We start from the raw sequence: 45441 nt of genomic DNA, 5'->3' as shown, positions 1-45441 counted from the left end.
ACGATCCCTATGAGCAGGCGGTGGCGGTCGTGCTGCGCGACAAGAAGGCCTCGACCTCCTACATCCAGCGCCGCCTGCAGATCGGCTACAACCGCGCCGCCTCGATCATGGAGCGGATGGAGAACGAAGGCATCGTCGGACCGGCAAACCACGCCGGCAAACGCGAGATTCTCGTCGAAGCCGGAAGAGCAAGAGAAGACGAGGACTGACGGGCGGGCGCGGCCAAGTGGCGCGAAACCGGTCCTGAAAATGCCATCACCCCGGTGCAACTTCTCCGCCCACTGACGCGTTGAACCCTTGCCCGCCAGCTGTGGCGGCACGATATTCCGCCAGAAGGCCGCCAACCGGACATCCGAGCTCCATGACCAATTTCTCGCCCATGCCAGCCCTCGCAGCCGCCGCCCTGGCGCTCGCGCTGGCGTCGGGCCCGGTCTTCGCCCAGCCGCTCGACATCAAGCCCACGGCGCAGCCGGCGGCGCCGCGCGCCGCCCAGCGAGCGTTTCCCTTGCCGCCGATCCGGCCAGCCGGCCTCGGCCTGCCGCGTACCGAAGCCGCTGCACAACCCGCCTCGACCGCATCGGCACCGCCGCCCGCACCAGAGCCGGTCGTCACCGCGAACAACGAGCCGCGCGCGACGCCGGCTGCCAAGCCGTCGAGGCCAAGCGCTCCCCTGTCGAAGGCAGAGGCGGTTGAGCGGCTGAACACCTATTTCAACGGTTTCTCGACGCTGCAAGGCGATTTCATCCAGTTCGCCGCGGACGGACGTCGCTTCGAGGGCAAGCTCTATATCCAGCGTCCGGGCAAGATGCGCTTCGAGTACCGGCCGCCCGTGACGATGGAGGTCATCGCCGACGGGACTTCGGTGGCGATTCGTGACCGCAAGCTCGCCACCCAGGATCTCTATTCGATCGGCCAGACGCCGCTAAAGTTCCTGCTCAAGGAGCAGATGAACCTCGAAAAGGACAGCATCGTCACCGGCGTCAGCACCAAGGGCGACATCCTCTCGCTCAAGCTCGAGGACCGCTCGACCTTGGGCGGCACCTCCAAGATCACGCTGAACTTCGACCTTGCCGCCAATGCGCTGCGGCAATGGGTGGTGATCGACCCGCAGGGCTACGAGACCTCGGTCTCGGTCTATAATCTCGACACCCAGCGCCGGCCCGACCAGAAGAATTTTGTCATCAATTACGAGCGCGTGCTCTGAACGGCATCATGACGTCATTGCGAGCGTAGCGAAGCAATCCAGGAGCGGCAGCGCTCTAGACTCTCTTGGACTGCTTCGTCGCTTTCGCTCCTCGCAATGACGACACCGGCACAGCAGCGCTTGCTTTTCACAGCCTGACGACCCAGTTTCCGGCTCCCTCCCGGCCGGAATTCCCCCGTGAAGCTCGACGTCACCACCTGGAACATCAACTCGGTGCGCCTGCGCATCGGGATGGTCACCGACTTCCTGAAGACCCATCAGCCCGACGTCCTCTGCCTGCAGGAGACCAAGACGCCGGACGAGCAGTTTCCGGCCAAGGCCTTCACCGAAGCAGGCTATGTTCACCAAGCCTTCATCGGCAACAAGGGCTATAATGGCGTCGCCATCGTCTCCAAGCTGCCCTTCTCGGAGCAGGAGGCGATGGCGATGTGCGAGCGCAACGACGCCCGCCATATGACTGTCGTGCTCGACCAGGGCGCCGGCGCGGCTGCCGGCATCGCCATCCATAATTTCTACATCCCGGCGGGCGGCGACATCGCCGATCCCGAAGCCAATCCGAAATTCGCCCACAAGCTGCAGTTCCTCGACGCCATCGGCGCCTGGGGCGTCGCCCGCAATCCGGCGGGCCGGCCGAGCATTCTGGTCGGCGATCTCAACATTGCGCCCTATGAGCACGATGTCTGGAGCCATAAGCAGCTGCTCGACGTCGTCAGCCACACCCCGATCGAGACCTCGACGCTGGAAAAGCTGCGCAGTGAGCTCGGCTGGACGGATGCCGCCCGCACGCTCAGGCCCGAGCCGGAAAAACTCTACAGCTGGTGGAGCTACCGCGCCGCCGACTGGCAGGCCTCGAATCGCGGCCGCCGTCTCGACCATATCTGGCTTTCGGAGGGGCTGAAGCCGACGCTGCGCAACCTCTCCTTCCTGAGCGAGGCCCGCGGCTGGGAACGCCCCTCTGATCACGTTCCGGTGACGGTCCAGCTGGAGCTCTGACTACCGTCAGCGCAGGTCGATCGCCCTGAGCGCCGCCCCGACCGAAGCGAGCTCGCTGTTGAAATCATGCAGGCGCTCGGCAACCGCTGCTGCGATCGCCTGCGCAGAATCCGGTGATTCGCCGAGGACGCGGCGCATCACGCTGCGCGCCAGGCGCATCACTTGCGTCGGCTCGCGCGCGATCGCCGTCACCGGCCGCTCCAGTGCCGTGAACAGCGCGAGTTCGCCGATCAGTGCGCCTGGTCCTACGACCTCGTCTGCCGGCCTGCCATCATCCTCGCGCTTCAGCGCCACCGTCCCGGAGACGACGAGAAAAGCTCCGTCCGAGCCCTCGCCGCGCCGGAACAGCACGTCGCCTGCGCGCAGGGTCCGGGTCTCGGCCGCGAAGGCGACGAGACGCAACGCATCGCGATCCATCAGGCCCAGCAGCGGCTGACGGGCCAGCAAGGTGATGTCGTCGTTGAGCGACATTCAGACTACGGATTCAGCCGGTAGCCGCCGGCATCGGTGACGAGCAGCCGTGCATTGGCGGGGTCCGGCTCGATCTTCTGGCGCAGGCGGTAGATGTGGGTCTCGAGCGTGTGCGTCGTGACCTGGGAGTTATAGCCCCAGACCTCCTGCAGCAGCGTCTCGCGCGCGATCGGCTTGCGACCGGCGCGATAAAGGAAGCGCAGGATCGCTGTCTCCTTCTCCGTCAGCTTGGTCTTCGAGCCCTTGGCACTGACGAGGAGCTTGGAACCGGGGTGAAATGTATACGGCCCAACCTGAAAAATGGCATCCTCGCTCGCCTCGTATTGCCTTAAGTGCGCACGGATACGCGCCAGCAGCACCGCGAACTTGAACGGCTTCACCACATAGTCGTTGGCGCCGGCTTCCAGCCCGAGAACGGTGTCGGCATCCGAGCCCTGCCCGGTCAGCATTACCACCGGCCCCTTGAAGCCGTTCTTGCGCATCAGCTTCACGGCCTCGCGGCCGTCCATGTCGGGCAGGCCGACATCCATGACGACGAGATCGATACGCTCGGCCTGCACCGCCTTCAGGCTCGCCGTCGCTGTCGGCGACGACGACACCTTGAATTCGTCATAGAGAGCGAGCTGCTCGGCGAGCGCATCGCGCAAGGTCTGGTCGTCGTCGACGAGCAGGATATGATGGGTAGCCGACATGGAGCGATTCAGCCCGTTCTGCGTTCGCGCGACATTAGAGCATGTTCGGGAGAAGTGGGAGCCACCTTTACGGGCGGGCCCATGCTCCAACATATTGAGTTCAGCGCAGATTCTGACTGCCCGGCTCGCACCGGTCAAACGGAAAGCACGCTGGATGGCGCCAAACGGGCCGTAGATCACGCAAGATGGATGTCCTGTGAAAAGACGTGATGATGGCGCCGCAGGCGGCAAGCGATTGACCCGGATCGTGGTGGTGCGCTCGGTGCGCGATCGCCGCCAGGGTTTCCTGATCGCCGGCTCCGCGACCTTTCCCTGCGCGCTCGGCCGCTCCGGCGGCGTCGTCGCCAAGCGTGAGGGCGATGGCGGCACGCCACGGGCCACGTTGCCGCTGCGCCGGGTCTTCTACCGCGCCGACAGGCTGCCACGGCCGTCAAGTCTGCTGCCGGTCCGCGCCATCACGCCGCGCGACGCCTGGTGCGACGATACGAAGGACCGGCGCTACAACCGCCTGATCGACCGGCCGCCCGGAGAGGCCGAGGAGCGGCTCGCTCGCGCCGACAATCTCTACGATGTCATCGTCGAGCTCGGCTGGAACGATGCTCCGGTCCAGCGCGGCCGTGGCAGCGCCATCTTCTGGCATCTCGCCCGGCCGGGCTTCACGCCGACGGCCGGCTGCGTCGCCGTGACCGGCGACATCTTCGGCAAGGTGCTGCCGCGGCTGGCGCGGCGCTGCGCCATCGTGGTGCGCTAACCGCTTGCAAGCTGGCGCGGACCGAGGATACTGGCTTCGAGCACCGTCTCATCGATCGATTTCAGGAGCGCCAGATTGCACGGGCACCGTCCCGTTCAGCGAGGTCGGCTTCCAGCATGAGACTGTGCCATGACTGATTCACCCTCGACCGAGATCGGCTTCGGCCGTGTCGCCGCGATGTTCCCCGTCAGCGACATGGACCGCGCCTACGCCTTCTATGTCGGCGTGCTCGGCTTCACCAAGACCTTCGAGAACGGCCAGCCGGTCGGCTTCATGATCCTCAAGAAGGGCAGGGCCGAAATCCATCTGACCCTGCAGAAGGATCATGAGGCCGCGCCCTTCAACATCGCCCATATGATGGTCGAGAACGCCGATGCCTTTCACGAGCTCTGCCGCGGTCACGGGCTGCGCATCGTAAAGGGTCTGCGCGACCAGGATTACGGTCTGCGCGCTTTCGTCTTCGAGGACCCTGACGGCAATCGCATCGACGTCGGCCAGCCGATCTAAATTATCGGCGTCTATGCGGTGTCAGCCGCGCGCGCCAAAAATCGCGCTGCCAACCCGGACATGGGTGGCGCCGAGCTGGATCGCTGCCTCGTAGTCGGCGCTCATCCCCATCGACAGGATCGCCAGGCCGTTACGCCTGGCGATCTTGGCGAGCAGGCCGAAATGCGGCGAGGGCTGATCCTCAGCCGGGGGAATGCACATCAGCCCAGCGATCGTGAGCCCATAGCGGGTTCGGCACAGCTCGAGGAAGGCGTCGATCTCGCCGGGCAGAACGCCGCCCTTCTGCGGCTCGGCGCCGGTATTGACCTGCACGATCAGCCGCGGTGCCTTGCCGGCGCGCTCGATCTCGCGCGCCAGTTCCTTGGCGAGGCTCTCGCGGTCGAGTGAATGGATCACGTCGAAGAGCGCGACCGCATCGCGCGCCTTGTTGGACTGCAGCGGTCCGATCATGTGCAGCGTTGCTTGCGGGAAGCGCTCGCGCAGCGCCGGCCACTTGGCGCTGGCCTCCTGGACGTAGTTCTCGCCGAAATCGACCTGCCCGGCCTCCAGTGCCGGCAGGATCGCCTCCGCCGGCTTGGTCTTGGAGACCGCGACCAGCGTCACGGCCTCGGGCTTGCGGCCGAAATCGCGCGCAGCCCGGGCGATCGCCGCCCGCGTCTCCTGCAGTCTTGCCGCAACATCCTGCATCGCCGTCGCCTTTCATCCGCCACGCACGGCGCCCAAGCCGCTCTGAACGTTGACCCGGCGCGCTGCTTCGTGTCCTAAGCAGGATGCGAAAAAGTGGGAACCGGTTTTTCGCCAGAATCCTGCTTTGACTCTTGAGTGAGAGACGGATTCAGCTTTGAGATGGGCGCGCAGCGCGCACCCATCTCAAAGCATCCGGCTCTCGCCGCGCAACTCCGATCACGCAAGAACGACACGATCAGCATGGCCGTCGAACGCTATAATCCGAAGGAAGCCGAGCCGAAATGGCGCAAGGTCTGGGATGAGCGCAAGCTCTTCGAGACCCGCAACGACGACCCGCGGCCGAGCTATTACGTGCTCGAAATGTTCCCCTATCCGTCGGGGCGCATCCATATGGGTCACGTTCGCAACTACGCGATGGGCGATGTGGTCGCGCGCTACAAGCGCGCCAAGGGCTTTGCCGTGCTGCACCCGATGGGCTGGGACGCCTTCGGCCTGCCGGCCGAGAATGCCGCCAAGGCCAACAAGGTCCATCCGCGCGACTGGACCTATGCCAATATCGCGACCATGCGCGGCCAGCTGCAGTCCATGGGCCTGTCGCTCGACTGGAGCCGCGAACTGGCGACCTGTGACGCCAGCTATTACCAGCACCAGCAGAAGCTCTTTCTCGATTTCCTGAAAGCCGGGTTGGTCGACCGCAAGACCGCCAAGGTCAACTGGGATCCGGTCGACGAGACCGTGCTCGCCAACGAGCAGGTCATCGACGGCCGCGGCTGGCGCTCGGGCGCGCCGGTCGAGATCCGCGAGCTGACCCAGTGGTTTTTCAAGATCACCGCGTTCGGCCAGGAGCTGAATGACGCGCTCGATGGACTGACCCGCTGGCCGGACAAGGTCCGGCTGATGCAGAAGAACTGGATCGGCCGCTCGGAAGGGCTACTGGTTCGTTTCGCAATCGAATCGAATCCACTGAGTCAGAGCGAGATCGAGGTTTACACGACGCGCCCCGACACGCTGTTCGGCGCGAAGTTCATCGCGGTCGCGCCTGACCATCCTTTGGCCAAGGCTGCAGCCGAAACGAATCCGGCGCTGCAGGACTTTATTGCCGAGTGCAAGAAGACTGGAACCGCCCAGGAAAATATCGACAAAGCCGAGAAACAGGGCTTCGACACCGGCCTGCGTGCCATCCATCCCTTTGATCCAAAATGGACTTTGCCGGTCTATGTCGCGAACTTCGTTTTGATGGAATACGGCACCGGCGCGATCTTTGGCTGCCCGGCGCATGATCAGCGCGACCTCGACTTCGTCAACAAATACGGGCTCGGCAACACCCCAGTCGTCTGCCCTGAAGGCGTAGACCCGGCGAGCTTCGTCATCACCGACACCGCCTATGTCGACGATGGCCGCATGATAAATTCGCGCTTCCTCGATGGCATGACCATTCCGGAGGCGAAAGAAGACGTCGCCAGGCGCCTGGAGGCAGAAGCCCGCGGCAACCGTCCGGTCGCCCAGCGCAAGGTCAACTTCCGCCTGCGCGACTGGGGTATCTCGCGTCAGCGCTACTGGGGCTGCCCGATCCCGATCATCCATTGCGAGAGCTGCGGCGTCGTACCGGTGCCGGAACAGGATCTGCCGGTCAAGCTTCCCGACGACGTCTCGTTTGACAAGCCCGGCAATCCGCTCGACCACCATCCGAGCTGGAAGCACGTCGCCTGCCCGCAATGCGGCAGCAAGGCGCGGCGCGAGACCGACACCATGGACACCTTCGTCGATTCGTCCTGGTACTTTGCCCGCTTCACCGATCCCTGGCGCACGGACAGCCCGACCGACCGCAAGGCCGTCGACCGCTTCCTGCCGATCGACCAGTATATCGGCGGCGTCGAGCATGCGATCCTGCACCTGCTCTATTCGCGCTTCTTCACCCGGGCGATGAAGGCGACCGGCCATGCCGGCCTGGACGAGCCTTTCGACGGCATGTTCACGCAAGGCATGGTCGTCCACGAAACCTATCGGGCTGAGGACGGCTCCTGGGTCGAGCCCGGCAATGTCCGGATCGAGACGGCCGGCAACGAGCGCCGCGGCTTCGACGTCGACACCGGAGCCCCGATCGAGATCGGCTCGATCGAGAAAATGTCGAAGTCCAAGAAGAATGTCGTCGACCCCGACGACATCATCGCCTCCTACGGCGCCGACACCGCTCGCTGGTTCATGCTTTCCGATTCGCCGCCCGATCGCGACGTGATCTGGAGTGATGAAGGCGTGCAGGGCGCAGCCCGCTTCGTGCAGCGGCTCTGGCGCCTCGTCGCCGAGATCGGCGAGCGTGTGGGTGGGGCGCCCGCCAAGCCGACGAGCTTCTCCGAAGCCGCGCTCGCCTTGCGCAAGGCGAGCCATCGCGCCCTTCATGCCGTCGGCGCCGATATCGAGCGGCTCGCCTTCAACCGTTGCGTCGCGCATGTCTACACGCTGACCAACGCCATCGGCAAAGCCCTCGACGCTGCGGCCGAGTCGGCCGATGTCCCCGCCGATATCGCCTTCGCACTGCATGAATCCGCCATGATCGCCACGCAGCTTGTCGCCCCGATGATGCCGCATCTGGCCGAGGAATGCTGGCAGGCTCTCGGCCTGCCGGGCCTCGCTGGCGAAGCCGCCTGGGCCGAAACGGAAACGGATTTGTTACAGGATGACAGCAAGGTGCTGCCGGTACAGGTCAACGGTAAGAAGCGGGCAGAGGTGACGGTGCCCGCCGATGCCGATACGGTGGCGGTCGAGGCGATCGTGCGCGCCTCCGAGGCAGTCGCCAAGGCTCTCGAGAACCGGCCGATCCGCAAGGTGATCGTGGTGCCGGGGAGGATCGTAAATGTTGTCGTCTGAGACCGGAGCCATGACGCGCCGCCGTCCACTGGCACTCGCGGCCGTGCTCGCCCTTGCCGCGCTCGCCGGCGGCTGCTTTCAGCCGCTTTATGGCGAAGGCACGGTCAGCAAGGTCGGCGGCAACGTCCGCAATGCGATGCTCGGCATCGAGGTGCCGGAGATCAAGGGGCTGGTCGGCCATTATCTGCGCAACGAGCTCGTCTTCGAATTCGACGGCGGCGGCGCGCCCGACCGGCAGAAGATTCTGAAGCTGACCGCGACCACGAGCGAAACGCTAGAGGTCATCACCGTCGACTACGCCAATGGCCGCGCCGACTCCGCTGTTCTGGTTGCCACCGCCGACTGGCAATTGGTCCGCGCCGGCTCGACCGAAGTGGTGGCTTCGGGCCAAAGCGTTGTCCGGGCGCCCTATGAGCGCTCGCAGCAGCGTTTCGCCTCGCTGCGCGCCGCGCGCGATGCGCAAGTTCGTGCTGCGAAGAACCTGGCTCAATTGATCAAGGCTCGCGTCGCTGCCGCGCTCGTCAGCGGCTGAGGCCGCTTTCGATGGCGATGGTTAAGGCGCATGAGGCCGACCGCGCGCTTGCGCGTCCGGACCCGTCCTGGCGCCTGTTCCTCTTCTATGGTCCCGATGCCGGGCTGATCTCCGAACGAGCCGCGGCGCTGGCCCGCAGCAGCGTCGACGACCCGCAGGACGCCTTCCAGCTGATCCGCATGGACGGCGACGCCGTCGCCTCCGATCCGCTGAAGCTCGTCGATGAAGCCAACACGATCGGCCTGTTCGGCGGGCGCCGCGCAATCCGCGTCTCGCCGACCTCGCGGCCGCTGGTAGCCGCGATAGAACCATTGCTGGCGACGCCATCGCAGGATGCGATTGTCGTCATCGAAGCGGGCGACCTGCAGAAGAGCAATCCGCTGCGGACCGCCTGCGAACGCGCGAAATCCGCGCTTGCCGTACCCTGTTATGGCGATGCAGCCCGCGACCTAGGCACGATCGTCGACGAGATGGCGCGAGCTGCCGGCAAAAGCATTGATCGAAGCACCCGCGATCTTTTGATCAGCCTGCTCGGCGGCGATCGCCAGACCTCCCGACAGGAGATCGACAAGCTGATTGTCTATGCCGGCAATGACCCGGCCTTGACGGCCGATCATGTCGAAGCCGTCGTCGGCGATACCGCTCAGCGCGAACAGGCCGGCGTGGTCGATGCCGTTTTCGCCGGCCGCCTGCCTAGCCTCGATCTGGCGCTCGCCAAGCTTGCTGGCGAGGGGCTCGACCAGGGCGTGCTGCTCGGCGCGGTGCTGCGCCATGCGCTGGCTTTGCTGAAGGCGAAACTGGCTATTGAGAACGGCAAGCCAGCGCGCGAAGCGGTCGGCGCCATGCGGATGCCCTATCCGCGCCTAGCGACCGCGGAAGCAGCGCTCAGTGCCTGGCCGGCGGCCCGATTGCGCGACGCCGTACCCATCCTGGGCACGGCAATCCTCGCCGTGCGCCGCGACGGCGACATGGCGAAACCCATCGCCGCCCGTGCGCTCTGGACGCTCAGCCGGATGTCCGGCAAGGGCCGCTGATCAGGCCTTCAATCGCCGGCAGAGCGCATCGAGCTGCTCCAGCGTCTTGTAGCTGATCTTCATCTCACCGCCACCATTGGCACGGTGCTGGATCGAGACGCCAAGGCCAAGTGCCTCTTCCAGAGCATTCTCGACTGCGCGCGTGTCCGGATCCTTCTCCGGCTTCGGCACGGCGGCAGCCCGCACCGGCTTGTTCTCACTGCGGGCTTCGTCCTGGCCGAGGCGCTCGATATCGCGCACGGTAAGGCCTTGTTCGACAATGCGTTTCGCCACCTGTTCCGGATCCGAAACAGCGAGAAGTGCGCGCGCGTGGCCGGCCGAGACCAAGCCTTCGCTGACCATTTGCTTGACCGGCTCAGGCAATTTGCTCAGGCGCAACGTGTTCGCCACATGCGAGCGGCTCTTGCCAATCACCTTGGCAAGATCATTCTGGGTGTAATCGAATTCGGCGATCAGACGCTCATAGCCGGCCGCCTCTTCCATGGCGTTGAGATCGGCGCGCTGGACGTTCTCGACGATGGCGATCTCAAGCGCCTCGCGGTCATTGGCCTCGACCAGGATGACCGGGACATCGTGCAGTTCCGCTCGCTGCGCGGCACGCCAGCGCCGCTCGCCGGCGATGATCTCGTAGGCGTCGATCATACCCGGGATCGAGCGCACGATGATCGGCTGCAGGATACCGCGCTCGCGCACCGAGGCGGCGAGGTCCTCCAACTCCGCATCATTGAAGGTCTTGCGCGGGTTACGCGCATTCGGACGCAGGAACTCGACGGGGACCTTGCGCTGACCACGCGCGCGCTCGAGCGCGCCGATCTCGTCTCCGACATCGCCTATCAGCGCAGCGAGACCCCGGCCAAGACGCGAGCGCCCCTGTTCCTCGACCATTGCCATTCCTCTTGAACCTTTTTTGTGCCGATCAGGCGGCGCGCAGCGTGCGCTCGCGCTTGATCACCTCCGAGGCCAGCTTCAGATAGGCCTGCGAGCCCGCGCAGCGCAGATCATAGAGCAGCGCCGGCTTGCCATAGGATGGCGCCTCCGAGATCCGCACATTGCGTGGAATCACCGTCTCGTAGACCTTGTCGCCAAGAAAATCGCGGACATCGGCCATGACCTGGCCGGAGAGGTTGTTGCGCGGGTCGTACATGGTCAGCACCACCCCTTGGATCATCAGGCGCGGGTTGAGGCCGGCGCGAACCTGCTCGACCGTTTTGAGCAGCTGGCTGAGGCCTTCGAGCGCAAAGAACTCGCATTGCAGCGGCACCAGCACGGCGTCCGCGGCCGTCATGGCGTTGATCGTGATCAGGCTCAGCGAGGGCGGGCAGTCGATCAGGATATAGGTCAGGTCGCTGCAGCGCTGATCGTCCACCAGCTCGTCGATCGCCTTCTTCAATCGCGTCGCGCGATCCTTAGCACTGGCGATCTCAAGCTCGACACCAAGCAAATCGAGCGTCGACGGCGCCAGGAATAGATTGGGAACGGCTGTAGCCTGCATCGCCATGCCCAACCCGATATCGCCGCAGAGCACATCATAGGTCGACGCCTTCCGGCTCTTGCGATCGACGCCGAGCCCAGTCGAGGCGTTACCCTGCGGGTCGAGGTCGATGATCAGCACCTTCTCGCCGATGGCGGCGAGCGCGGTCCCGAGGTTGATCGCGGTTGTGGTCTTCCCGACCCCGCCCTTCTGATTGGCGAGCGCCAGCACGCGCGGACGCGTGGGAATGGAGATAGGCTGAGAATCGGTCATCAATCGGCCCGTTTCTCGGCGCCGCTGATCACCAGGATAGCGGCCGCCGAATCCGTCAAGGATGGAAACGTTGTGGCCTGAATCTTCCAATATTTAGCCGCGGCGGTCAATTCCGCATCTAGATGTTGTCCCTTGGGAAAGACTCCCACCACCCCGGTTCTCAACAGCTCTTTGCACCAGTCGAGCAACAGCGGCAGCGGCGCCAGCGCCCGCGCCGTCACGGCCTCGACCTTGCCGATAAAATCGTCGGCCACATCCTCGATGCGAGCGTTATGCACCGTCACCGGCGCCCCGGTCAGCCGTGCGGCGTGACGCAGGAAAGCGCATTTCCGGGCATTGCTCTCGACCAGATCGATATGGCCGCTAAGTTCGGCAAGTCTGATACCGAGCACGAGACCTGGAAAACCGCCGCCCGAGCCGAGGTCAAGCCAGCGCCGCGCCTGCGGCGCACGGTCGAGCAACTGCAAGGAATCGGCGACATGTCGGGTCCAGACCGCATCGAGCGTCGCATCCGAGACGAGATTTTTCGCCTTCTGCCAGCGCCGCAGCTCCCCGACAAGAACGGCGAGGCGCTCCTCTGTTTCACGTGAAACAGGCGTCAAGCGAAAAGCGTAACGGCGATCTTCGTTATCCCCCTTATCAACAGAACTCACAGGGTAAGTGTCTCCGCGCTGGCGGTCGAGCGCCCGGCCTGGCGCTTGCGGGCATGCGCTGCCAGCAGGGTCAGCGCCGCTGGGGTCATACCCTCGATGCGCCCGGCTTGCGCCAGATTATCCGGCCAGGAGGCGCGGAGCTTGGCGCGAAGTTCATTCGACAGACCAGAGATTCCATCGAGATCGAGATCGCTTGGTAGTGGGAGCGCCTGGTCGCGTTGATAGGAATCGATCTCGGCCGCCTGCCGGTCGAGATAGACGGCATAGGTCGCATCCGCCGCGACGCGTGCCCGTGCCGCCTCGGAAAACGCCTCAAGATCGGGCCAGACCCGGAGTAGTGCCGCAAAATCGATCGCCGGATAGGACAGGATCTGGAAGGCCGAGCGCCTGACGCCATCCCGATTCAGCTCCAGTCCGGCGGCAGCCGCCTCGTTAGGCGACAAGGTCCGCTGACGCAACACTTCGGTAAGCTTAACGATCTCTGACTGGCGGCTCTCATAGCGCTCGCGACGGGCGCTGCTGACCAGCCCTTGCGCGATACCAAGCGGCGTCAAGCGCTCATCGGCATTGTCGACCCGGAGCGACAGCCGAAATTCGGCGCGGGAGGTGAACATTCGATACGGCTCCGTAACGCCGCGCGTCACGAGATCATCGACCATCACGCCGATATAGGATTGCGTGCGATCCAGACTAAGGGCCACGCTGCCGCCAGTTCTCCGCGCAGCGTTGAGACCAGCGAGCAAACCCTGCGCAGCCGCTTCCTCGTAGCCTGTCGTGCCGTTGATCTGCCCGGCGAGGAAGAGCCCGCTGATCGCGCGCGTCTCCAGCGTCGGCTTCAGCGCGCGAGGATCGACGTAGTCGTACTCGATCGCATAGCCCGGTCGCAGCATCGCCGCGCGCTCAAGGCCCGGAATCGTCTTCAATAGCCCGAGCTGGACGTCCTCCGGCAGCGAGGTCGAGATCCCGTTCGGGTAGACCGTGGGATCGTCGAGGCCCTCGGGCTCGAGAAATATCTGGTGGCCGTCGCGGTCGCCGAAGCGGCCGACCTTGTCCTCGATCGACGGGCAATAGCGCGGCCCGCGCCCCTCGATCTGGCCGGAGAACATCGGTGCCCGATGCAGATTGGCGCGGATCAGCTCATGCGTCGCCAGCGTCGTCCGCGTCACGCCGCAGCTGATCTGCGGTGTTGTGATCGCATCGGTCATCGCCGAGAACGGTTCGGGCGGGTCGTCACCGGGCTGCATCTCCAGACCGGACCAGTCGATCGTGCGGCCGTCCAGTCGCGGCGGTGTCCCGGTCTTCAGCCGGCCCAATGGAAAGCCGTGTCGTTCCAGCGTGGCGGAGAGGCCAAGCGAGGGCGCCTCGCCGACGCGACCAGCCGGAATCTTCTTCTCCCCGATATGGATCAAGCCACGCAGGAAGGTGCCGGTGGTGAGCACGACCGTTCCGCAGGCGAATCGACGACCGTCCGCGAGTACGACGCCAGTAACCGCGCCGGCAACGATGTCCAGATCGAACGCCTCGCCCTCGACCAAGGTGAGATTGTCCTGAGCAGCCAGCGAAGCCTGAACCGCCTCCCGGTAGAGCCTGCGATCGGCCTGCGCCCTTGGCCCCCGCACCGCCGGCCCCTTGCGACGGTTGAGCATGCGGAACTGGATGCCACCCTGGTCGGCGCAGCGCGCCATGATCCCGTCGAGCGCATCGATCTCACGGACGAGATGGCCCTTGCCGAGTCCGCCGATCGCCGGGTTGCAGGACATCGCTCCGACAGTGGCGATCTGCTGGGTGATCAGCGCCGTCCTCGCGCCGGCACGCGCCGCCGCAGCCGCGGCCTCTGCCCCGGCATGGCCGCCGCCCACCACGACGACATCGTAGTGCTGGTTCACCTGTGCATTCAACATGTCCAATTCGCTAGTCAAGCAGGACCGCAAGGTCAATGAAAACCGCCTATTTGCCGATGCAGAAGCCGGAGAACAGGCTGTCGAGCACATCCTCGACGTCGACCTTGCCGATCAAGCGCTCCAGCGCTCTGACAGCGATGCGCAGCTCTTCCGCGATCAGCTCCGACTGCTCATGCGATAACATGCCGGCACGTTCGATCGCAGTGGCAGCATCCGCAACCGCAACACGCTGACGCTCGCGGGTGACGAGCGCAGGTTCTGCCTGGCCCAGCTTGCCAAGGCGAGATGCGATAATGTCGATCAGCTCGGGCAGGCCCGCGCCAGTAACCGCTGACACGCCGATTTCCCCGGGGCGAGCAACTCCACCAAGGTCGATCATCGTCGCGACAGCAAGGTCGTCCCCCTCACTATCGGCTCGTTCCGGGTCCGAATCGGGCGATCGCAAACGCAACACCAGATCTGCATGGGCTGCTTTCTGCCGGGCTCGCCTCACGCCCTCGGCCTCGATCGCGTCACTGCTCTCGCGCAGGCCGGCGGTATCGACCAGCACGACGGGGATGCCGCCGAGGTCCAGCCTGACCTCGATGGCATCGCGGGTCGTGCCGGCAATGGGCGAGACGATCGCAACGTCGCGTCGGGCGAGCGCATTGAGCAGGCTGGATTTGCCGGCATTGGGTGGTCCGGCAAGCACGACGACGAAGCCCTCGCGAACTCGCTCGCCCGCCGCGAAGCTGCCGAGTGCAGAACGCAGGCTGCCGAGCACGCCCTGTGCTTCAGCAACGGCGTCGGCAATCAGCGGGCCGCCGACATCGCCCTCATCGGAGAAGTCGATCTCGGCCTCGAGCAGCGTCATCGCCTTGATCAGCGCGCGTCGCCATTCACCGGCTGCGCGGCCGAGCGCACCTTCCATCTGCCGCAGTGCCTGCCTGCGCTGCCATTCCGTCTCCGAATCGATCAGGTCGGCGAGGCCCTCGACGGCTGCGAGATCGAGCTTACCAGCCTCGAAGGCACGGCGGGTGAACTCACCGGCTTCCGCCAGGCGCAAACCGGGTAGCCCGGTAAGCACGGCCAGCAGGCGCGACAGCACAGCACGCGAGCCATGGATATGGAATTCGGCGACATCCTCGCCCGTGAAGCTCGCCGGGCCGGGAAAGAACAGCACCAGGCTATGGTCGATGACCGCGCCATCGTGATCGCGCAGGGCTCGGTAAGCGGCCTTGCGTGCCCCCGGTACAGCTCCTGCGATCGTTTCGAGGGCGAATCGGGCGCGCTCGCCCGAGACGCGCACCACCGCGACACCGGCTCGTCCGGCACCGGAGGACAGTGCCACAATCGTCGGATAGGCTCGCATCCTCAGGCGCCCTTTTCACCAAGGCTGGAGCTTTCGAGATGAACCGTCTGAAGCATGCCGCCAGTCCCTATCTGCTGCAGCACCGCGACAACCCCGTCGACTGGTGGGAATGGAGCGACGACGCTTTCGCGCAAGCACGCGTCTGCGATCGCCCCGTCCTGCTGTCTGTCGGCTATGCGGCCTGCCATTGGTGCCATGTCATGGCGCATGAGAGCTTCGAGAACCCGGCCATCGCTGCGGTGATGAACGAGCTCTTCGTGAACATCAAGGTCGACCGCGAGGAGCGGCCCGACATCGACCATGTCTATATGAGCGCCCTGCATACGCTCGGAGAGCAGGGTGGCTGGCCGCTGACCATGTTCCTCGACAGCCAGGGCGCACCGTTCTGGGGCGGCACCTATTTTCCGCCGACCTCGCGCTATGGCCGGCCTGGGTTCGTCGATGTCCTCAGGCAGATCTCCGGGCTTTATCGAAGCGACCGCGAACGCATCGGCCGCAATGCTTCGGCAATCGGCGAAGCGCTGCAGCAGAGCCTGCAGCGCGTACCCGAAGTAGGCGAGCCCGATCTCGAGCATCTCGCGAGCCAGATCGCGCGCCGCTTCGACCGTGATCATGGCGGCCTCGGCGGAGCACCAAAATTCCCGAACCCGGGCCTGGTCGAATTGCTCTGGCGCCATGGCGCCCGCAGCGGCGACGAGGCCTCCCGCGAATCTGCCAATCGCACCCTGGTGCAGATGGCGCGCGGCGGCATCCATGACCATCTCGGCGGCGGCTTTGCGCGCTATGCCGTCGACGAACGCTGGCTCGTGCCGCATTTCGAGAAGATGCTCTACGACAATGCGCAGCTGCTGCCGCTCTATGCGCTCGAGGCCACCCGCGCTGGCGATGTTCTGCTACGCGAGGCGGCCGATGGCATCGTCGCCTGGCTCAATCGCGACATGCTGCTGCCGGAAGGCGCGTTCGCCGCCAGCCTCGATGCCGATTCGGAAGGGGTGGAGGGCAAGTTCTATGTCTGGACACTTCCCGAGCTGACGGAGATTCTCGGAGCTGACGATGCCGTCCTCTTCGCCCGGCACTATGACGTGACCGCAGGCGGAAATTGGGAAGGCCACACCATCCTCAACCGGCTTGATACGCCCGATCCCCTTCCAGAAGTCGGAGCCAACCTCGCCGAGCTCCGTGTCCGTCTGCTGGAGGCCCGTAGCGAACGCATCCCGCCCGGGCTCGACGACAAGATCCTCGCCGACTGGAACGGGTTGATGATCTCCGGCCTCGCGCGCGCAGCCGGCATTCTCGGCCGCAGGGATTGGCTCGATCTTGCCAGCCGTGCTTTCCGTTTCGTCTCCGAATCCATGGTGGATGGCGACGGATTGGCTCATTCCTTCCGCGCCGGCCGGCTGATCGCTCCAGGTTTCGCGCTCGACCACGCCGCTATGGCCGAGGCGGCACTCGCCCTTCATGACGCGACCGGCGATCGGCACTACTTCGACCTCGCCAGGCGCTGGAGTGTGCATCTCGATCGGTATTACCGCGAGGCCGACTCGGGCCTCCTTCGCATGACTCGTGCGGACAGTGCGGCACTACCGGTCATACCCAGGCCGACTCACGATGACGCCGTACCGAACGCCAACGGGCTGCATGCAGCAAACCTGTTGCGGATCGCGGCTCAGACCGGATTGCCGGAGGACCGTGAGCGGGCCGACCGATTCCTGGCGGTCATACTCGCCGCAGCCGCGCATGCCCCAATGGCGCATGGCTCGGTGCTCAACGCCTATGACCTCGCGCGTAACGGCGTCGAGGTCGTGCTGGCCGGCCCGAACCGCGGGACATTCCGCCAGGCAGCCTTGGCACTACCGCACCTGACGACCATGCTGGTCGATTGCACCGAGCCGGACGGATTGCCTGCCGGGCACCCCGCCCATGCCTATGCCCGGCAGGCAGGCGAGGGCGCCGCGTTCGTCTGCTTGCATGGCCGCTGCCTACCGCCCGTCACCGAGCCGAATCGATTGGCGGAGGCGCTCGCGAGCGCGCGCTGACGCCTCAGAGCGCGCCACAAAAGAAAAGGCCCCGGCAAACGCCGAGGCCTTTCACTGTCGCCGGGTCGATGATTGTCGATCAGGTGTTCATCGAGTCGAAGAACTCGGAGTTCTGTTTGGTCTGGCGCAGCTTGTCCAAGAGGAACTCGATCGCGTCCTGCGGGCCCATCGGGTTGAGGATGCGGCGCAGCACATAGGTCTTCTGCAGATCCGAGCGCGGCGTGATGAGCTCTTCCTTGCGGGTGCCGGACTTGATGATGTCGATCGCCGGGAAGATGCGCTTGTCGGCCACCTTGCGGTCGAGAATGATTTCCGAGTTACCGGTGCCCTTGAACTCCTCGAAGATCACCTCGTCCATGCGGCTGCCGGTATCGATCAGCGCCGTCGCGACAATGGTCAGCGAGCCGCCCTCTTCGATATTGCGGGCCGCACCGAAGAAGCGTTTCGGCCTCTGCAGCGCATTGGCGTCGACACCACCGGTCAGGACCTTGCCGGAGGACGGCACCACCGTGTTGTAGGCGCGGCCGAGACGGGTGATCGAATCGAGCAGGATGACGACGTCGCGGCCGTGCTCGACCAGGCGCTTGGCCTTCTCGATCACCATCTCCGCAACCTGCACGTGACGGGTCGCCGGCTCGTCGAAGGTCGAGGACACCACCTCACCCTTCACCGAGCGCTGCATGTCGGTGACTTCTTCCGGCCGCTCGTCGATCAGCAGCACGATCAGATAGCACTCGGGATGGTTGGTCGTGATCGACTGCGCGATGTTCTGCAGCAGCACGGTCTTGCCGGTACGAGGCGGCGCCACGATCAGGGCGCGCTGGCCCTTGCCGATCGGCGCGACGATGTCGATGACGCGCGGCGAGAAATCCTTCTTGGTCGGATCCTGCACCTCGAGCTTCAGCCGCTCATCGGGATAGAGCGGCGTCAGGTTGTCGAAGTGGATCTTGTGCTTGATCTTCTCCGGATCCTCGAAATTGATCGTGTTGACCTTGAGCAGGGCGAAATAGCGCTCGCCGTCCTTCGGCCCGCGGATCGGGCCTTCGACGGTATCGCCGGTGCGCAGGCCGAACTTTCTGATCTGCGAGGGCGAGACATAGATGTCGTCCGGGCCCGGCAGATAATTTGAGTCGGAGGAGCGCAGGAAGCCGAAACCGTCCTGCAGGACTTCGACGACGCCTTCGCCGAGGATCTCGGTTTCCTGGGAGGCGAGCTGCTTCAGGATCGCAAACATGAGCTCCTGCTTGCGCATCGTGCTCGCGTTCTCGACCTCCATGCCTTCGGCAAAGGTGAGCAGCTCGGTCGGCGATTTCGCCTTGAGTTCGTGGAGTTTGATTTCCCGCATGGGGCACCCGGGTTGAGCAGGCCTGCATCGGGGCAGGCCGGACGGCAGCGGAGGGATCGACGGGGACGAAGGGCTGGGAGCCCCACTTGTCAGGATGTCGTGCCGGCTGGCGAAAGCTGCCGTGGCACGAACCGTCGACGATAGGGAAGGACGCGAACAGAAGGCGCAGAGGCTTGATAACCGCTTTCCCCGCCCGGCTCAAGCGGGAAACCGCGCCGAATTCAGAACGGCTTGACGATCACCAGGATGACGATTCCAGCCATCAGCAGCGCCGGGACCTCATTGAGAATGCGATAGAAGCGCGCAGGCTTGTCGTTGCGGTCTTCGGCAAAGGCCCTGACCCTGCCGGACAGGTAGCCATGCAAGCCAGAGAGGACAAGGACCAGGGCGATCTTGCCATGCAGCCAGCCGCCCTTGAAGCCGAAAGCGCTCCAGGCGAGGTAGAGCCCGAGCACCCAGGCAACGATCATCGAAGGATTGATGATCCCCTTGAGCAGCCGGCGCTCCATGATCTTGAAGGTCTCGGACTGGATCGAGCCGGTCTGCGCCTCGGCATGATAGACCATCAGGCGCGGCAGATAGAGCATTCCGGCCATCCAGGCGATCACCGCCATCACATGGAAAGCCTTGATCCATTCGTAAGCCATTGGATCGATCCTTTAGGCGCGCACCAACTCGACCAGCCGCTCGACATGAGCGATCGGCGTGTCCGGCAAGATGCCATGCCCCAGATTGAAGACGAACGGACCTGCGCCGAATGCCGCACGGATCGCCGCGATCTCACGATCCAGCTCCGGACCACCCGCACGCAGCACCTGCGGATCGAGGTGACCTTGCACCGGCACCAGCGTCTGGATCGCCTTGCGCACGAAGTCCCGGTCGATCTCGGTTTCGAGCCCGACCGCATCGATACCGGTCCCACGAACATAATCGGGAATGCCGGTGCCGGCGCCACGCGGAAAGCCGATGATCTTCGCTTGGGGGTGGCGCACCCGAACCAGATCGACGATCCGCTGCGTCGGCTCGATGCACCAGCGCTTGAAATCGTCCGGACCGAGCGAGCCAGCCCAGCTGTCGAATATCTGCACGACGTCTACGCCGGCAGAAATCTGCGCGTTGAGATAATCTGCCGAGTTCACCACCAGGCGGTCGATCAGCCTGGCAAACAGGGCCGGGTCGCGCTGGAACAGATCTTTCGCAGGCCCTTGATCCGGCGTGCCACGTCCGGCAACCATATAGGTCGCGACTGTCCACGGCGCCCCGCAGAAGCCGATGAGCGCCGTTCCCGCGGGCAGGGCAGCCTTCACCCGGCGAACAGTCTCGTAGACCGGCGCAAGCACGTCCGGATCGATCTCCTCGCGGATCTCGCCAAATCGGCTTTCGTCGGCAACAGGCTCCAGCCGCGGTCCTTCGCCTTGCGCAAACCAGAGCTTTTGCCCGAGCGCATGCGGTATCACGAGAATGTCGGAGAACAGGATCGCGGCATCGAAGCCGAAGCGCCTGATCGGCTGCAGAGTCACTTCCGCCGCCATGTCCGGATTGTAGCAGAGCTCGAGAAATCCGCCGGCCTTGGCCCGGAGCTCGCGATACTCTGGCAGATAGCGCCCGGCCTGGCGCATCATCCAAAGCGGAGGCTTCGGCAGCGTCTCACTGGAAAGAGTGCGGAGGAAGAGGCTCTGGCTCATGAAAGGCACCGGGCTCTGGGCCCTTCTTCTAAAGAATCTCTTCTAAGAGAGTCTTCTGTTTTGACTGTTGGGTAGGGGCACATAGCCCGCCCCAAGATTGTCCACAACCGGTCCACAGGCCGCGCTTCGGCGAGCATGATGGCATCTGCCCCGACGGCGGGGGCTTAACAGTTTCTTAACGAATTGCTTTTTGGCTTGAGGCGCGACCTCGCGCCGCGTCCCAAAATGATTCACGTGAAACATCCAGATCCAGCCCACAGGCAGATGCCTGTTGAGCTTTGGCCGAGTTATCCCGCCGCTTTGCGACTGGGCGCCCGCTGAGCCCGGTTATCCCCACTTGTCCCGCGCGTGAAACTAGCTCCTGACCGTAGGGTTGGACGGAAAGGGGATTCCCTCGCTCGCGGATCGGCTCTAGAGCTGAATCGAGAACAGCCGGCGGGGGGAAGCCGTGGCGCGCAACTATTTTCACCTGCACCTCGTCTCCGACGCGACCGGCGAGACCCTGATTGCGGTCAGCCGGGCCGCTGCTGCGCAATATGAAGCGGTCTCGGCGATCGAGCATGTCTACCCGCTCGTCCGCTCCGAGAACCAGCTGTCGCGCGTGCTCGCCGAGATCGAGACCTCTCCAGGCGTGGTGCTCTATACCCTGGTCGAGCCGGAATGGTCGGAGCGGCTGGAGGCCTTCTGCCGCGAGATCGGCTGCCCGTGCCTTTCGGTGCTGCAGCCCGTGCTGTCGCTGTTCCAGTCCTATCTCGGCCAGGCCGCAGCGCCGCGGCCCGGTGCACAGCACATGCTCAACGCCGAGTACTTCCGGCGGATCGACGCGATGAACTACACGCTGATGCATGATGACGGCCAGCTCGGCGGCGATCTCGAAAGCGCCGATGTCATCCTCGTCGGCATCAGCCGGACCTCGAAGACGCCGACGAGTATCTATCTCGCCAATCGTGGCATCAAGACCGCCAACATTCCGCTCGTGCCCAATGTGCCACTGCCGGTAGAGCTCGAGAGCTTGAAGAAGCCGTTGGTCGTTGGCCTCGTCGCCAGTGCCGAACGCATCATCCAGATCCGCCAGAACCGGCTGCTGTCGCTGAAAGCGGATGACGAGACGCCCTATGTCGACCCCGACGCGGTCGCAGACGAAGTCACCCAGTCGCGTCGGCTCTGCGCGCGCCGGGGCTGGCCGGTGATCGATGTCACCCGGCGCTCGATCGAGGAAACGGCTGCGGGAATTCTCGATCTGCTACGCGACCACCGCATGAAGTTCATCGCAACGTGACGGGCCAGGCGACATTCTGGCGCGGCGATACACCTCTCGTCCTCGCCTCCGGCAGCGCGACCCGGCTTCAGCTGCTCGAAGCGGGTGGCCTTCAGGTCGAGGTGATCAAGCCGGTCGTCGACGAGCGCGCGATCGAAGCGGAATACCTAGCCATGGGCGGCCCGCCGGCGGGGGTCGCTGCCGCGCTGGCGGAAGCCAAGGCCTTGTCGGTCTCGCCTGTCGCTCCAGGACGCATCGTCCTTTCGGCCGACCAGATGCTGACTTGCGAAGGACGTCCGTTTCATAAGCCGGACGATGCCTCCGCTGCTCATCGGCAGATCGCGGCGCTCGCCGGCCGGCAGCACGAACTCACTTCCGCTTTCGTACTCGCGCGGGATGGCAACGTCATCGGGCGAGGCGCCAGCAGCGCGACGCTCGCAATGCGTCCGCTGACGCAGAATTTCATCGAGCAATATGTCGCCCAGGCCGGCCGGGCAGCAACCATGAGCGTCGGCGGCTACCAGCTGGAAGGTCTCGGCATCCATCTGTTCGAGGCGATCGAAGGTGATCATTTCACCATCCTCGGCCTGCCGATGCTGGGCCTGCTCGCCACGCTCCGCGCCCTCGATCTCATCCCATGACCAAACGTTGCTTCATCATCGGCCACCCGGTCGCGCACTCCCGCTCGCCGTTGATCCATGGCCATTGGCTCGCCGAGCACGGGCTGGCAGGTAGCTACGAGCGCGTCGAGGTACCGCCTGCCCAAGTTGCGGCTCTCATCGCGCGACTGCGAGCCGGCGAGTTTTTGGGCGGCAACGTCACCGTGCCGAACAAGGAGGTGGTGCTGCCTCTGCTCGACGAAGTTAGCGAGACGGCGCGGGCAATGGGCGCCGCCAACACGCTCTGGATGGAAGATGGCCGGCTCCATGGCGACAACACCGACGCCTATGGCTTCCTTGCCCATCTCGATGCTTGCCTGCCGGGCTGGGCTGGGCAGACCGAAAAGGCGCTCATCCTCGGTGCCGGTGGAGCAGCCCGCGCTGTGATCTATGGTCTCCCCGAGCGCGGCATCCGCCGTATCCTCCTGGTCAACCGCAGCCCCGAGCGTGCTCTCGAGCTGGCGGCAGCCTTTCCGAAAGAGGTCGAGGCCCGGCCCTGGCAAGAGATCGCCCAGTTGGTCGGTGAAAGCGATCTGATCGTGAATACGACCTCGCTCGGCATGCGCGGCCAGCCGCCCTTGGCGATCGATCTCTCAGGTTTGCGTCCGGGCACCATTGTCGACGACATCGTCTACGTTCCGTTGGAGACGCCATTGCTCGCCGAGGCCAGGCGTCTTGGCGGCGTTCCCGTCGATGGGCTCGGCATGCTGCTGCACCAGGCGGTGCCGGGTTTCGAGCGCTGGTTCGGTATTCGTCCGCAGGTGACGGCCGCCCTCCGGGCCAAGCTCGAAGCCGATATTCCCGCTGCATGAGCGTGATGGTGGAGGCGATGAGATGACCTTCCTGCTCGGCCTCACCGGCTCGATCGGCATGGGCAAGTCGACGACTTCGGCGATGTTCCGTGCTGCCGGCATTCCCGTCCATGACGCCGATCAGGCGGTGCATGACCTTTACTCCGGCGCCGCAGCGCCGCAGATCGAGGCGGCCTTTCCGGGAACGACGGTGGATGGCGCCGTCGACCGGGCGAAGCTTTCCGCTGCCGTGCTCGGGCGGCCCGACGCGCTGGCGAAGCTCGAATCCATCGTCCATCCGCTGGTGCGCGCCGAGGAGCAGGCCTTCTTGGCGCAGTGTCGCCGGATCGGCGCCACGGCTGCGGTGCTCGATGTGCCGCTCCTTCTCGAGACAGGCGGGGAGGGCCGCTACGATGCCGTCGTCGTCGTCACCGCTCCGGCCGACGTCCAGCGCAAGCGGGTTCTCGCCCGCTCCGGCATGACCGAAGACAAGCTCGCGGCGATCCTCGCCCGTCAGATGCCGGACGCCGAGAAGCGCCGCCTGTCTCACTTCCTTGTGGACACCTCGCGCGGGCTCGTGGCCGCCGAGCGCCAGGTCCGCTCTATCCTGAACGCCGTTGCCGGCCGCTTCGGCCGGGTTGAGAGGGCGGATTGACCATGCGCGAGATCGTTCTCGATACGGAAACCACCGGCGTCGAACCGCTGAAGGGGGATCGCATCGTCGAGATCGGCTGCGTCGAGCTCGTCAATCATTGCCCGACCGGCCGCAATTACCACGTCTACATCAATCCCGAGCGGAACATGCCGGACGGCGCCTTCAGGGTGCACGGGCTTTCCGAGGCTTTCCTCTCCGACAAGCCGGTCTTCGCCACGATCGCTGCGGAGTTTGCCGCCTTCATCGCGGATGCCCGGCTGGTCATTCACAATGCGGCGTTCGACGTCGGCTTCATCAACATGGAGTTCGGCCGGCTCGGCCTGCCTGCGATCGTGCCGGCGCTCGTCGTCGACACGCTCGCCATGGCCAGGCGCAAGCACCCCGGCGCCAGCAACAGCCTCGACGCGCTCTGCTCTCGCTACGGCATCGACAACAGCCGCCGGACCAAGCACGGCGCGCTGCTCGACTCCGAGATCCTGGCCGAGGTCTATATCGAGCTGATCGGCGGCAAGCAGACGAGCCTCGGCCTTGGCACAGCCGTCGCCGGCAGGGCTGGCGTCGGGGTTGCCACCACGATCGAGCGGCCGATTCGCCAGCGCCCGCTGGCCGCGCGCCTCACATCGGACGAGCGCGCCGCCCATGAGGCTTTCGTGGCGAAGCTCAAGGGGCCGCTCTGGCGTGGCTATCTCGGCTTGCCTGAAGAGGCGTGAGACCGGCCGTCAGGCTCGGCTCAAGCCGAGCCTGACGATCCCATCGATTACTCGACGCGCTTCCGGGTCGCCCGGCGCGACATCATGTTCAGCCCCTCGATCAGGGCCGAGAAGGCCATGGCGGCGTAGATGTAGCCCTTCGGGATATGAGCGCCGAAGCCCTCGCCGATCAGCGTGCCGCCGATCATCAAGAGGAAGCCGAGCGCCAGCATCACGATCGTCGGGTTCTTGTCGATGAAGCGGGCCAGCGGGTCGGCCGCGAGCAGCATCACCAGCACGGCGACGATGACGGCGATCACCATCACCGGAACGTGCTCGGTCATGCCGACGGCGGTGATGATGCTGTCGATCGAGAAGACGAGGTCGAGCAGCAGGATCTGGAAGATCACGCCGCCGAAAGTCACGGCTGCGGCGGCTCCTCCGTCGAACATATCAGGTCCGTGATCGGGATCGACCTTATGGTGGATCTCCTTGGTCGCCTTCCAGACCAGGAACAGGCCACCGGCGATCAGGATCATGTCGCGCCAGGAGAAGGCCTTGCCGAAGACCGAGAACACCGGCGCGGTGAGCTGCACGATGAAAGCGACTGTCGAGAGCAAAGCGAGGCGCAAGATCAGCGCCAATCCGATGCCGATCCGGCGGCCGCGCGCACGCTGATGCTCGGGCAGCTTGTTGGTCAGGATCGAGATGAAGATGAGGTTGTCGATACCGAGGACGACCTCCATGGCGATCAGGGCGCCGAGCGCCGCCCATATGGCTGGGTCGGCGGCGAGCGTCATAAGGGCATCCATGGAAATCGTGAACCTCGCGGGAACGGCGCGCCGGAACGGGCACCTCTGGCGAGGTCGAGATGGAAAGCGACTGGCTGCTTCGCAAGCGGCTGCGCGAATTAACAATAAAAAAGAGCCCCGGAGGGCTCTTTTCGGTCTCTTATTTCTGGCGGCTGCCGTTCAGGCGTTCGGAGCACCCTGCTGCGCCTGCATCTCCTCGAGACGCTGGCGGTAGAGCTGGGCGAAGTCGATCGGGTCGATATAGAGCGGCGGGAAGCCGCCATTGCGCACTGCATCGGCAACGATCGCCCGGGCGAACGGGAAGAGCAGGCGCGGGCAGTCGATCATCACGACCGCGTGCAACTGCTCCTGCGGCACGCCGAGGATGCGGAAGACGCCGGCATAGCTCAGCTCGAACGCGAAGAGCGTCTCGTCGTTTAGCGTCGCCTTGCCCTCGAGCGTCAGGATCGTCTCGATGTCGTTCTCGCCGAGCGCGTTGGCGTGGACATTGACCTGGAGGCCGATCTGCGGCCCGCCCTGCTGTTGCTGCTGGGTCAGCGAGCGCGGAGCATTGGGGTTCTCAAAGGAGAAATCCTTGATGTACTGGACCAGCGTGTTGAGGCTGGGCCCCTGCTGGTCGGCGGCGCCGGCGCCGTTGCCGTTTTCGTTGGCCATCGATCCCATCATTATCTGCACAAAACCATCGGGAAATTCCGTGCCGTGGCCGGAACCGCCCGGGCAAGGCGGCAGCGCCGGGCCCGCGTCGGCTATCATGGCGGCGGGGCCGGCACAAGCGAAGCGCGCTTTCGCGCCCTTGTCGCACCCCGGGGGTGGATGTTACGAGCCTCCTTCACCATATCCGTTCGATGACGGGCGACGTGAGTGCGCTTGTGCGGGAACGAGTTTTCGAGGTTCGGATCAGCCGGCGATGCAGAATTTCGATATGACGACCCTGGTCTTCCTGGCCCTGGCCGTTTTCGTCGCCTGGAAACTGCGCTCGGTTCTGGGCCAGAAGACCGGGCACGAGAAGCCACCGGTCGATCCGTTCGCGCGTCGTGAGGCGCCGCCGATGCGGCCCGACCAGCCGGGCAATGGCGAGCGACGCGACAATGTCGTCCGGCTGCCGGGCGCCGCCAACGATGCCGCAGCTGCCCCAGTGGCTGATGGCGAACGCTGGAAGGGCATCGCCGAGCCGGGCTCGCCCATCGCCCTCGGCCTCGATGCGCTCGTCCGGCAGGAGCCGAGCTTCGAGCCTCAGGGCTTTCTCGGTGGCGCGAAATCGGCCTACGAGACCATCGTCACCGCCTTCGCCCGCGGCGACCGCAAGACCTTGAAGGGTCTGCTTGCCAAGGAAGTCTATGACGGCTTCGAGCAGGCGATCGCCGATCGCGAAAAGCGCGGCGAGAAGGCCGAATCCAACTTCGTCTCGATCGACAAGGCCGAGATCGTCGCGGTCGACGTCAAGGGCAAGACGGGTCAGGTCACCATCGCCTTCGTCTCGCAATTGATCAGCGTGGTCCGCGATGCGCAGGGCAATGCCGTCGACGGCAGTGCCGATGCGGTCTCCGAGGTCAACGACGTCTGGACCTTCTCGCGCCAGCTCGGCAGCCGTGATCCGAACTGGCTGCTGGTCGCCACCGAATCGGCCGCGTGATCCGTGCCGCCGGCTTCGTTCTGGGGCTCCTCGTTCCAGGATTTCTGGCCGCAGGCCTGTCGATGACTGGCGCGGAAGCTTCATCTCCACCTTTGCCGACGGGCGCCCGGGCCGAACCCGTGGCGCCCGCTGTGCTTGCCGGCTGGAGCGCCGACGATCAGCGCGTCGTCCTGCGCCTGTTCGCGCAAGGCTGCGAGACCGACCCGCCACTGCGGCAGGGCGCGGCTTCCCCTCCCGCTCTGCCGGCCTTGTGCACGAGAGCTGCAAGCCTGCTGGCCGGAGGCGAACCAAGCGAGGATGCGGCTCGTCGCTTCTTCGAGAGCAACTTCACTTTCTGGCGCATCCGTCCCGCCGGGGCCGCGCGCGGCTTCATGACCGGTTATTTCGAGCCGGAGTTCGAAGGCGCGCTGACCCGCTCGGACGCCTTCCCGACGCCGCTCTATGGCCGCCCCGTCGATCTCGTGACGAAGATGGCTGGCGATGATTGGCCCGGCCTCGATCCAGCCCTGACCTCGGCGCGCCGGACCGCCAAGGGGCTGGAGCCCTTCCCTGACCGCGGGGAGATCGAAGAGGGAGCGCTCGCCGGCCAGGGGCTCGAGATCCTCTTTATGCGCGATCCCGTCGATCGCTTCGTCCTGCAGGTCCAGGGCTCGGGCCGGATCCGCCTGCCGGACGGCAAGGTCGTGCGCCTCGTCTATTCCGGGCGCAACGGCCACCCCTATACCTCGCTCGGGCGCGAGCTCAGCCGGCGCGAGAGCATCCCGCCCGAGCAGATGACGATGGACAAGCTCATCGCGCGACTGAAGGCGGATGCCGGCTTCGCCCGCGAGCTGATCCGACTCAACCGCTCCTTCGTTTTCTTCGCTCGTAACGATGCACTACCGGCCGATTCGGGTCCGATCGGCGGCGCCGGCCTGCCGCTGACGCCGCTGCGCAGCATCGCGGTCGACCGCTCGCTCTGGCCCTATGGCATGCCGGCCTGGATCGACACCGAGATTCCCGACGGCAAGGGTGGCAGTGAAAAACTGGCTCGGCTCGTCCTGGCCCAGGATACCGGCACGGCGATCGTCGGCCCGGCCCGGATCGATCTATTCGTCGGCTCCGGTGCAGAAGCCGGCCATCGCGCCGGCCTGATCCGGCACCCCTTCGATTTCGTCGTGCTCTGGCCGCGCTGAGCCATGCGACGGCGCGGAAAGCTCCTCTCCGAGGCGGAACTCGCGCTCTGGCGCCAGGTCGCGCGCACGATCAAGCCGCTGCCCGGCCGCACGCCCGTCGAAGCCGAGCCGGAAGCGACATCGGAAAAGCCGCCCCCGCCCGTGGAGAGTGCCCAGCCTCCCGCAGCCCTTGCGCTCAAGGGGCGCCCGACGAAGCCCGCTCCGCCGCCGCTGGTGCCGCTGGAGCGGCGCATGCGTACGCAATTGCGTCGTGGGCAGCAGGGTGTCGAAGCGGTGATCGACCTGCACGGGCTGCGCCAGGATGAGGCCCATTCGGCCCTGCGCGGCTTCCTGCGCCTGCAGCAACAACGTGGCGCCAAGCTGGTGCTGGTGGTGACCGGCAAGGGAATCGCCGGCGATGTCCCTTATGGCGAGGAGCGCGGTATCCTGCGTCGCAACGTCCCGCACTGGCTGCGTCTGCCGGATCTGCGTCCTTTGGTGCTGGGCTTCGACGAGGCCGAGCAGCGCCATGGCGGCGCGGGCGCGCTCTACATTCGCCTGCGCCGCAGCCGGGAGTTGGGCGAATGACGCCCTTCGGCCGCCGCGTCCGTGAATTGCGTGCGGCTCGCGGCGTCACGCTGGCGCAGATGGCGCAAGCGCTCGGCGTCACACCCGCCTATCTCTCGGCGCTGGAGCACGGCAAGCGCGGCCAGCCGACCTTCACCCTGATCCAGGGCGCGATCCATGTGCTCGGCGTGATCTGGGACGAGGCGGACGAACTGATCCGCCTCGCCGAGCTCTCCCATCCGCGCATCGTGATCGATACGGCCGGCCTCGAACCGGAGGCGACATTGTTCGCCAATCGCCTCGCTCATGAGGTGCAGTGGCTCGGTCCGTCCGATCTGGCGGCTCTGACCTCGATCCTCGACAGCGCCGCGCGCCGGCGCGGCAGCGCTTGACCTCCTCTCCCGGCAATGCCACACGCCGCCATTCTCCCGCCATCCAGGACAGCTTCATGACCTCCAAGCGCTATGACGTGCTCGCCCTCGGCAACGCCATCGTCGACGTCTTCGCCTCGGCGGAGGAAGATTTCCTGGCGCAGTACGAGTTGGTCAAAGGCTCGATGGCGCTGATCGATGAAGCCAGGGCCGAATTGCTCTATGGCGCGATGGGGCCGGGCAAGGTGGTCTCCGGCGGTTCGGCCGCCAACACCATCGCCGGGCTCGCCTCCTTCGGCGGAAAGGGTGCCTTCATCGGCAAGGTCAAGGCCGACGAGCTCGGCGGGCTCTATCGCCACGATCTGACCTCACTCGGCGTCGCCTTCGATACCGCTGCGGCGAATGACGGCCCGGCGACGGCGCGCTCCTTCATCATCGTCACGCCGGATGGCGAGCGCACGATGAACACCTATCTCGGCGCCTGCCAGGGCCTGTCGCCGGCCGATGTCGATGCCGCGACGGTCGAGAACGCCGATATCGTCTATCTCGAAGGCTATCTCTGGGATCCGCCGGCGGCCAAGGACGCCTTCCGCAAGGCCTCGGAGCTCGCCCACAAGGCTGGTGGCCGCGTTGCCATCACCCTGTCGGATTCCTTCTGCGTCGACCGCTATCGCGATGAATTCCTCGGCCTGATCCGCAATCGCATGGTCGATCTCGTCTTCGCCAACGAACACGAGCTGAAGAGCCTCTATCAGAGCGCCGATTTCGACACGGCGCTGGCGGCGCTGCGGGCCGAAAACATCCTGGCGGTCATCACGCGCTCGGAGAACGGCGCGCTGGCGCTGACGCCCGATGGCGTCGTTGCCGAGCCGGTCTTCCCGATCGAGCGTGTGGTCGATGCGACCGGCGCCGGCGATCTCTTCGCAGCCGGCTTTCTGCACGGCCTGACGACCAACCGCGAGGCCCGCGATTGCCTGCGGCTCGGCGCGCTTGCCGCCGCCGAAGTCATCAGCCATGTCGGCGCGCGCCCGGACGTCAACCTGAAGACGCTCGCGGGCAATAACGGCCTGCTCTGACGAAAAAGGGCGGCCGTTCAGGCCGCCCGCTTCAGTCCCGCCGCGCTCCAGATCCCGCTGAGCGCGCCGACCAGCGCGGCGATGTCCTCGTCTGAATGCAGTGGTGTCGGCGTGATGCGCAGCCGCTCGCTGCCGCGTGCCACGGTCGGGTAATTGATCGGCTGGACGTAGATCGAAAAGCGCTCCAGCAGCTCGTCGCTGATCCGCTTGCACAGCGCGGCATCGCCGACCATCACCGGCACGATATGGCTGGGGTTGGGCAGATGCGGGATGCCGGCCTGGTCGAGCTGACTGCGGAGCTTGCGCACCTGGTCCTGCTGGCCCTCGCGCTCAACCGAGCTCGTCTTGAGATGACGAATCGCGGCGAGCGCACCGGCGGCGAGGGTGGGCGGCAGCGAGCTCGAGAAGATGAAGCCGGAGGCGAAGCTGCGGATGAAGTCGCAGAGAGCTGCTGAGCCGGTGACATAGCCGCCCATCACGCCGAAGGACTTGGCCAGCGTGCCCTCGATCAGGTCGAGCCGGTGAGTGAGCCCGTCGCGCTCGCTGACGCCGCCGCCGCGCGGGCCGTAGAGCCCGACGGCATGGACCTCGTCGATATAGGTCATCGCGCCGAACTCGTCGGCGAGATCGCAGAATTCGGCGACAGGTGCGATGTCGCCATCCATCGAATAGACCGACTCGAAGGCGATCAGCTTCGGCCTGGCCGGATCGATCGCCTGGAGCTTGCGGCGCAAATCCTGCGCATCGTTATGGGCGAAGATCAGCTTCTCTGCCCGCGAATGCCGGATGCCCTCGATCATCGAGGCGTGGTTCGCAGCGTCGGTCAGCACGACGCAGCCGGGAATGCGCGCGGCCAGCGTCGAGAGCGAGGCCCAGTTCGACATGTAGCCGGAGTTGAACAGCAGCGCCGCCTCCTTGCCGTGCAGGTCGGCGAGCTCGCGCTCCAGGAGGACGTGATAGTGGTTGGTCCCGGCGATGTTGCGGGTGCCGCCGGCGCCGGCGCCGCAGCTGTCGAGCGCTTCGCGCATCGCAGCGAGCACGGCCGGGTGCTGGCCCATGCCGAGATAGTCGTTCGAGCACCAGACGGTGACCTCGCGTGGCCCGCCCGGGCCGTGGAAGGCGGCGCGGGGAAAGCGGCCGGCACGGCGCTCGAGATCGGCGAAGACGCGGTAGCGGCCCTCGGCCCTGAGGCCGTCGAGTTCGCTGCGGAAAAAGGCTTCGAAATCCATCGTGACGCTCCTGGCGGCACCTTTTAGGGATTCCAGGCGCTGCGTAAAGGCGCGCCGATGTCGCGCCGGAGCAAGGCCGCAGCGGTTCGATCCTAGCGCAGTCCGCACTGCATCGTGCAAGGTGCTTTTCGTTTCCGGGCGGGAATGGGCCTTTTCCTTTTCCGCGATGGCCCGTTAGATCGACGGCAAAGCTGACGAGGACAGGCCATGGCGGTAACGATCGACGGACGGACTCTGAAGGGCAAGCAGGTGCTGCGCGTGGCCCGGCCCGGCCCCTCCGGCCGCTATGAGAAGGCGAATCTCGCGCCGGCAGCGCGCGAGGCGATCGCGGCGACGCGGGCCCATATCGACGCCAATTTCATGAACGACGAAGCCCCGTTCATGTACTCCTTCAACACCGGTGTCGGCCTGTTCAAGGACCAGCGCGTGCTGATGTCGGAGATGACCGAATATCAGCGCAAGAGCGTCTATGCGCACGCCACCGGCATCGGCGAGCCCTTTCCCGAGGATGTGACGCGCGCCACCATGCTGCTGCGCGCCAATGCCTTCGCCTCGAACTATTCCGGCCCGCAGGTCGCGCTGGTCGAGCGCCTGCTCGCCTGCCTCAATGCCGGCGTTCACCCGGTGATCCCGCAAAAGGGCTCGGTCGGCGCCTCCGGCGATCTCGCCCCGCTCGCCCATATGTCGGCGGCGGTCTGCGGCTTCGAGGAAGCGGAAGCCTTCTACAAGGGCAAGCGTATGAAGGCCCGCGACGCCCTCGCCAAGGCTGGGCTGGAGCCCGACTTCAAGCTCGGCGCCAAGGACGCGTCCGCTCTGATCAACGGCTCGACCGTCTCGCTGGCGCTCGGTGTGCTCGCCACCGAGGACGCCAGGCGCCTGACCAAGGCCGCGGATATCGGGTTGGCGCTTTCGCTCGAAGCCATGCGCGGCGAACTCGCCGCTTTCGATCCGCGCGTCCATGCCGCCCGCCCGCATCCCGGCCAGGCGCTGGTCGCGCGCAACCTGCTCAAGATCACGCAAGGCTCGAAGCGCTGCTCGGCCTCGGCCCGCGAGACGATCTATCCCGACGAGATCGGCCGCACGCCAGGCAAGCCGCCGGCGCCGCGGGTCCAGGACGTCTATTCGCTGCGCTGCGCCCCGCAGGTTCATGGCCCCGCGCGCGAGGCGCTCGACTATGTCAGCCGCATCATCGCAACCGAGACCAATTCGGCGACCGACAATCCGCTGATCTTCCCGGAGGACGATGGCTACCGTGTCATCTCCGGCGGCCATTTCCACGGCCAGTATGTCGCGCAGGCGATGGACCTGCTCGCCATCGCCATGACCGATCTCGGCTCGATCTGCGAGCGCCGCCTCGCCCGCCTCGTCGACCCGACGCTGAGCTACGGCCTGCCGCGCAACCTGCTCGCCGGCAAGCGCGGCCTCAACACCGGCTTTGCCACGGTGCAATGCTCGATGTCGGCCCTGGTGATGGAGAACCGCACGCTGTCATCACCCGGCTCGGTCGATTCGATCCCGGGCAAGTCGAATGCCGAGGACCATGTCTCGAACTCGACCTGGTGCGGCCGCAAGGCGCGCACCGTCGTCGAGAATGTCGAGATGATCATCGCCGCCGAGATCCTGATGGCCTGCCAGGCGCTGTCGCTGATCGCCGAGACGGCGAAGGCCCATCCGATCGGCAAGGGCACGCAGGCGGCGCTGGACGCGCTGCGCGAGACGATCCCGCCGGCACTCGACGGCGACCGCTGGTACGCCGCCGAGATGAATGAGGCGACGGTGCTGGTGCGCTCGGGCGCGATCGTCGAGGCGGTCGAGGCGGTGGTCGGGGCGCTGGAGTAGGCCCCACGTTCTGTCATCCCGGACAAGCCGCGATAGCGGCGCCGATCCGGGATCCATTCCGGAACGGTTCAGGCATGAGTCCCGGGTCTGCGCTTCGCTCCGCCCGGGACGACTCGCGCCTGGTCAGTACAGCGTCGCCTTGACCCGCTCCGGCAACGCCTTGTCATAGGCCTCGCCGTCGAACGTCTCTGCCGCGGCCCGCGCCGAAATCTCCCGCAGGATCGTGCCGGCGCTCGGCAGTGTGCGCTTGTCGACCTGCGCCGCCGGGTTCCAGAGGTCGGCGCGCACCACCGCCCGCGAGCATTGGAAGTAGGCCGCCTCGACGGTCACCACGATCACGCAGGCGGGCAGCTTCCCGGACATCTCGAAGCGCGCGCACAGCTCCGGCTCGGTCGACAGCACCGCGGTACCGTTGACGCGCAGGGTTTCGCCATATCCGGGGATCAGAAAGAGCATTCCGATTCGATTGTCGGACAGAAGATTCTTCAATGAATCCAGTCTGTTATTGCCTCTTCGGTCCGGAATCAGCAGCGTTTTCGCGTCGCTGACCGTAACAAACCCCGGCAGATCCCCGCGCGGCGAGCAATCCAGGCCGTCCGGACCGTTGGTGGCGAGCACGAAAAACGGCGAGGCCGCGATCAGCGCACCATAGTTGGCGTCGATGTGGTCGATCTCCTTGATCACCGAGGCCGGTGCGATCGGGTTCGGGTAGAGCGCGGCGAGCTGCTCGGGTGAGGTGATGCGATGCGCGGTCATGCCAGCCTCCGAAGACAATAAGTCTAGACTATTTGGATTCGCTGCAGCGCACCAGAGGTTTGCCCCAAAAAGAGACGCCCCGCACCTTTCGATGCGGGGCGTCTGATTCACGTGAAACGCTAGCGCGTTCCGGGCAGCTCAGTCCTCGGCGCCCTGGCGTTCGCGGGACTTCTCGGCGTCGCGCTCGGCCTTCAGCTTCTCGGTGATGTCCTCGCCGGTGGCCTGATCGACCACCTTCATCGACAGGCGCACCTTGCCACGCTCGTCCATGCCGAGGAACTTGACCTTGACCTTGTCGCCTTCCTTGACGACGTCTTGCACCTTCTGGACCCGCTTGGCGGCGAGTTCGGAGATGTGGACGAGGCCGTCCTTGGCGCCGAAGAAGTTCACGAAGGCGCCGAACTCCATGACCTTCACGACCGTGCCGTCATAGATCATGCCCGGCTCGGCTTCCGAGACGATCGACTTGATCCACTTGATCGCCGCTTCGATCGACTTGCCGTCGGCCGAGGCGATCTTGATGGTGCCGTCGTCCTCGATGTTGACCTTGGCGCCGGTCTTCTCGACGATTTCGCGGATGACCTTGCCGCCGGAGCCGATGACTTCGCGGATCTTGTCGACCGGGATCTTCATCGTCTCGATGCGCGGCGCATATTCGCCGAGCTGGCCGCGGGCCACCGAGAGCGCCTTGTTCATCTCACTGAGGATGTGGTCACGACCGCCCTTGGCCTGGTCGAGGGCGACCTTCATGATCTCCTCGGTGATGCCGGCGATCTTGATGTCCATCTGGAGCGAGGTGATGCCCTCGGCCGTACCGGCGACCTTGAAGTCCATGTCGCCGAGATGATCCTCGTCGCCGAGGATGTCGGAGAGCACTGCGAAGCGCTCGCCTTCCAGGATCAGGCCCATGGCGATGCCCGCGACCGGCGCCTTCAGCGGGACGCCGGCATCCATCAGCGCCAGCGAGGTGCCGCAGACGGTGGCCATCGAGGAGGAGCCGTTCGACTCGGTGATCTCCGAGACGACGCGGATCGTGTACGGGAACTCCGACTTCGCCGGCAGCATCGGGCGGATGGCGCGCCAGGCGAGCTTGCCGTGGCCGATCTCGCGACGGCCGGGCGAACCCATGCGGCCAGCTTCACCAACCGAATAGGGAGGGAAGTTGTAGTGCAGCAGGAAGGTCTCCTTGTAGGTGCCTTCCAGCGAGTCGATGTACTGCTCGTCGTCGCCGGTGCCGAGCGTGGTCACGACCAGCGCCTGGGTCTCGCCGCGGGTGAACAGCGCCGAACCGTGGGTGCGCGGCAGGATGCCGGCTTCCGAGACGATCTTGCGGACGGTCTTCAGGTCGCGGCCGTCGATGCGGACGCCGTCGTCGAGGATGGTCCAGCGCACGACCTTGGCCTGCGCCTCCTTGAACTGGCCGCCGACCTGCTCCTTGGTGAAGGTCGTCTTGCCGTCCGGGGTCTCCGAGACGAGCGCCTGGACCTTGGCCTTGGCGGCATCCAGCGCCTTGTAGCGCTCGGCCTTGGTGGTGATCTTGTAGGCGGCGCGGATATCCGCATCGACCAGCTTGAGCACGGCCTCGAGCACGACCGAGTTGTCGGCCGGCACGTAGTCGCGCGGCTCCTTGGCGGCCTTCTCGGCCAGGCGGATGATGGCGTCGATCACCGGCTGGAAGTGCTTGTGGCCGAACATCACGGCGCCGAGCATGATCTCCTCGGAGAGCTGCTTGGCCTCGGACTCGACCATCAGGACGGCGTCGGGCGTACCGGCGACGACGAGGTCGAGCTGCGATTCCTTGATCTCGTCGACCAGCGGGTTGAGCTTGTAGGCGCCGTCGAAATAGCCGACGCGGGCAGCGCCGACCGGGCCCATGAAGGGCACGCCGGAGAGCGTCAGGGCCGCGGAGGCGGCGACCATCGCGACGATGTCGGGATCGTTCTCCAGGTCATGCTGCAGCACGGTGCAGACGACCTGCGTCTCGTTGCGGTAGCCCTCGACGAAGAGCGGGCGGATCGGCCGGTCGATCAGGCGCGAGACCAGCGTCTCCTTCTCGGTCGGGCGTCCCTCGCGCTTGAAATAGCCCCCGGGAATGCGGCCGGCGGCGAAGGTCTTTTCCTGGTAGTTCACGGTCAGCGGGAAGAAGTCGATCCCGGCCTTCGGCGACTTGGCGGAGACGACGGTCGCGAGCACGACGGTCTCGCCATAGGTCGCGAGCACGGCGGCGTCGGCCTGGCGGGCGATCTTGCCGGTTTCGAGGACGAGCTTGCGGCCGCCCCAGATCAGTTCTTCGGTTTGGATGTCGAACATTGGTTTTCTTTCGGTCGGATGCGATCCGTCCGGCGTCGCTCGAGCCCATGGGCAAGACGGCTAAACGTCCGGGATATGCTCGAAAGAAGCGGCGCCCGGGCGCTCGGCGATCCTGCCATGGACGTCGCTGACGCCGGCGGATCATGCGGTGCGCCGCCCCATGCGGCTGCCGCACTGAAGGGGGAACGTCGCGTCATTGCGGCGCTCCCGAAACGAGGCCTGTTACGTGGCCTCTAGTAGAACCGCCCGGAGCAGCGAGGCACCGGGCGGAAATTCGGTCTCGATCAGCGGCGGATGCCGAGCTTCTCGATCAACGTCTTGTAGCGCGCTTCTTCCTTGCCCTTGAGGTAGTCGAGCAGGGAGCGGCGCTGCGAGACCAGCTTGAGCAGGCCGCGACGCGAATGGTTGTCCTTGGTGTGGGACTTGAAGTGGCCGGTCAGGTTGTTAATGCGCTCGGTGAGGATCGCGACCTGGACTTCCGGCGAGCCGGTGTCGTTCGGCTTGGTGGCGTGTTCGTTGATGAGCGCGGTCTTGCGCTCGGCAGTGATCGACATCGTCATGTCCTTTGGTTCGGTGTTGATCTGGCGGGCCAGGCCGGGATGTCGTCCAGCAGGGTCCGAAGCCCGCATCCGCCTCATCGCGGAAGGGATGCGCAGCCGGCCATCGGGCCGGTTGCCCGGGCATATACACGAAACTGGCGGAAAGGCTAGCGTGCAGCGTCGCGGCGAGGGGAAGGGCATGCAGCAGGTTGAGGAAAGACAGGCTGTGCGCGCGCTCATCCTCACGCCGGAACGGGAGACCCTGCTCTTTCGCCTGCGACCGCCAGGCGAAACGAGGTGCTTCTGGATCGCGCCGGGCGGCGGGCTCGATCATGGTGAGACGATCGAGGACGGCCTGAGGCGCGAACTCCGCGAAGAGCTCGGGCTGGTCGAATTCCGGATCGGAGCATTGGTCTGGCGCCGCCACCATACCTTCGACTGGGGCGCCCGCCGAATCTCGCAGCGCGAGGAGTATCGCATCGTCGAGGTCGCTCGCTTCGATCCCATCATGACCGACGAGGTCGAGGCGCAGAACGTCGTCGAGCATCGCTGGTGGCCGGTCGCCGAGCTCAACAGCGTCCAGGAGCCGCTTACGCCATTGGGTCTGCCGGCGATCCTGGCACGATACCTCTCCGAGGGTGCACCCGATCCGGTTCCGCCCGAGGAAGTACTGGTGGACGACGAGCCAGCTCGCTGACTCCGAGGCACTGCCCGCCGGAACCTCTGCCGGCTCCATAGGTTGACTCGCCGCAGGTCTCCAACCGGGGTCGAGTATCATGCCAGCCATGCCGAAGGACCGCCTCATCGCCGCGCTCGGCGCCCAGCTGCGGGCCGAGCGCGAAACCCGCGACGCGCTCCGTGACGTGATCGCCAACGGCCAGCTCGACCGCGAGGTCCTGCTCGCGATCCTCTCCGATCCCGTGCCGGTCGTGACCCGCGACGAGATCGTCCGGGCCGAGGCCTGGCTGCGCGGCCTGCCGCCGGCCTTCCCGGCTCGGCCGGCGCTGAGGGCGGCTTGATGGCGCCCCGTCCGGCCTGGAAGGGCTATCTCAAGCTCTCGCTGGTCTCCTGCGCCGTCGAACTGACCTCCGCGACCGACCATAGCGAGAAGGTCTCCTTCCGCGTCATCAACCGCAAGACCGGCAATACCGTGCGCCGTCAGTACATCGACAGCGTCAGCGGCAAGCCGGTCGACAGCGACGACGAGGTCAAGGGCTACGAGATCGGTGGCGACGAATACCTCCTGATCGAGGAGGACGAGATCGACGCGGTCCAGATCGAAAGCTCGCATACGCTGTCGATCGAGCAGTTCGTCGACCGCGCCGCGATCCCGCAGATCTATTTCGACCAGCCCTATTATCTCAGCCCGTCCGACGAGGTCTCGGAAGAGGCCTTCGCCGTGATCCGCGAGGCGATGGCCAAGCAGAAGAAGGCCGGCATCGCTCGCATCGTGCTCTATCGCCGCGAGCGGCCGGTGATGATCGAGCCCTTCGACAAGGGCCTGCTGCTGACCACGCTGCGCTACGACAAGACCGTGCGCCAGCCGGACGAGATCTTCGATGGCTTGCGCAAGGGCAAGCTCGACGAGGAGCTGGTCGATCTCGCTACCCATATCATCGAGAAGAAGCAGGCGACGTTCGATCCGAGCGGCTTCGAGGACCGCTATGAGGAGGCGCTGCTCGAGCTGATCGCGGCCAAGCGCAAGGGCAAGAAGCCGCCGGTGGCGAAGCCCGCCGAGCGCCCCTCCAATGTCGTCAACCTGTTCGAGGCGCTGAAGAAGAGCCTCGGCGAGGAGACCGGCTCGTCCCCCGGCAAATCGGAAAAATCGCCGCCTCGCGGCAAGAAGCCATCGGCTGCAGCCAAGTCGACCAAAAAACCCGCTGCCGGCAAGGCCAAGAAAAGCGCCTGACGCGCGTCGGAGGGCGCCATGGCCAATCTCGACCTTTATCGTTCGAAGCGCGATTTCTCCCGTACCCGCGAGCCGAAAGGGGCCGCCAGCCGCCGCAAGGCAGCTCAGGCCGGCGGTGCCTTCGTGATCCACAAGCACGCTGCGCGCCGCCTCCATTATGATCTCAGGCTCGAGCATGACGGCGTGCTCTGGTCCTGGGCGGTGACGCGCGGGCCGAGCCTCGATCCCGGGGAGAAGCGCCTCGCCGTCCACGTCGAGGACCATCCGCTCGAATACGGCTCCTTCGAAGGCACGATTCCTGAGGGTGAGTACGGCGCCGGCTCTGTGGTCGTCTGGGACGAGGGCAAATGGATCCCGGAGAGTGATCCCGTTCGCGGCATGGAGAAGGGCCATCTCGCCTTCGCGCTTGAAGGTCACAAGCTCGGTGGCCGCTGGCATCTGGTGCGGTTGAAGCCCCGCCGCGGCGAGAAGCGCGACAACTGGCTGCTGATCAAGGTCGACGACGATTTCGCCCGTGACGACGAGGACATCCTGGAGACTGCGCCGGATTCGGTGAAGTCGGGCAGGAGCGTCGAGGAGATCGGCGAAGATCCCGGAGGAGACGTCTGGTCGACCGATGAGAAGCCCGCGAAGGGCCGCAAGCCCAAAAGTGCCAAGTCCGAGGTTGCCAAGTCCAAGCCTATGAAAGCCAAGGCAGCGGGGCGCTCGGCAAAGATCGAGGGCGAGCCGCTGCCGCGCTTCGTCGAGCCATGCCTCGCGACCTTGCAGGAGAAGCCACCGGCCGGCGAAGCTTGGCTGCACGAGGTCAAGTTCGACGGTTACCGGCTGCAGGCGCGGATATCCGCCGGAAAGGTCAAGCTACTCACCCGCACTGGGCTCGACTGGACCGAGCGCTTTGGCGGCCGCATCGCCGAAGCTCTCGCTGCGCTGCCCTGCGAGACCGCGCTGATCGACGGCGAGGTCGTGGCGCTGGGTGAGAACAGCATCTCCTCCTTCTCCGCCCTCCAGGCCGCCCTGTCGGACGGCGAGACCGCGAGTCTCGTCTTCTTCGCCTTCGACTTGCTCCATCTCGACGGTGAGAACCTGCAGCCAGAGCCACTGCTTGCCCGCAAGGGACGACTGGAGGAGCTGCTGCGAACCGCCGGGCCGGATTCGCCGCTGCGCTATTCCGAGCATTTCGTCGAGCCGGGCCAGACCATGCTGCGCCTTGCCTGCCGCATGGGGCTGGAGGGCGTGATCTCCAAGCGTGCCGAGGTGCCCTATCGCAGCGGCCGTGGGCGCGACTGGATCAAGTCGAAATGCACGCAGCGGCAGGAATTTGTCATCGCCGGCTATGTCCCGTCGAAGGCATCGCGCAATCAGCTCGGCTCGCTTGTCCTAGGCTATCACGAGGATGACGAACTGAAGCCGGCCGGCCGCGTCGGCACCGGCTTCACCCGTAACTCGGCCGCTGCGCTGAAGAAGAAGCTCGACCCCATCGCCGCGAAAGCCTCGCCCTTCCAAGGCGACGCAGGCCGCGAGCGTGGTATCGTCTGGGTGGAGCCGAAGCTCGTCGCCGAAATCGCCTTCGGCTCCTGGACGGCCTCGAAAACCTTGCGGCATTCGGTCTTCCTTGGTCTGCGCGAGGACAAGCCGGCGCAGGAGGTGGTCGAGGAGAGGCCGCTCAAGGCTGGAGCGAGCAAGGCTCAACGCGCGACGAAGACCACGCGTAAGCCCGCAGCTGGACCGGAGACCGCCGTGACGCTGAGCAATCCCGACAAGCCGCTCTGGCCCGATATCGGCTTCACCAAGCAGGATCTGCTCGACTATTACGCCAGCGTCTGGGGCCGCATGGCGCCCTTCGTGGTCGAACGACCCTTAAGCCTGTTGCGCGCGCCCGATGGCGTCGGAGGCCAGGTCTTCTTCCAGAAGCATGCCGGGGCCGGGCTGCACAAATCCGTCTCGCGGATGAAGGACAAGGATGGCGAGGAGCTTCTGTTCATCCGCGATTTCGACGGACTCGCCGCGCTCGTCCAGCTTGGCACTGTCGAAGTCCATGTCTGGGGCGCGAAAGTCGACGCGGTCGAGACGCCCGACCAGATCATCTTCGATCTCGACCCCGACCAGGGCGTGCCGATGGAGCGGGTGCGCGAGGCGGCCCTGACCGTGCGCCAGCGCCTGGACGAGCTCGGCTTCGAGAGCTTCCTCAAGACCTCCGGCGGCAAGGGCTTCCACGTCGTGCTCTCGCTGAAGCCCAAGGCGGACTGGGACGCGGTCAAGGGCTTCGCCCGCGATTTCGCCAAGGCGATGGAGCAGGCCGAGCCAAAACTCTACACCGCGACCCTGTCGAAGAAGGCGCGCAAGGGCCGCATCTTCATCGATTATCTCCGTAATGGCCGCGGCTCGACCGCGATCGCACCGTTCTCGACCCGTGCCCGTCCCGGAGCCGCGGTTGCCATGCCGGTTGCCTGGGAGCTGCTGGAAAAAGGTCTGGAGCCCGATGCCTACAAGGCGCCGGAGGTCACGAAGAAGGGTCCGCCCGACGACGCCTGGGCCGCGTTCTTCAAGCCGAAGCGGTCGCTGAAGCGCTGATCAGGCGGCGGCCTCACCCTGGTCATAGCGGCGCTGGGCCTCCTCTACCTCGCCGATATGGGTCTCGGCCCATTGCGTCAGTGCCGCGACCGTGCCGGCGAGCGTGCGTCCGAGCGGCGTCAGCGCGTATTCGACCGTGACCGGCACGGTGGCAAAGGCGCGCCGCGAGACTAGGCCGTCCCGCTCCAGGCTCTTCAGCGTCTGCGACAGCATTTTTTGCGAGATGTTCTCGATCCGCCGGCGCAATTCGTTGAAGCGCAGCGTCTCCCGCTCAAGCAGGATTAACACCAGCACCGCCCATTTGTCGCCGATCCGGTCGAGCACCTGCCTTGTTGGGCAGCGGGCATCGAATGCGTCGGGGCGATGCAGCATGGCGGTTTCCGTCAGGTGACCTTGTGGCGCGAAAGTGCCTTCTTGAGCAAAAATCTCACATGCGCCATCTGGTGTCTATCGGGATGTTGGTTCCCATCAGATACCAGGGGTAAGAACATGAAGATTGCTCTCATCGGCGCCACCGGCTTCATCGGCTCGCGCCTGCTCGCCGAGCTGACCAGCCGCGGCCATCAGGTCACCGCCATCGTCCGCAATCCGGAGAAGGTAGCGCCGGGTGCCGGCATCACCGCAAAGAAAGGCGACGTCTACGACAAGGACGGGCTCGCCACCTTGCTCGCCGGCCACGATGCGGTGATCAGCGCGGTACACTTCTCCGCAAGCGATCCGGCGACGCTGCTCGCGGCGGTGAAGCAGTCCGGCGTGAAGCGTTATCTCGTCGTCGGAGGTGCCGGCAGCCTCGAGGTCGCGCCGGGCGTGAAGCTGTTCGACACCACAGAATTCCCGGCGATCTATCTCGACGAGGCCAGGAAGGGCGGCGCCTATCTCGATCTGCTGAACGGCGAGAGTGGCCTCGACTGGACTTTCCTCTCGCCCTCCGCCGTGATCGAGCCGGGCGAGCGCACTGGCAAGTTCCGCCTCGGCAAGGACCAGCTCCTGGTCGATGGCAACGGCCAGAGCCGGATCTCGGCCGAGGACTACGCCATCGCTCTGGTCGATGAGCTGGAAAAGCCGGCGCATACGCGCCAGCGCTTTACGGTCGGCTACTGAGACGGGACGCTGGGTTCCGCCTCAGCATCGAGTGATGTTACCGGCCAGATTGAATCAATCTGACCGGGTTCAGCTGCAGGGTCCGGCGGAAACGCTTCTCGCCGAAGGCGAGCTGGCCGCGGCGGAGCTCGCCGCTCCAGACATGGCCGGCGTCGCTCTCGAAATAGAGCTGCGCCGCATCGACCTCGTAGCGGCCGCCATGACCTGGCGATTGGTCGCGCTGCTTGCCGAAGCGACCATTGGGGCGAAGGTCGAGCCGGATGGCGCCGTCTTCGCTGATCCAGCGGCCGAGCACGGCGAGCTCGGCCTTGGTCAGCGGCTCCGGAACCTCGAGATCGATCTCGAGCGGGCGGATCGACCGCTTGGCCGGCACGATGATCGACGCGATCGCGCCGAGCGACTGGATGACCTGGCTGAAGGGCATGATGTCCTCCTTTTGTTCAGGGTGTTGGGTGGTGCAGATAGCGCCGCCTCTGACAGGAACATGTCAGTAGTGACCGACACAGGACGCCAAGGAGTTCGCCCCGTGGGTCCGTTGTTCAGCAACGCTGCCGGTATGGTCGGAGAATGCACCGGCGCCGGCGAGGCGCGGTAGATCGATCCGCCGCGATCATTGCCTGATCCTCCAGCGATGAGGTCAGGCTATCGCAAAACCCCGGTGCTTCCTTATATGAAAGTCCGAAGCCGAGGCGGCCGCCTGTCGCTGGCGAAGGAGGATTCTCGCATGCGCCAGGTCGAGGAACTCGCCGCGCTGATCGCGCGTTTCGCGCCGACCGACGGCGTTCACGCGACGCCAATCGCCCGATTGAAGGTGGTCCGCCTTTCGCAGCCGAGCGAGCCGATGCATGGCTTGCACGAGCCAGCGCTCTGCATCATCGCCCAGGGCGCCAAGCAGGTGATTCTGGGCGACCGGGTCTATCGCTACGATGCGGCCCATAGCCTCGTCGTCTCGCTCGATCTGCCCGTCATCGGCCAGGTCGTCGAGGCAACGCCGGAAAAACCCTATCTCTGCGTCAAGCTCGAGCTCGACCCGCTCGCCATCAGTGCGCTCATGCTGGAAGCCGCCCCTCTTGCCGAGCGGGAGTTGCCGCCGGGTCCGGGCATGACGGTCAGCCCGATGACGCCAGCCCTGCTCGGTGCGGTGATTCGGCTGACCGGCCTGCTCGCCTCGCCCGCTGATGTCCCGGTGCTCGCGCCGCTGGCCGAGCGCGAAATCCTCTATCGTCTATTGACCGGCGAGCAGGCGGCGCGTCTGCGTCAGATCGCGGTGGCGGAGAGCAAGCTGCAGCAGGTCAACCGTGCTATCGGCTGGATCAAGCGCAACTACCGCAAGCCTTTCAGCGTCGAGACCGTCGCTGCGGAGGCGCGGATGAGTCCCTCCGCGCTGCATCTGCATTTCAAGGCGGTGACGACGATGAGCCCGCTGCAATATCAGAAGCAACTCAGGCTACAGGAGGCGCGCCGGTTGATTCTGGCCAACGCGCACGACGCGGCCTCGGCCAGTTTCGAGGTCGGCTATGAGAGCCCCTCGCAGTTCAGCCGCGAATACAGCCGTCTGTTCGGTGCCCCGCCGTTGCGCGATGTCGCGCGACTGCGCGGCGGCGAGGCCGTTTTCAGCGGCTGAGAGAGCGCTCAGAACTCCTCCCACCCGGCATCGCTGACGCGGCCGTTGGCAGCCTTGCGGGCTGGTGCGTGTTGCGGAGCGGCCTTGCTCTGGGCGAAGGCGGCCTCGGCAAGCTGGCGCAGGCGTTCGGGTTCGGAGTCGCCACCGCTACCGCGAGTGGCCGGGCCGGCCGATCGTGGCGAGGCGCTGACAGGGCGTACGGGCGCTCGCATTGCAGGGCGGGCCGCGGGGCCGGCGGAAAGCGATTCGGTCGCCGAGGCAAGGGTGCTGCCGCTCCCCGTGCGGAAGCTCGCCACCAGCGTGTTGAGCTCGCCGATCCGGCCTGACAGCGCCCCGGCCGAGGCGGCGCTCTGTTCGGCCAGGGCGGCGTTGGCCTGGGTCATCTCGTCAAGATGGGCAACCGCCTGGCTCATTTCGTCGATGCCATGCGCCTGCTCGGCCGAGGCCGCCGAGATCTCCTGGATCGTGCCGGTGACCTTCTGCGAGGCCGACAGGATCTTCTCCAGCGAATCGCCGGCCCGGCGCACCAGCTTGACGCCGGTCTCGACCTCACTGTTCGAGGAGGAGATCAAGCCGGAGATGTCCTTGGCCGCCTCGCTGGAGCGCTGCGCCAGCGTGCGCACCTCGCTGGCGACCACGGCGAAGCCCTTGCCGGCGTCACCGGCGCGGGCGGCCTCGACCGCTGCGTTGAGCGCCAGCAGATTGGTCTGGAAGGCGATGTCGTCGATCACCCGGATGATGTCGGAGATCTTCTTCGAGGCCTCTTCGATCCTCGCCATGGCCGCGACCGCCTCGCCGGCGATGGCACCGCCGTCCTGCGCTGCCTTCATCGCTTCCTCGGCGATCGCCGCGGCCTGGCGCGCCCCTTGGGCCGAGGCCTTCACTGAAGCTGCCAGCTCCTCCGTCGTCGCCGCGGTCTCCTCGAGCGAGGAAGCCTGCTCCTCGGTGCGCTTCGACAGATCGTCCGCGCCCGTGTTGATCTCACGCGCCGCCATGCCGACCTCCAACGCCGTCGACTGAATCGTCGAGACCGTCGCAGAGAGGCGATCGACAGCTTCGTTGAAATCGGCGCGCAATTGCTCGTACTCCGCCGGGAAGGCGTCCTCGATCCGGCAGGTCAGGTCCGCCTGGGCGAGGCGCTCGAGCCCGGTGGCCAGCGCGCGGACGATCGCCTCCTGCTGGCGTGCATGGTCGCGCTGCTGCTCCGCCGAGCGCTCGCGCTCGGCCTGGTTGCCGCGGCGCTCGGCGTCCGTACGCTCCGACTGCTCTACCGCTTCGGTCTCCAGCCGCGCCTTTTCGATCGCAGCTTCACGCAGCACCGCGACGGCATCGGCCATGGCCGCGACCTCGTCCCCGCTGCGCAGTTTCGGGGGCTCGCTGGCGAGGTCGCCAGCGGCCAGCTTCAGCATCGAATCCTTGAGCTGGCCGAGCGGTTTCAGCATCCGGC

Annotated in this window: 46 protein-coding genes (1 of these 46 running past the window's edge); 26 read left to right on the top strand and 20 right to left on the bottom strand. The window is 65.6% G+C overall.

All coding sequences use genetic code 11. From position 1 onward, the window contains the following. The 3 genes from B6S44_RS28790 to xth form a co-directional block, all read left to right on the top strand. Nucleotides 1-209 (top strand): DNA translocase FtsK (locus tag B6S44_RS28790; RefSeq protein ID WP_282568209.1); only part of this gene is annotated, 209 nt, incomplete at its 5' end. 152 nt (nt 210-361) lie between these two features. Next, nucleotides 362-1204: an outer membrane lipoprotein carrier protein LolA gene (locus tag B6S44_RS28785; RefSeq protein ID WP_129160434.1), complete on the top strand. Its 843-nt coding sequence runs from the start codon at nt 362-364 to the stop codon at nt 1202-1204. Between the two features lie 177 nt (nt 1205-1381). Then, the gene (xth, locus tag B6S44_RS28780; protein WP_129160433.1) at nt 1382-2197 is read left to right on the top strand and encodes an exodeoxyribonuclease III; all 816 of its coding nucleotides are present in this window, start codon (nt 1382-1384) and stop codon (nt 2195-2197) included. Nucleotides 2198-2203: 6 nt separating this feature from the next. On the opposite strand, the gene B6S44_RS28775 is transcribed toward xth, so the two are convergent. Both B6S44_RS28775 and B6S44_RS28770 read right to left on the bottom strand, forming a co-directional pair. Continuing rightward, nucleotides 2204-2668 carry a cyclic nucleotide-binding domain-containing protein gene (locus B6S44_RS28775; RefSeq protein WP_110493339.1) on the bottom strand — a complete coding sequence of 155 codons (465 nt, stop codon included), beginning with the start codon at nt 2666-2668 and terminating at the stop codon, nt 2204-2206. Nucleotides 2669-2673: 5 nt separating this feature from the next. Beyond that, nucleotides 2674-3360 carry a response regulator transcription factor gene (locus B6S44_RS28770; RefSeq protein WP_126114700.1) on the bottom strand — a complete coding sequence of 229 codons (687 nt, stop codon included), beginning with the start codon at nt 3358-3360 and terminating at the stop codon, nt 2674-2676. Nucleotides 3361-3556: 196 nt separating this feature from the next. Between B6S44_RS28770 and B6S44_RS28765 the strand changes: the two genes are divergently transcribed. Further along, nucleotides 3557-4111, top strand: coding sequence for a L,D-transpeptidase family protein (locus B6S44_RS28765; RefSeq protein WP_129160432.1), 555 nt, complete (start codon nt 3557-3559; stop codon nt 4109-4111). Between the two features lie 129 nt (nt 4112-4240). Beyond that, nucleotides 4241-4618: a glyoxalase superfamily protein gene (locus tag B6S44_RS28760; protein WP_129160431.1), complete on the top strand. Its 378-nt coding sequence runs from the start codon at nt 4241-4243 to the stop codon at nt 4616-4618. Between the two features lie 21 nt (nt 4619-4639). On the opposite strand, the gene B6S44_RS28755 is transcribed toward B6S44_RS28760, so the two are convergent. Further along, nucleotides 4640-5305: a YggS family pyridoxal phosphate-dependent enzyme gene (locus tag B6S44_RS28755; protein ID WP_129160430.1), complete on the bottom strand. Its 666-nt coding sequence runs from the start codon at nt 5303-5305 to the stop codon at nt 4640-4642. A 240-nt stretch (nt 5306-5545) separates the two neighbouring features. Between B6S44_RS28755 and leuS the strand changes: the two genes are divergently transcribed. The 3 genes from leuS to holA are packed head-to-tail and all read left to right on the top strand — an operon-like array spanning nt 5546 to nt 9736. After that, on the top strand, nt 5546-8170 hold the full coding sequence (leuS, locus tag B6S44_RS28750) for a leucine--tRNA ligase (RefSeq protein WP_129160429.1): 2625 nt from the start codon (nt 5546-5548) through the stop codon (nt 8168-8170). A gap of 10 nt (nt 8171-8180) precedes the next feature. Further along, nucleotides 8181-8702, top strand: coding sequence for an LPS assembly lipoprotein LptE (lptE, locus tag B6S44_RS28745; RefSeq protein ID WP_164986001.1), 522 nt, complete (start codon nt 8181-8183; stop codon nt 8700-8702). A gap of 11 nt (nt 8703-8713) precedes the next feature. Continuing rightward, complete coding sequence (gene holA, locus B6S44_RS28740) at nt 8714-9736, top strand: DNA polymerase III subunit delta (protein ID WP_129160427.1); 1023 nt, start codon at nt 8714-8716, stop codon at nt 9734-9736. Here holA and B6S44_RS28735 read toward each other — a convergent pair whose 3' ends face one another. From B6S44_RS28735 to mnmE, 5 genes are read right to left on the bottom strand one after another with little or no spacing between them, the layout of a single operon-like run. After that, the gene (locus B6S44_RS28735) at nt 9737-10621 is read right to left on the bottom strand and encodes a ParB/RepB/Spo0J family partition protein (RefSeq protein ID WP_129160426.1); all 885 of its coding nucleotides are present in this window, start codon (nt 10619-10621) and stop codon (nt 9737-9739) included. It lies immediately after the preceding gene. Between the two features lie 31 nt (nt 10622-10652). Then, the gene (locus tag B6S44_RS28730) at nt 10653-11480 is read right to left on the bottom strand and encodes a ParA family protein (RefSeq protein ID WP_129160425.1); all 828 of its coding nucleotides are present in this window, start codon (nt 11478-11480) and stop codon (nt 10653-10655) included. Next, on the bottom strand, nt 11480-12133 hold the full coding sequence (gene rsmG / locus B6S44_RS28725; protein ID WP_129160424.1) for a 16S rRNA (guanine(527)-N(7))-methyltransferase RsmG: 654 nt from the start codon (nt 12131-12133) through the stop codon (nt 11480-11482). Before rsmG ends, B6S44_RS28730 begins: the two co-directional genes overlap by 1 nt. After that, nucleotides 12130-14034, bottom strand: a complete 1905-nt coding sequence (gene mnmG, locus B6S44_RS28720; RefSeq protein ID WP_129160423.1) for a tRNA uridine-5-carboxymethylaminomethyl(34) synthesis enzyme MnmG — start codon at nt 14032-14034, stop codon at nt 12130-12132. Before mnmG ends, rsmG begins: the two co-directional genes overlap by 4 nt. A gap of 46 nt (nt 14035-14080) precedes the next feature. Beyond that, nucleotides 14081-15385 carry a tRNA uridine-5-carboxymethylaminomethyl(34) synthesis GTPase MnmE gene (gene mnmE / locus B6S44_RS28715; RefSeq protein ID WP_129160422.1) on the bottom strand — a complete coding sequence of 435 codons (1305 nt, stop codon included), beginning with the start codon at nt 15383-15385 and terminating at the stop codon, nt 14081-14083. Between the two features lie 38 nt (nt 15386-15423). On the opposite strand from mnmE, the gene B6S44_RS28710 reads away from it, so the two are divergent. Beyond that, nucleotides 15424-17421 (top strand): thioredoxin domain-containing protein, encoded by a 1998-nt coding sequence (locus B6S44_RS28710; protein ID WP_129160421.1) that lies wholly within the window; start codon nt 15424-15426, stop codon nt 17419-17421. Nucleotides 17422-17500: 79 nt separating this feature from the next. Here the strand turns inward: B6S44_RS28710 and rho are convergent, their stop codons facing one another. The 3 genes from rho to hemE form a co-directional block, all read right to left on the bottom strand. Then, nucleotides 17501-18766 (bottom strand): transcription termination factor Rho, encoded by a 1266-nt coding sequence (gene rho / locus B6S44_RS28705; protein WP_126114687.1) that lies wholly within the window; start codon nt 18764-18766, stop codon nt 17501-17503. A gap of 221 nt (nt 18767-18987) precedes the next feature. Beyond that, complete coding sequence (gene hemJ / locus B6S44_RS28700; RefSeq protein ID WP_129160420.1) at nt 18988-19413, bottom strand: protoporphyrinogen oxidase HemJ; 426 nt, start codon at nt 19411-19413, stop codon at nt 18988-18990. 12 nt (nt 19414-19425) lie between these two features. Further along, nucleotides 19426-20460, bottom strand: coding sequence for a uroporphyrinogen decarboxylase (hemE, locus tag B6S44_RS28695; protein ID WP_465246147.1), 1035 nt, complete (start codon nt 20458-20460; stop codon nt 19426-19428). A gap of 439 nt (nt 20461-20899) precedes the next feature. On the opposite strand from hemE, the gene B6S44_RS28690 reads away from it, so the two are divergent. Genes B6S44_RS28690 through dnaQ form a run of 5 tightly spaced genes read left to right on the top strand, consistent with a single transcriptional unit; the run spans nt 20900 to nt 24524 of the window. Beyond that, nucleotides 20900-21730: a pyruvate, water dikinase regulatory protein gene (locus B6S44_RS28690; protein WP_129160418.1), complete on the top strand. Its 831-nt coding sequence runs from the start codon at nt 20900-20902 to the stop codon at nt 21728-21730. Continuing rightward, nucleotides 21727-22350: a Maf family protein gene (locus tag B6S44_RS28685; protein WP_129160417.1), complete on the top strand. Its 624-nt coding sequence runs from the start codon at nt 21727-21729 to the stop codon at nt 22348-22350. Before B6S44_RS28690 ends, B6S44_RS28685 begins: the two co-directional genes overlap by 4 nt. Further along, nucleotides 22347-23180, top strand: coding sequence for a shikimate dehydrogenase (locus tag B6S44_RS28680; protein ID WP_129160416.1), 834 nt, complete (start codon nt 22347-22349; stop codon nt 23178-23180). Before B6S44_RS28685 ends, B6S44_RS28680 begins: the two co-directional genes overlap by 4 nt. Before the next feature lie 22 nt (nt 23181-23202). Then, nucleotides 23203-23814: a dephospho-CoA kinase gene (gene coaE / locus B6S44_RS28675; protein ID WP_129160415.1), complete on the top strand. Its 612-nt coding sequence runs from the start codon at nt 23203-23205 to the stop codon at nt 23812-23814. A gap of 2 nt (nt 23815-23816) precedes the next feature. Beyond that, nucleotides 23817-24524 carry a DNA polymerase III subunit epsilon gene (gene dnaQ, locus B6S44_RS28670; protein WP_129160414.1) on the top strand — a complete coding sequence of 236 codons (708 nt, stop codon included), beginning with the start codon at nt 23817-23819 and terminating at the stop codon, nt 24522-24524. A 47-nt stretch (nt 24525-24571) separates the two neighbouring features. Here dnaQ and B6S44_RS28665 read toward each other — a convergent pair whose 3' ends face one another. Both B6S44_RS28665 and secB read right to left on the bottom strand, forming a co-directional pair. Continuing rightward, on the bottom strand, nt 24572-25315 hold the full coding sequence (locus B6S44_RS28665; RefSeq protein ID WP_126114679.1) for a TerC family protein: 744 nt from the start codon (nt 25313-25315) through the stop codon (nt 24572-24574). A 159-nt stretch (nt 25316-25474) separates the two neighbouring features. After that, nucleotides 25475-25969, bottom strand: coding sequence for a protein-export chaperone SecB (gene secB / locus B6S44_RS28660; protein WP_129160413.1), 495 nt, complete (start codon nt 25967-25969; stop codon nt 25475-25477). 253 nt (nt 25970-26222) lie between these two features. Here secB and B6S44_RS28655 point away from each other — a divergent pair, with 253 nt between their 5' ends. The 5 genes from B6S44_RS28655 (at nt 26223) to B6S44_RS28635 (ending at nt 30116) form a co-directional block, all read left to right on the top strand. After that, nucleotides 26223-26948, top strand: a complete 726-nt coding sequence (locus tag B6S44_RS28655) for a Tim44/TimA family putative adaptor protein (RefSeq protein ID WP_129160412.1) — start codon at nt 26223-26225, stop codon at nt 26946-26948. A gap of 119 nt (nt 26949-27067) precedes the next feature. Next, nucleotides 27068-28123, top strand: coding sequence for a murein transglycosylase A (mltA, locus tag B6S44_RS28650; RefSeq protein WP_164986000.1), 1056 nt, complete (start codon nt 27068-27070; stop codon nt 28121-28123). A 3-nt stretch (nt 28124-28126) separates the two neighbouring features. Further along, nucleotides 28127-28690: a Smr/MutS family protein gene (locus B6S44_RS28645; RefSeq protein WP_129160410.1), complete on the top strand. Its 564-nt coding sequence runs from the start codon at nt 28127-28129 to the stop codon at nt 28688-28690. After that, on the top strand, nt 28687-29061 hold the full coding sequence (locus B6S44_RS28640; RefSeq protein ID WP_129160409.1) for a helix-turn-helix domain-containing protein: 375 nt from the start codon (nt 28687-28689) through the stop codon (nt 29059-29061). Before B6S44_RS28645 ends, B6S44_RS28640 begins: the two co-directional genes overlap by 4 nt. Nucleotides 29062-29117: 56 nt before the next feature. Next, a complete protein-coding gene (locus B6S44_RS28635; RefSeq protein WP_129160408.1) occupies nt 29118-30116 on the top strand; it encodes an adenosine kinase in 999 nt (332 codons plus the stop codon). Between the two features lie 17 nt (nt 30117-30133). On the opposite strand, the gene hemA is transcribed toward B6S44_RS28635, so the two are convergent. After that, a complete protein-coding gene (gene hemA, locus B6S44_RS28630) occupies nt 30134-31345 on the bottom strand; it encodes a 5-aminolevulinate synthase (RefSeq protein WP_129160407.1) in 1212 nt (403 codons plus the stop codon). Nucleotides 31346-31552: 207 nt separating this feature from the next. On the opposite strand from hemA, the gene B6S44_RS28625 reads away from it, so the two are divergent. Then, nucleotides 31553-33184 (top strand): HAL/PAL/TAL family ammonia-lyase, encoded by a 1632-nt coding sequence (locus tag B6S44_RS28625; RefSeq protein ID WP_129160406.1) that lies wholly within the window; start codon nt 31553-31555, stop codon nt 33182-33184. Nucleotides 33185-33307: 123 nt separating this feature from the next. Here B6S44_RS28625 and B6S44_RS28620 read toward each other — a convergent pair whose 3' ends face one another. The 3 genes from B6S44_RS28620 to rpsO form a co-directional block, all read right to left on the bottom strand. Beyond that, a complete protein-coding gene (locus tag B6S44_RS28620) occupies nt 33308-33940 on the bottom strand; it encodes a pyridoxamine 5'-phosphate oxidase family protein (protein ID WP_129160405.1) in 633 nt (210 codons plus the stop codon). 138 nt (nt 33941-34078) lie between these two features. Further along, on the bottom strand, nt 34079-36250 hold the full coding sequence (gene pnp, locus B6S44_RS28615; protein ID WP_129160404.1) for a polyribonucleotide nucleotidyltransferase: 2172 nt from the start codon (nt 36248-36250) through the stop codon (nt 34079-34081). A gap of 284 nt (nt 36251-36534) precedes the next feature. Further along, on the bottom strand, nt 36535-36804 hold the full coding sequence (gene rpsO / locus B6S44_RS28610) for a 30S ribosomal protein S15 (RefSeq protein WP_126114668.1): 270 nt from the start codon (nt 36802-36804) through the stop codon (nt 36535-36537). Nucleotides 36805-37015: 211 nt separating this feature from the next. On the opposite strand from rpsO, the gene B6S44_RS28605 reads away from it, so the two are divergent. The 4 genes from B6S44_RS28605 to ligD all read left to right on the top strand — a co-directional run bounded on the left by B6S44_RS28605 (nt 37016) and on the right by ligD (nt 41269). Beyond that, complete coding sequence (locus tag B6S44_RS28605) at nt 37016-37486, top strand: NUDIX domain-containing protein (protein ID WP_248309812.1); 471 nt, start codon at nt 37016-37018, stop codon at nt 37484-37486. A 79-nt stretch (nt 37487-37565) separates the two neighbouring features. Then, a complete protein-coding gene (locus B6S44_RS28600; RefSeq protein ID WP_129160403.1) occupies nt 37566-37808 on the top strand; it encodes a hypothetical protein in 243 nt (80 codons plus the stop codon). Then, on the top strand, nt 37808-38698 hold the full coding sequence (ku, locus tag B6S44_RS28595; RefSeq protein WP_129160402.1) for a non-homologous end joining protein Ku: 891 nt from the start codon (nt 37808-37810) through the stop codon (nt 38696-38698). The genes B6S44_RS28600 and ku overlap by 1 nt, the downstream gene beginning before the upstream one ends. 18 nt (nt 38699-38716) lie before the next feature. Beyond that, nucleotides 38717-41269 (top strand): DNA ligase D, encoded by a 2553-nt coding sequence (ligD, locus tag B6S44_RS28590; protein ID WP_129160401.1) that lies wholly within the window; start codon nt 38717-38719, stop codon nt 41267-41269. On the opposite strand, the gene B6S44_RS28585 is transcribed toward ligD, so the two are convergent. Further along, nucleotides 41270-41641, bottom strand: a complete 372-nt coding sequence (locus B6S44_RS28585; protein ID WP_206735268.1) for a winged helix-turn-helix transcriptional regulator — start codon at nt 41639-41641, stop codon at nt 41270-41272. A 117-nt stretch (nt 41642-41758) separates the two neighbouring features. On the opposite strand from B6S44_RS28585, the gene B6S44_RS28580 reads away from it, so the two are divergent. Then, on the top strand, nt 41759-42370 hold the full coding sequence (locus tag B6S44_RS28580) for an NAD(P)-dependent oxidoreductase (RefSeq protein ID WP_129160400.1): 612 nt from the start codon (nt 41759-41761) through the stop codon (nt 42368-42370). 37 nt (nt 42371-42407) lie between these two features. On the opposite strand, the gene B6S44_RS28575 is transcribed toward B6S44_RS28580, so the two are convergent. Then, nucleotides 42408-42794: an Atu4866 domain-containing protein gene (locus B6S44_RS28575; protein WP_129160399.1), complete on the bottom strand. Its 387-nt coding sequence runs from the start codon at nt 42792-42794 to the stop codon at nt 42408-42410. 300 nt (nt 42795-43094) lie between these two features. On the opposite strand from B6S44_RS28575, the gene B6S44_RS28570 reads away from it, so the two are divergent. Further along, complete coding sequence (locus B6S44_RS28570; protein WP_129160398.1) at nt 43095-43994, top strand: AraC family transcriptional regulator; 900 nt, start codon at nt 43095-43097, stop codon at nt 43992-43994. Between the two features lie 8 nt (nt 43995-44002). Here the strand turns inward: B6S44_RS28570 and B6S44_RS28565 are convergent, their stop codons facing one another. Next, nucleotides 44003-45441 carry the 3' portion of a methyl-accepting chemotaxis protein gene (locus B6S44_RS28565; RefSeq protein ID WP_129160397.1) on the bottom strand. It continues 631 nt past the right edge of the window, so only the last 1439 of its 2070 coding nucleotides appear in the window; the start codon falls outside the window, past its right edge; the stop codon is at nt 44003-44005.

The sequence above is a fragment of the Allobosea sp. Tri-44 genome, from assembly GCF_004123845.1.
Taxonomy (GTDB): domain Bacteria; phylum Pseudomonadota; class Alphaproteobacteria; order Rhizobiales; family Beijerinckiaceae; genus Allobosea.
The sequence above is the reverse complement of the archived record's forward strand: the minus strand, read 5'-3'. Positions and strand labels throughout refer to the sequence as shown.

Coding starts and splice junctions, on each gene's coding strand:
- B6S44_RS28655 (WP_129160412.1), top strand. CDS start 26,223: ATGCAGAATTTCGATATGACGACCCTGGTCTTCCTGGCCCTGGCCGTT.
- ligD (WP_129160401.1), top strand. CDS start 38,717: ATGGCCAATCTCGACCTTTATCGTTCGAAGCGCGATTTCTCCCGTACC.
- B6S44_RS28785 (WP_129160434.1), top strand. CDS start 362: ATGACCAATTTCTCGCCCATGCCAGCCCTCGCAGCCGCCGCCCTGGCG.
- B6S44_RS28600 (WP_129160403.1), top strand. CDS start 37,566: ATGCCAGCCATGCCGAAGGACCGCCTCATCGCCGCGCTCGGCGCCCAG.
- B6S44_RS28665 (WP_126114679.1), bottom strand. CDS start 25,315: ATGGATGCCCTTATGACGCTCGCCGCCGACCCAGCCATATGGGCGGCG.
- ku (WP_129160402.1), top strand. CDS start 37,808: ATGGCGCCCCGTCCGGCCTGGAAGGGCTATCTCAAGCTCTCGCTGGTC.
- B6S44_RS28770 (WP_126114700.1), bottom strand. CDS start 3,360: ATGTCGGCTACCCATCATATCCTGCTCGTCGACGACGACCAGACCTTG.
- B6S44_RS28625 (WP_129160406.1), top strand. CDS start 31,553: ATGGCGGTAACGATCGACGGACGGACTCTGAAGGGCAAGCAGGTGCTG.
- B6S44_RS28635 (WP_129160408.1), top strand. CDS start 29,118: ATGACCTCCAAGCGCTATGACGTGCTCGCCCTCGGCAACGCCATCGTC.
- B6S44_RS28570 (WP_129160398.1), top strand. CDS start 43,095: ATGCGCCAGGTCGAGGAACTCGCCGCGCTGATCGCGCGTTTCGCGCCG.
- B6S44_RS28775 (WP_110493339.1), bottom strand. CDS start 2,668: ATGTCGCTCAACGACGACATCACCTTGCTGGCCCGTCAGCCGCTGCTG.
- B6S44_RS28580 (WP_129160400.1), top strand. CDS start 41,759: ATGAAGATTGCTCTCATCGGCGCCACCGGCTTCATCGGCTCGCGCCTG.
- B6S44_RS28730 (WP_129160425.1), bottom strand. CDS start 11,480: ATGACCGATTCTCAGCCTATCTCCATTCCCACGCGTCCGCGCGTGCTG.
- B6S44_RS28680 (WP_129160416.1), top strand. CDS start 22,347: ATGACCAAACGTTGCTTCATCATCGGCCACCCGGTCGCGCACTCCCGC.
- B6S44_RS28620 (WP_129160405.1), bottom strand. CDS start 33,940: ATGACCGCGCATCGCATCACCTCACCCGAGCAGCTCGCCGCGCTCTAC.
- B6S44_RS28585 (WP_206735268.1), bottom strand. CDS start 41,641: ATGCTGCATCGCCCCGACGCATTCGATGCCCGCTGCCCAACAAGGCAG.
- B6S44_RS28735 (WP_129160426.1), bottom strand. CDS start 10,621: ATGGTCGAGGAACAGGGGCGCTCGCGTCTTGGCCGGGGTCTCGCTGCG.
- dnaQ (WP_129160414.1), top strand. CDS start 23,817: ATGCGCGAGATCGTTCTCGATACGGAAACCACCGGCGTCGAACCGCTG.
- holA (WP_129160427.1), top strand. CDS start 8,714: ATGGCGATGGTTAAGGCGCATGAGGCCGACCGCGCGCTTGCGCGTCCG.
- hemA (WP_129160407.1), bottom strand. CDS start 31,345: ATGGATTTCGAAGCCTTTTTCCGCAGCGAACTCGACGGCCTCAGGGCC.
- hemJ (WP_129160420.1), bottom strand. CDS start 19,413: ATGGCTTACGAATGGATCAAGGCTTTCCATGTGATGGCGGTGATCGCC.
- rho (WP_126114687.1), bottom strand. CDS start 18,766: ATGCGGGAAATCAAACTCCACGAACTCAAGGCGAAATCGCCGACCGAG.
- B6S44_RS28710 (WP_129160421.1), top strand. CDS start 15,424: ATGAACCGTCTGAAGCATGCCGCCAGTCCCTATCTGCTGCAGCACCGC.
- leuS (WP_129160429.1), top strand. CDS start 5,546: ATGGCCGTCGAACGCTATAATCCGAAGGAAGCCGAGCCGAAATGGCGC.
- secB (WP_129160413.1), bottom strand. CDS start 25,969: ATGGCCAACGAAAACGGCAACGGCGCCGGCGCCGCCGACCAGCAGGGG.
- B6S44_RS28755 (WP_129160430.1), bottom strand. CDS start 5,305: ATGCAGGATGTTGCGGCAAGACTGCAGGAGACGCGGGCGGCGATCGCC.
- pnp (WP_129160404.1), bottom strand. CDS start 36,250: ATGTTCGACATCCAAACCGAAGAACTGATCTGGGGCGGCCGCAAGCTC.
- B6S44_RS28640 (WP_129160409.1), top strand. CDS start 28,687: ATGACGCCCTTCGGCCGCCGCGTCCGTGAATTGCGTGCGGCTCGCGGC.
- B6S44_RS28575 (WP_129160399.1), bottom strand. CDS start 42,794: ATGCCCTTCAGCCAGGTCATCCAGTCGCTCGGCGCGATCGCGTCGATC.
- B6S44_RS28760 (WP_129160431.1), top strand. CDS start 4,241: ATGACTGATTCACCCTCGACCGAGATCGGCTTCGGCCGTGTCGCCGCG.
- B6S44_RS28645 (WP_129160410.1), top strand. CDS start 28,127: ATGCGACGGCGCGGAAAGCTCCTCTCCGAGGCGGAACTCGCGCTCTGG.
- mnmE (WP_129160422.1), bottom strand. CDS start 15,385: ATGCGAGCCTATCCGACGATTGTGGCACTGTCCTCCGGTGCCGGACGA.
- coaE (WP_129160415.1), top strand. CDS start 23,203: ATGACCTTCCTGCTCGGCCTCACCGGCTCGATCGGCATGGGCAAGTCG.
- mnmG (WP_129160423.1), bottom strand. CDS start 14,034: ATGTTGAATGCACAGGTGAACCAGCACTACGATGTCGTCGTGGTGGGC.
- lptE (WP_164986001.1), top strand. CDS start 8,181: ATGACGCGCCGCCGTCCACTGGCACTCGCGGCCGTGCTCGCCCTTGCC.
- rpsO (WP_126114668.1), bottom strand. CDS start 36,804: ATGTCGATCACTGCCGAGCGCAAGACCGCGCTCATCAACGAACACGCC.